Origin of the sequence: Chlamydia sp. 17-3921 (assembly GCF_902705545.1) — a bacterium.
Classification (GTDB): Bacteria; Chlamydiota; Chlamydiia; order Chlamydiales; family Chlamydiaceae; genus Chlamydia.
The window spans coordinates 173,015-213,623 of record NZ_CACSHH010000003.1 but is presented as its reverse complement, the minus strand read 5'-3'; the positions used below and the strand labels follow the sequence as shown (position 1 = coordinate 213,623).

Here is a 40,609-nt window from a genome sequence, read left to right as displayed (position 1 = left end):
ATAGAAACCGTTGCTTTCACAGACTGTCCCAGGATAATGATGTCACAGAATGTTGTCATCTAGGATGTCTTTAGAGGCCATGAAATTGCCAGAAAATTTCACACAGGGATTTTCTTTTTTTAAAAGCTCTTGATTGAGGGGCTTTTTTAATTGGCCAGAGGATTTTTTTTATATGTTGTTAATAAGAAGATGGTTCCGGGCCTATTCTAGATATCGTATTTATTTTTTTCCTTTATTAATTCTTCTTTTCCCTTTTATTTGTTATCCTTTTCTCTCTAGTTTTCAAAAAAAATATAGCGGTATTGTTTTTGCTACAATTTCTTCTTTGGGCTGGTTTTTCGCTGTTCGGTATAGGGAAAATCAATTAAAAACAGCGGCGAAACATCTTTTGCAGGCTAAAATTCGGAAACTGACAGAAAATAATGAAGGTTTGCGTCAAATTCGCATGTCCCTTGAGGAACGCCAACAAGAGATAGAACAATTAAAATCTCAAAATCAAAAACTTTTAAATCAATTGTTTCATATACAAGGGATTTTTTCTAAAACTAAAAATGAAAATCAGCAGTTAGAAATCTATGCTTCTCGATTAAAAGACGAGAATCAACAACAACAAATACAACTACATACTCTTCTTCAGCAGTATAAAGAGAAAGAAGAAGAGAGTGTAAACTTGAGCCGTGAATTGGCAGAAATGACATCGTATCAACAAGCTTTAAATGATGAATATCAAGCAACTTTTGTAGAGCAACATACTATTTTAAATAAGAGGCAAGCCTACATCGCTAAATTAGAAAGCAAAGTTCAAGACTTAATGTATGAAATTCGTAATTTATTGCAGTTGGAATCAGACGCTTCTGATTTACAATCTCAAGGAGGATCTGTTTTAGTAAGAGATTTACCATCTCAATTATCTAATGAATTAAAAAAAATAGCATTTAAAATAGAAAATATAGAGGTGGCATCATCTTTAACGGCCTCTCGTTACATGAGTACAGAGTCCACGATTCACAATTATGCTTTAGAATGTAGAGAATTATTTGATAACTTAAGAGAAGAAAATCTAGGCATGTTATTTGTATATGCTCCTCAATCTCGTCGTGCCGTTTTTGCTAACTCATTATTTAAAACATGGACGGGTTATGGTATTGAAGATTTTTTTGAAAATGATGGTGTTGTTATCTCTGGAACTAGGCAATGGGAAACAGATCTTCAATCTCATGCAATAAAAGAACGGTGTGGTAAGTTAGTTGTAAAAACAAAAGCACAAGGACCTCTCCCTTTCTATTATTGTTTAACGCCTTTAAATAAAGGGCCTCTCTATCATCATATTTTAGGGGTTCTCTATCCAATAAGAAAGGGAGTTCTTTAAAAGAATAAAATTTTATTTTGTTCAAAATACTTAGTAAAAATCCTAGATTTCCTATTTTTCTTTGGCTAAACTCTTGCCCAGGGTGATAACCATTTTTATTTTGTCATAAGCAGTAAACACATGAATATAGATAGCCAGGCAACAGAAGTTTCTTCAGAAGAAGAAACTAAAAAAAAGCTAGAGGAGCTTGTGTCTCTTGCTAAAGAGCAGGGCTTCATAACATATGAAGAAATTAATGACATTTTACCTATGTCTTTTGATACGCCCGAGCAAATAGATCGGGTATTAATTTTCTTAGCAGGAATGGATATCCAAATCCTGAACCAAGTCGATGTTGAAAGACAAAAAGAAAGGAAAAAAGAAGCTAAGGAATTAGAAGGCTTGGCGAAGCGTACAGAAGGAACCCCAGATGACCCTGTACGCATGTATTTAAAAGAAATGGGAACAGTTCCTCTTCTCACAAGAGAAGAAGAGGTTGAGATTTCTAAAAGAATAGAGAAAGCTCAAATACAAATAGAGCGAATTATTTTACGTTTTCGTTACTCAACAAAAGAAGCTATTTCCATAGCACATTATTTAATCAGTGGCAAAGAGCGTTTTGATAAAATTATCTCTGAAAAAGAAGTTGAAGATAAGGCCCATTTTCTTAAATTGCTTCCAAAGTTGATAGGCTTATTGAAGGAAGAGGATTTATATTTAGAGACTCTTCTTTTGTCTTTAAGACAGCCAAATTTGTCAAAGCAAGAAATCGCCAAACTTAATGATGATCTAGAAAAGTGTAGAATTCGTACGCAAGCTTATCTTCGCTGTTTTCATTGTCGTCACAATATAACAGAGGATTTTGGAGAAGTAGTATTTAAAGCTTACGATTCTTTCTTACAATTAGAACAACAAATAAATGATTTAAAAATTCGCGCAGAGAGAAATAAATTTGCAGCAGCCAAACTTGCATCTGCTAAGCGTAAATTATATAAGCGAGAAGTTGCCGCAGGAAGAACTCTTGAAGAATTTAAAAAAGATGTACGGATGCTACAGCGCTGGATGGATAAAAGCCAAGAAGCTAAAAAAGAAATGGTAGAATCCAATCTTCGTTTGGTTATTTCTATTGCTAAAAAGTATACAAATCGAGGCCTTTCTTTTTTGGATCTCATTCAAGAAGGAAATATGGGGTTGATGAAAGCTGTTGAGAAGTTTGAGTATCGTCGAGGCTATAAATTTTCAACATATGCAACCTGGTGGATTCGTCAAGCAGTAACTCGAGCTATTGCAGATCAAGCACGAACCATTCGTATTCCTGTACACATGATAGAAACTATCAACAAGGTTTTACGTGGCGCAAAAAAACTTATGATGGAGACTGGAAAAGAGCCTTCTCCAGAAGAATTAGCAGAAGAGTTAGGGCTAACTCCTGATCGTGTTCGGGAAATTTATAAAATTGCTCAGCACCCAATTTCTTTACAGGCAGAGGTTGGAGAAGGAGGCGAAAGTTCTTTTGGAGATTTTCTTGAAGACACAGCTGTTGAATCGCCAGCAGAAGCTACTGGTTATTCTATGTTAAAAGATAAGATGAAAGAGGTTTTGAAAACTTTAACAGACCGAGAGCGGTTTGTTTTAATTCATAGATTTGGTCTTCTTGATGGTAAGCCAAAAACATTAGAAGAAGTCGGTTCTGCTTTTAATGTGACTCGTGAACGTATACGCCAAATTGAAGCAAAAGCTTTAAGAAAGATGCGTCATCCAATTAGGTCTAAGCAGTTAAGAGCTTTCCTAGACTTATTAGAAGAAGAAAAAAGTGGTCCTGGTAAAATTAAGGGCTTAAAAGCTAAATAAGTTAATAATTCTTTTAATTAAAAATAAAGCCTCCCTTTTTTATGAAGAGAGGCTTTTTTATTTAGACTTCTTGAGAAGATAAGGCTTCAACAGGAGTTTCTGCTAAAGTAGTTTTAGATTTCGAGGTCGGGGTATTGTCCATTAGGCGCTTTTCTATTTCATGGAGTAACTTTTTATTTTTCTTGAGTTCTTCGCGAACAAATTCTCTTCCTTGTCCAAGTTTTCTATCTTGATAATTAAACCAAGAACCTTTCTTTTCTATAATATTTTGTTCAACGGCAAGATCTAAAATACAACCTGCAGAAGAAATTCCTTCATTGAAAAGTATATCGAATTCAGAAATTCTGAATGGAGGTGCAAGTTTGTTTTTTGCTACTTTGACTTTGATTCTATTTCCTATATCTGTGTTATCGCTGCTTTTTATAGAACCTATGCGGCGAATATCCAAACGAATAGAAGAATAAAATTTTAAAGCTCGACCTCCAGTTGTTGTTTCTGGATTTCCGAAGCTCACACCTATTTTTTCTCGAATTTGATTAATAAATATTGCACAAGTTTGGCTACGAGCAAGAGTTGCTGTTAATTTTCTTAGAGCTTGAGACATCATACGTGCTTGTAAACCTACATGAATATCTCCGATATCACCTTCTAATTCACTTTTAGGAACCAGTGCTGCAACAGAGTCTATAACAATAACGTCAACAGCTCCAGATCGAGCGAGTAATTCTGCAATACTTAAAGCATCTTCTCCACAATCTGGTTGAGAAATCATTAAATCATCAACATCAACACCAATAAGAGCTGCATAACTGGGATCAAGAGCATGTTCTGCATCAATGTAAGCTGCAATTCCACCTTTTTTTTGTGCATTTGCAACAATATGAGTTGCTAGAGTTGTTTTCCCAGAAGATTCGGGGCCAAAAATTTCTACGATGCGGCCTTTAGGAACACCTCCTATGCCTAAAGCTAGATCTAAAGACAGAGCTCCAGTTTTAATAACAGAAATTTCATGAGTAGCGGAGTGTTTTCCTAAACTCATTACGGATCCTGAGCCAAATTGCTTTTCTATATAAGCAATGGCTGCTTCTAAAGCTTTTTTCCGATCGGGTAAACTCATACGATGGTTCCTTTTTTCATACTCTTCAAACACTCGTCTGTCATTGAGCTATTTTTAAACAGAGAGCTTAAGAAGACTTTTGTAACGGATTAAGAATCTTGTAGTTTATAAAAGATACTTCTTAAGAGGTGTAGCTGGTTATAACGCCTGAAGATAGCGTAAAATACTGAAGAAAGAAGAGTATCGATAGTACAAATTCGTAGGTGTTGTATTAAAATGAGAGTCATAAGAATCTTCGAAACGTCTCCCCTAGCCTTTGATTGCCATCATACATAGAGTAAGGGTTATTGACAATCGTCTCCTGAACTTTCAACTCATTACAAATAGAGGTTTTTATTAAGAGTATTAACATAAAAAGAGCTGGGATAGAGGAACATCGTGAGATTCTTTAATTAATTCTTCTACCTGTTGTTCTAGATAGCCGATACCAATGGAAGTAATATTTGGTTGTTGAGAAAGCCAACGATCATAAAAACCTTTGCCATAGCCAAGACGGTTTTTCTTACGATCAAAAACAAGTCCTGGAACTAAGACATGGGTAAGTAAATTTGAGGGTATTAAATTTAGTTTGTGATTAGAAATATCTTTAGGGTGAGATAACAATGAAAGTTCTTGAGAAGAAGAAACAAGATTAGGGAATAATAGGTTCCCTTGTATTCTTGGTAAGGCTAGGGTAAATTTTTCTAAAAGAACATGATTTGCTAAAACCATGTTAATTTCAGAGTTAAAGGATAAAAAAGACATAACAAGACTTCCTGGAGGAAATTCTTGAACAAAGGACGCTACGATTTTTGATGCTTGGATTTTGCGCTCTTTCGGTAATCGTTGACGAAGGTCAGAAAAAGTTTTCCGTAATAACTGTTTTTTCGTTTGAAAGGTTGTCATTAGCTAGTTAACAAAAGGTTTCCCATCTTGGTAGGATATTTTTTTTGTAACAGTTCCTGAGTTAGTAAAAAAGGTTGCTGTACCACAACCTTTCTCTACTTTTGTATATGGAAAAAGATCTTCAGGGCGGAAATATTCTCCTTTGATTAGAAAATCATTATCATATTCTTCTGCAGCCATAATCTGACCTCCAGGATAATATACTGTAAGTAAGCCTGATTTTTTATTATTTATAAGCTCTTTGCTGCTTTCTAGAGCGCCGTTGGGATACCAGCTTTTTATTGTGCCTTGTAAAAGACCTTCATGCCAATTAAGAGATAATTTTGCTTTTCCTGTTTCAAGAAAAAAGAAAATTTCTTCTCCTTCTTTTTGATCGTTTACTAAGGAATATGTTTGTAAAATGTTTTTTCCAGAATTGTTATATAGAGTAACTTTGCCATGAGGTTTTCCTTGATAAAAGGCTATTGTTTTGACAATAGCTTGTTTACCATAAATAGCTTGTAAACCTTCACCTCTAGATATTATTGAGAACTCTTCTTTAGTTTGAGGATCTAAGTAAGTCCCTTCCATTAGCAAACCTTGATCGTATTCTTCTAGGGCAAGTTCTTCTCCAGTTTTTTCATCATAATACAAAGCTTGTCCGTGCTTTTCTCCATTACTATAATTAAATATTTTCAATAGAGCTCCTGAAGAAGCATAGGTTAAAAACTCTCCATGAGCACGTCCCTTTTTATAAGAGTGTGTTTTCCAAACTTTCTGATTAGAATGGTAATATTGAGAAGTTCCTTCTAAAAATCCTTTCTCATATTGGATACAGGCCTCTAATAAGCCTTCATCATTATAAGCAAGCGTTTCACCATCAAATAACCAGCTGGATTCTGCAGAAGGATGAAGATCAGCTATTCCTCCGATAACCTCTGCAAGAATCTTAATTTTTCCATTAGGATGCCACTCTCGGTATTTTCCATACGCACGATTATTAAGACATTCAAGATATTGTTTGAGTTGGCCATTAGAATGGTATGTTGTTAAACAGGAAACCTGGTCTCCTCGTTTATTTTTATACATCCTCATGACTTTCTGGTATGGTTGAGAAGCAAGAAAGTCTATTTTGGCATATTTTTTTAGTTTTTCTTTGGAACAGATAGTTTCAGATAAGCCATTTCTATCCACAATATTAATTCCTGTAAGAGTAAGCTTTTTGTAAGCTTCAGTACTGTATGCTGAAGAGTTCACAAGAATTAATAATAAAAAAATATAAAAAGATTTTTTTATAGACATCGATTTATCGCCTCTGCTTGTACTAGCCAAACTTCATTTTTTAAAGGTGTTATTTGTTTTGTCATTTCCCAATGAGTAAAGAATGCTATTGGAGCTTTTGGGTTTTTAATAGGGTTAAAGAGATGAAAAACAGCAGAGATGTCATCGTTATTCATTTCTATAGGTTTCAAAAAACTAATAGATATGAGATCGGAGTCTATTTTCTTAAAAATCCATTGAAGTTGAGACGTTTTTGTTAAAGTTTGTTTCCTAGCCCATACTTCTTTACTTTGAGCTATGAGAGAGTTTTTAGAGAGAGAATTTAGTCTTAGGATTTCTTGTTTCAAGAGAGGGATTTTCTGGCTTTCTTCGGAAAATTTCTCTTCACAAAAGTTTTCGCGGTTGTTTATTAGTAAATTGTTTTGTTTCAGTATGGTCTTATTAAGATCTCGTGCGACTTTTAATGTTAAAATTTTATCGTTTAGAGTTTCCCAGCGTTTAACTGTATGAAGATGTTTGACTACAACTAACCCTATCGGAATACTTCCAAGGAGACAAAATCCACTAAGAATAAAAAAAGACTTCCTCAATTTTTTCATAAAATCTCCTGGGATGAGAGGTTAAATCGTAGTTCGAAGGTATGAGCATCTTTTTGTGTTTCGGAGACATGATGTAATTTAGGGTATTTTGAAACTCTTTTCAAAAATTGTGAGACTTCTTCAGAAGAGCCTTGACCTGCGAGTAAAATTTCTGCTGTGTAAGGACAAGTTGGATTTTTCTCTGTAGGGAAATGTGTAAGTTTGTATGTAAAGTGGGAAAATTTAAGCGTTGAATAGTTTTGACCTAAAGCCGCAAGAAATTTTAAAACTTGCTCACTTGTAGCAATTGTTGGTTGATACGGATAGGTCGAAGGAATCTGAGTTTCTATAGTTTTTAAGAGATTTTCTGCTGCGTTCAGAGATTTAGGAAAAACAGATTCTTCAGGACATACAAGATTATAGAGTTTCTTAGTGTGGTTTGATAAAATTTTTAGTTTAATAGTAGAGCCACAGGTAATAATCAAGGTAGATAGCAGGGCGAGCTTACTAATAAGTATTGTTATTTGCTTTAGCCAATGTTTGTGTGCTTCTGGAGTTGTTTTTGTCTCATAACGAAACTTAAGGGTCTTTCTGGAGGCTCCATGTAGAGCTGTTGCAATAGCGTCATCATATTCTTCCCAATGTGTTAGAAGATGAGAGGGAATAAGTGGACAAGGAGTGAGAGGTAAGTCTTGTTTTTGTATAAGGGCCTTTTTTAGAGCTTCAGACCCTTGAGCAAAATGTATTGTCGTTGGAAATGCTGTTGGAAAAGTTTCTTTTATGTGTTGTAACGTTGCATAGATATCTTCACAATTTTTTTTCGCTGATTTGTTAGAAAGAGATCGAGACAATAAAACTGCTTTATTTTGAACACATAGGCATATGGTTTCTTCTGATTTCGAATATACAAGAAAATAGTTTGGAAGTTTTTTGAGAAAAGATTGTTCTGCTAGGAAAAAAAGATCTGTGGATCGGCACGAGATAATAGAAGGAAAAAGTTGAGATTGTGCTAAAGAAGAGAGTTGCTTTTGGATCACATTTTTTTGAGAGATCCATAAAGTTGTAATTGTTTCTTTCTGTGTTGTGGGAGTTAATTTCGGCAGAATAACTAGAGATTCCCATGGAAGAGCTGAGTTCATGCCAAAGTTTGTTAATGCAACTTTTAAAATATTTTTTTTGTTTTTAAGTGTGGAGGAGGAGCTTTTCGTAAGAACATCTGACCCTTGAAGAGAAAATGTCATGGGAGATGTAAAATATTTTTTTGGAATCAAAGCTTTTTCGTTTTCTAACAAACTTTGACAAAAACAGACAATCCATCCTTTGCAAGTTTTCTGCAAAATTGCTATTTTAGTAGTATTATTCCCGTCTTTTGTTACCCCAATGTGGTATATAGGTAACTTAATCGTATCCATAGTGAGAGTATCTTAAAGATAAAGGAAACTATTTTAATAGATAAATGGGTGTTTTTCAAGAAAAACACATACTAATAAAACTGAAAGTGTAAGATCTAATGCTATCTTATTTTTTAAGAACAGCTGTTAATATTTATAGTTTCTTAATTTTAATATATATTCTCGCTTCTTGGATTCCGAATTGTCAGCCTACTTCGTGGTATAAATTTATTTTTAATTGTGTAGATCCTTATTTAAGCCTTTTTAGAAAATTTATCCCCAGAATAGGTTTTATTGATATTAGTCCCATGATTGCTTTATTTTGTTTAGAGGCCGTCCCATTTGTTGTATTAAGAACTCTACGTTTTATATTTCTTAATATTTTGCAATCTCCATGGCTCCTTCGATATATATAAAAAATATTTTATTAAAATCTCCTGTTGTTTATGCACCATTAGCCGGTTTTTCTGACTATCCATATAGGCGAATGTCTTCATTATACAAGCCTGCTCTTGTATTTTGTGAAATGGTGAAAGTTGAAGGGCTTCTTCATTCTCCCCAAAGAACTTTCAAGCTTTTGGATTACTCAGAAGCTATGCGTCCTATTGGAGGGCAGTTATGTTGTAGTAATCCTACCATTGTTGGAGAAGGAGCTAAAATTTTAGAGGATCATGGATTTGATCTTATAGATTTAAACTGTGGTTGTCCAACGGATAAAATTACCAAAGATGGGAGCGGGTCGGGATTATTGAAAAATCCTTTATTAATAGGCAAAATCTTAGAACAGATCGTGAAAGCTGTTTCTATTCCTGTGACAGTAAAAATTCGGTCTGGGTGGGATTTTGATAATATCAATGTAGAAGAAACTGTTAAAATCATCCGAGAATCAGGGGCAAGCGCTGTTTTTGTTCATGGAAGAACCCGAGCCCAGGGATATCATGGATTAAGTAATCGTGATTATATAGCTCGAGCTAAAATTGCCGCGGGGAAAGATTTTCCTGTCTTTGGAAATGGAGATATTTTTTCTCCGGAAGCAGCGAAAGAGATGTTAGAAACAACTGGGTGCGATGGTTTATTAGTAGCTCGAGGAACTATGGGAGCTCCTTGGATAGCTCAACAGATAGAAGATTATCTTGCAACGGGTTGTTATCAGCAAGTCTCATTTGCTATGCGAAAACAAGCTTTTGTTCAGCATTTACAATGGATAGAAGAGTATTATCAAAGTGAAACAAAACTTTTATCAGAAACCCGTAAATTGTGTGGGCATTATTTAGTGTCCGCTTCTAAAGTACGTTTTCTTCGTGCTTCACTTGCGACAGCATCCTCATGTCGGGAAGTTTATAAACTTATAGAAGATTATGAAGAAGACTCTTTTTCGTCAGATTTAGTTAGATGTTGATTCAATAATTTTGGTAATTGGAACATATCCACAGGCTCTTCTCCAATGATATCTTTGAATTGCTCGTCAGGGAGTAGTAATCTTTTATTTTCTGAAGCTTGTAGGTTATGTTTTTTTATATATTCCCAAACTTTTTTAGTAGCTTCTCCTCGTGATAAAGGAGAAGCCCCGATTATTTTAGCTAAAGCTTGAGATGGAATAAGTTGGGATGTTTTCCTTACTGAAGTTTTCTTTTTTGGGGTAGAAGGTTTCTTTGTTTTTTTGTTTCCTTTTTCTATAGCTTTCTTTTTGTAAGGTGTTTTTGGAGAGTTTGTATATTTTGTTAGTACAGCATCTATTGTATTTCCGATAACGCTACAATTAGGATATTCCGAACAAGAATAGAAATTCTTATTATAACGGGAGCGTTTTTTCAAAATAACTCCAGAGCAACCTATAGCTGGACAAGTAACGGATTCTTGCTCCTCTTCTTCTCCTTGTTTACGTAATGAAATAGTTCCTCGACATTTAGGATAGTCTTCACATCCTAAAAAACTACCAAAACGTCCATGACGTATTTTCATAGGTCCTTTGCAAACTGGGCATGAACTGTCCCAAGGAGTATCCGAAGCATAGTCTTCTTTTTTAAATGTCAGCTCTTCTTCTGAAGTGCGATGGTCACATTCGGGGTATTCTGAACAACCGTAGAAGTATCCATTTTTTGACCAAATCTTTATCAACTTACCCTTATGACATTTAGAACAATCTATGTCTGTAAGAATTCTAGGAATTACAGCTTCTTTTTCTGCTGTTGTTATTACAGGTAGGAATTGGTCCCAAAATTCTTTTAACAGCAGTTTCCATGATTTTTTATTATCAGCGATAAGTTCTAACTCATCTTCCATTAGCGCTGTAAAGCTAATATCCATAATCTTTGGAAAATTTGTTTCTAAGAATTGAGATATAATTTTCCCCAGTTCTGTAGGATGTAGGCGCTGGTTTTCTTTTGTTGTATATTCGCGACTTTGTATTTTATTCATTATAGTCGCGTAAGTCGATGGTCGACCGATACCAGATTTTTCGAGTTCTTTTACTAGAGAAGCTTCAGTAAATCTCGGAAGAGGGCGAGTAAATGCTTGTTCTGCAGAAACTTTTTCTTTTTTTAGAGAATCTTGAGCATGTAGAAGTGGAAGAGGGTGAGAGTCTTCAAAATCATTATCGTCATCATTTTTTTCTTCGTATACAGCGAGAAAACCTTTAAATTTCAATAAGGAACCGGATGCTCGTAAATCTATTTGTACATCTGTTGTGATTTGGATTGCTAAAGTATCATAAATAGCTGAAGTCATTTGTGAAGCCACAAAACGTTTCCAAATGAGGCTATAAAGTTTATTTTGGTCTTCTGAAAGTTTTCCTGCTAGCTTTTCTGGTGATAAATATATGTCTGTCGGGCGAATTGCTTCATGAGCATCTTGAGTCATTTTCTTCGTAGCATAAAGATTCGCTTTCTCTGGAAGATATTCAGGACCAAATGTTGTTTGAATGTAGCTTCTTACTGTATTAAGGGCTTCTGGATCGATACGAACAGAGTCTGTACGCATATATGTAATTAATCCGATAGTGTCTTCTTGATTTAAGTCAATACCTTCATATAACGTTTGTGCAACAGACATAGTCTTTGAAGCCGAAAAGCGAAAATGTCTGCTTGCTTCTTGTTGTAGCGTGGAGGTAATAAATGGTGGTAAGGCATGACGTCGTTTTTCTTTAGATTCTATACGAATGACTGTATAAGATGCTGTTTCTAAAAGAGTTGCATACTTTTGAGCTTTTTCCTCAGAGTTAATTAAAAAAATCTCATTTTCTGTTTTTTCTTTTGGCAGCTCCTTTTCAATTTTTTTTCCTTCTATAGAATATAAGTGAGCCCAAAATGTTTTCTGTGTTTTAGGATCTTGTAAAAGGACTTGAATATTCCAGTATTCTACAGGAATAAAAGCTTCGATAGCTTTTTCTCTGTCTACGACTAATTTAAGAGCAACAGATTGTACTCGTCCTGCAGATATTCCTGAACGTTGTTGTAATTTACGGCTGAGAATTGGAGAAATCTTATAGCCGACTATACGATCTAATAAACGACGAGCTTGTTGAGCATTAACAAGTGCTATGTCAATTTCTCGAGGCTGTTTTAATGCTTCTGTAACGGCATTTTTTGTGATCGCATTAAATGAGATTCTTTGAATAGAAATATTTTCTGGAAGCTGATTAGAGATATGCCAAGCTATGGCTTCTCCTTCCCTATCTGGATCCGGAGCAAGGAAAACTTTATCACATTGCACTGCGAGTTTCCGAATTTGATTTATGACCTCTTGTTTGTCTGGAAGTATTTGATACTGAGGTTCAAAATCGTGATCTACATCTATGCCGAACTCTTTTGCTGGAAGATCAACAACATGCCCTATGGATGAAGCAAAAATAAAACCTTTTCCTAAGAATTTTTGTAAGGTTTTGATTTTAGCAGGAGACTCCACGATGATTAAAGATTTTTTCATTAATTCCATTGCGTGAGAACTCCGAATAATGTCTTTCGGAGAGAAAACGCGACTCCTTTTTATTAATTTAATGCTCTAATGTCTAAAATTTCTCATGCAAACATACATTATTTAATGCAAGCTTTCGGTGTGAATAAAATTTTGAATTAGTTAAGTGTTTTATCGATGAAACGAAACCTTTTATATATGCAAACGTCAGATTTTACTCTTTATCTTATGACAAAGTAGAAAAAATTCTGAGTAAAAGTATATAGAGCTAGATGCATTCCAGCTTTCGCCGAATCTTTAAAAGTAGGGCTATCGAGAGAACACCAATATGCCCCTATGGTTATTGAGTATGACGTAGATTCTTTTCAAGGGAATAATATAATGCTAGAGAGATTCAATAACTATTTTGAGATTTTTTAATTTTTCTTGTTAACGATTCGTGTTTATTTTAACAATAAATCAACAAGGTAAAAGAAACGTTCACTAGAAGCTTTTTTAGTAAGGGAGTAATGTGGAAAAACTAGAATTTGTTTCAAGCCTTGTTTCTACAGATGAAGATTTAATAAATCTCAATAAACAAGGTATTATTGCTGGCCCAGAAGAAGAAAAATATTCTTTTTTTCTTCGTGCGGATAGTTTAATTGAAGAGAGGTCGGGTTCCTCTACATCTTTTCCTTCTCGTATTCAAGAAATTTTCGATATCTGTCCTTCACATTTACAAATTTTATATTCGAATGAAGGCTTAGATGTTTGGGAGGCAGGGTGTACTTGGATATTAGAGAACCAAGTAACTATTCAGCTTCGAAAACCTTTATATAAAGCATCGCGATGGCTTGGAATTTATTCTAAAAAAGAGATTCTTGCACATGAAATTGTACACGCTGTAAGAATGAAATTTCGTGAACCGATATTTGAAGAGGTCCTTGCTTACCAAACTTCCTCCTGGGCATGGAGAAGATTTTGGGGACCATTATTTCGAAATTCTGGAGAAAGTTATGCTCTATTTCTATCTGTTACTATCGGTGTAGGGATTACCCTATGGCAACCATTTTGGGGATTTGCAACAATTTTAATGTTACCGATATTCTTTTCTGTGCGTTTGATGTTAGTACAAAGTTATTTTCGTCGTGCCATGCGAAAAATTCGAAAAATGTTAGGAGTTACTCCTTTGTGGATAATGTTGCGTTTGACAGACAAAGAAATAAAGATGTTTGCAACTCAGCCAATTCCTGTGATCGAGCACTATGCTAAAAAAAGAAAGTTAGACGACATTCGTTGGAGGCAAATTTATTTATCTTATTTTGTTTAACGTAAAACGGCTTTACATATGGAATCGAGCTTTACGTTTATGTGCAGGAAGAATTTTAAGTTGTGAACGATATTTTGTGACAGTCCTTCTTGCACAGGAAATTCCTTTTGCAGAGATTTTTTCACTGATATCTTGGTCTGAGAGAGGAGATTGTTCTGTTGTTGTCCATTGACGAATCCATTTTAGAATAGTTTCTTTTGATAAAGAAGTTTCTTCTGTTGAAATTGTCCGAGGAAACAATTGTTTTAAGGGCAAAATTCCTATTGGAGATGCGATACTTTTATTATTGACAGCACGAAAAACTGTTGATTCATGGCATCTAAGATTCTCTGCTATACTTTTGATTGTTAAAGGGCGAGGAGAAAATGTCCTTCCTAACAGAAAGTTTTCTTGATAAGGGAGTAGCTTTTCTACAATAGCAAATAAGGTTTGTTCTCGTTTTTTTAAGTTTTTTATTAGCCATTTTGCTGCAAGAATTTGTTGTGTTAATGTTTTTTTTTCTTCTTTAGGTAAATGTTCATAAAGTTGAAATGCTTGATGATTAAGTTTTATAGGAGGAAGATTTTTAGAGTTTATTCGAATTTCCCAACCTTCGTTATAATCTATATAAATATCTGGACAAGGGGGAGCCAAAGAGGTTGTTCCTGCTTGATATTCCGCTGCAGGACACCAAGGAATACTTCCTAATGCTTTTCTTAATAATTTTCTAAGATCTTTTAAAGATAGATGAAATCTTTTTGCGATCAGATTGAAATTACAATTTGTTAGAGCTGGATAGCATTGAAGAATAATTTGATAGGCTAGTTGATGAACAGTGTTATCTAGTCTCATTAACCAATAACTTTGCAAAGAAGGAGAGCTAATTCCTATAGGATGAAATGTTTGAATAATCCGCCATACTGTATGAACTTTCTCTAAAGAGATATTTAATTGCTCAGCAATGAATTCAGGGGATTCTACAAAGAAGCCTTCTTTAGAGAGATTGCCTGTTATATGATACGCTACAAGTAGGTCTTCTGTTGTATGAAAAGTATGATGGATCTGAGAAAGCAGGACAGAGCTTAAAGATGCTGGTTGAGCAAACGTAGCTTCAAAATTTGCAGAAGAAGATTTTTGGTGCCACTCTTCTTCTTCTAAAGAAGAGAGGTCAAAAAAAGGGTTGTTTATGAGTTCTTGAATAACATAAGAGGAGAGTTCTGCAATAGGAGTTTGTAACATTTGAAGTCCTTGTTGCATACGCAACGAGGGAAGATATTTTAAAGAAAGCTGTTGCTTTTGCTGAAACATGACCTTAATATACTTGAATCAAATAATCCCTAGGAATTTCCTTTAGAAATCTGCTAGGCTTCATTATCCGAACAGTCCCCCAAAGAAAGCGAGTTTGGGCAGCAGTAAGATATAGGAGATCTTGAGCTCGTGTAATTCCTACGTAGCATAGCCGTCGTTCTTCTTCAAGATTTTCATAATTTCCTTTAGAATTCGCATGAGGAAAAAGGTTTTCTTCTAAACCCACAACAAAAGCTACACGAAACTCTAATCCTTTTCCGTTATGAATTGTCATTAAATTTACTCGATCTGAGACTAAGGTTTCTTCATCGGTAGAGCCTTTTAATGCTAAATCATCCAAAAAGCCTTCGAGAGTCCCTTCTGGATTTTGTTGTTCCCATTCAAAAGTTTTGGAAATAAGTTCATCTAAGTTGTTTTTTCGATCTTCGTAAGAATCTTGATCTTCTTTAAGAATATTTAAGTATTGTGTGATTTTTAGTATAGATAGCATAAATTCATTAAGAGAAAGAGCTTTATAAGCAGTTTCAAATTGTTGAAAGATATTTAAATAATTTCTTAAGCCATTTTGTTGTTTTTTAGATAGCTTAACTGCTTGGGTTTTTAGTGCTTTTTCACATGCTTCAAGTAAAGGAAGTTCTTCTGTCAAAGCATAATTAATGAGAGAAGAAATTGCAGCAGGACCAAGTCCTCGCTTAGGAAGATGAATCGTTCTTTCGAAAGCAACAATGTCATTTTTTGCAGAGAACATTCTTAGAAAGGCAAGAATATCTTGGATTTCCTTACGTTTATAAAAAGATAATCCTCCAAGAATTTCATAAGGAATTCGACGACGTAATAAAGCATCTTCAAAAGTTCGAGATTGAAAGTTAGTTCTGTAAAAAATACAGATATCTCGAAGAGCTATTCGAGATTGGCGATGAATTTGTATAATTTCTTCAGCAACAAAATCTGCTTCTTCTCGATCTGTTTTTCCTAAGAATAATCGAATTTTTTCTCCTGGACCTTTAACGCTACGAAGTACTTTTTTTAGTCGCGTAGCATTATTTTGAATTAAAGCATTAGCTGCTTTTAAGATGTTTCCATGACTTCGATAATTTTCTTCAAGACGTAGTACTTGTGCTTGGGGATAATCTTGTTCAAAATTTAGAATATTGTGAATATTTGCTCCTCGCCAAGAATAAATAGATTGATCAGGATCTCCAACAGCAAAGAGATTTTTGTGCTGTTTTGAGATGATTTGTGCCATAGTATACTGAGCATGGTTCGTGTCTTGATACTCATCTATGAGTAGAGCTTTCCATAATTCACGATATTCTTTTTGAGCTTCAGGAACGTCTTTAAGCAGCTTGACAGTTAGGAAAAGTAAATCATCGAAATCTAAAGCATTGGCCTCTTCTAATTTTTTTTGATATTCTTGATAAATTGTTACAACAGGATCTATATATTCCTGAGGATCTAAGTCTTCAGGAAAGAGTAGGCGATTTTTTGCATGAGATATGTGATACTGCATGCTATTAGTAAGATTTTGTTTAAGATTGTGTTGTTGTAAGCAGTGTTTTAAAAGTTTTTCAGTATCTCCTTGATCGTAAATAATGAAATTATTTTCTCGATTTAACAAATGGATAGAGCGTCTAAGAATAAAAACTCCTAAGCTATGGAAGGTACATACCATAGGAATATCTGAACCTTGAGCTTGTGGACACTGATACATGATTCGTTCTTTAAGCTCTTTTGCAGCTTTATTAGTGAAAGTCACTGCTAGAATTTCTTTAGGAGAGATTCCCTGGCTGATGAGGTAAAGGATGCGATGAATAACAACGCGAGTTTTACCTGCACCAGCACCTGCGAGTATTAATACAGGGCTTAATGAGAAGGTAACAGCAGCGAGTTGGGCTTCGTTTAATTCAGTAGAAATTGTCATAAAGTTCTGGATATTTTGTTTTTGCACTTTAAAAGAACCTCAGAGTCGAAATAATAAGAGGATAGTGTATTTTCACTTTAACTATAAAGAATAGGCCACTTATGCAGAGAACCTCTACTATAAACCAGCTTCCTTCCTGCTGGCAAGAACAGCTTCCTTCCTGCTGGCAAGAACAATTAAAAAATGAGGGGTCTCAGCCTTATATGCTGAAACTAAAAAAATTTTTAAAACAAGAGTATTCTCAATATACTATCTATCCTGATAAAAAATGTATTTTTGCTGCATTAAATAGTACCCCTTTTAATAAAGTACGGGTGGTAATTCTTGGTCAAGATCCTTATCCTGGAGAAGGTCAAGCTCACGGTTTAAGCTTTAGTGTTCCTCAAGGTGTTCGTCTACCTCCCTCTCTTATGAATATTTTTCGAGAATTACGAACAGATCTAGGTATAGATAATCAATCGGGGTGTTTGCAATCTTGGGCAGATCAGGGCGTGTTGCTTTTGAATACAGTTCTTACAGTTCGAGCTGGCCAACCATTTTCTCATGCAGGTCAAGGGTGGGAGCTTTTTACTGATGTGATTATTCAGAAGCTTATACAAGAAAGATCACATATTATTTTTGTTTTATGGGGAGCTGCAGCAAGAAAAAAATGTGACATACTTTTCCGTTCTAAACATCAGCATGCAATTTTAGCATCACCCCATCCTTCTCCTTTAGCTGCTCATCGAGGATTTTTTGGTTGTTCTCACTTTTCAAAAATTAACTACCTGCTTAATAAGTTGAATCAGCCGATGATTAATTGGAAACTCCCATGAGCGAGAATATTCAAACAGTTATTTTTAACAAAACACACCGATTGACAGCTAAACCTCTTGTTAGTTTAGAAATGCCCCTGGCAGTTCAGCAATTTCAGCTTAATGAAGGAATGCCTGCTGTTACTAACTTAGAAGCAGATTTTCTGCGAGCAGAAGCTCTTCTTGCTGATATGCGTGAAATTCGTGGAAATTTAGAGCAATCTCTCAATACTTTAATTCCGGGAAACTAAGAAGTTTTCTAGTAAATCTTGTAAATAAGGAGTTAATTTTTGCAAAGCTTTTGCTCTGTGAGATACTTGATTTTTTATATCTTCAGAAAGTTCTGCAAACGTCTGCTTATAATCAAACTTTAAAAATATAGAATCATAACCAAAGCCGGAAGACCCTTTTTCTTCATGGCTAATATAACCTTCGCATATCCCTTGTGTTTTAAAAATTTTTCCTTGAGGAGAAGCAAGAACTACAGAACATTCGAAGTAAGCAGATCGATCTATAGGAGATTCTAAAGACGACATTAACTTAAGAAGTTTGTTTCGATGATCTTTATCGTGTGCATTTTCTCCAGCGAAATTTGCTGAAAGAGGTCCTGGTAAGCCATTTATAGCAGGAACATGTAACATAGTATCATCAGCTATTGCCCAAATTCCAAGTTGTTTGGACGCATGTAAAGCTTTTGTTAGCGCGTTTTTTTCTGTTGTATTTTCGAATTCTTTAGGAGGACTGTAGTTCGGAAAGTCTGCTAGAGAAAATATATCAAAAGATCCGAGCTGTTTTAAAAATACTTTTGTTTCTCTTATCTTGTAACCATGGGAGCTAACAAGGACTATTTTCATAAATTCTCTTTTAAGCTAATCAAGACTATAATTTCTTTCTTTAATGATACGAAAAGTCTGGTATTAGTTGTAAAATACGTCAAGAAGTGTATCTACGCAACTACTAGTGAAAAAATCTCTGTTTGTAAAACTATCTTATGAAAAGTTCTCGAGTTATTTGCAATTATCGTGTATCAAGCAACCATGAGATTAGTTTTTCTGTTTTTATTTTTAACGTTTAGTTATCCCTATTTGAGTTTTTCTCGTGTCTTAGTTGGTTTAGATCGTCTATTTACAGAAGCTTGTTTTTCACAACAAATTCGTGGTCGTAAAGTTGTTTTAATCTCACATCGTGCTGCTATTAATGCTGAAGGCAAGGATGCTTTTTCTATTTTCCATGCTAATAACCATCATTGTTTTTTGCAGCGACTGTGTACTTTAGAACATGGATATTATGGGGCCCCTGCAGAGTCTTTTAATTCTCATTTAAAACCTAAAGGTGTTCCTACAGTATCTCTGTATGGTTTACATGAAATTCCTTTGGAAGTAGTCCAAGATTGTGATGTTTTAGTTTATGATGTTCAAGATATCGGTGTACGCTCATATAGTTTTATTTCCGTACTTTTACTTCTGGTACAGGCATCAGAAAAATATCATAAGCAGCTGATTGTTTTAGATAGACCTAATCCTATGGGAGGAAAGGTTATTGATGGCCCTATGCCAAAGTCTCAGCCTGATAATATCCCTAAAATTCCTTATTGTTATGGTATGACTCCAGGAGAGCTTGCGTTGTTTTTTAAACGTATGTACGCTCCTCAAGCAGAAGTTTTGGTTGTGCCTATGAAAGGATGGAAACGCTCTATGTCGTTTGATCAGACAGGGCTTGTTTGGATTCCTCCTAGTCCTAATATTCCTGAAGCGCAATCATCTTTTTTTTATGCTGCTACAGGTATAATCGGTTCTTTATCTATAACAAATATAGGGGTTGGTTATACTTTGCCTTTCAAAGTAATAGGAGCTCCTTGGATGGACGGAGAATTTATTGCTAAAGAGTTAAATAAGCAAAATCTCCCAGGAATTTCATTTCTTCCTTTTTGTTATGAACCTTTCTTTGGTAAGTATAAGATGGAAATGTGTTCAGGAGTTCTTCTTATTCTTCAAGATCATTTAAAGTTTCTTCCTGTGGAAACCCTTTGTACTATATTGGGAATGATAAAGACTCATTATCCTAAGCAAATGGCAGAGTCGTTATCTGTTATCAACAAAATACCAGCAAGAAGAGCTTCTCTGTGTCGAATTCTTGGAGACGAACAATTTTTACACATATGTCAAAATGAACCTTTTATTATATGGCCATTACGAAAACTTTGTTTAGAAGCTCGAGAATCTTTTCAAATTTCTCGAGCTGCATTTTTATTGCCAGATTATGCTGATTAATAGAAATGCTCTCTCGTTTGACAGGAATTTTTGTTGTTTTTAAGATGACTTTTGTAGCGAAGACAAGCTGATTGAGGGGAAATTTTTTATGAATAAAATATTTCACAATCAGGTTAAGGGGCTACAAGCTTTACATCGCGGAGCTTGTTTTCTGACTAAAGCTGTGAGTGCTGCTTTAGGGCCTCATAGATGTCGTGTAGTTATCCAACAAGGAAATAATAGCCCTATTGTTACTAGAGATGGTGCAACTCTCGCTAGAAGAGAGATTTCTTTATCAGATCCCCTTGAAAACTTAGGAGCTAAAATTTTTAAAGATGTTTCTACACAAATGATAGATTGTGTTGGAGACGGAATAAAAACAATGTTAATTCTTGCAGAAGCTCTTTTTTCTGCAGGTTTACAAGGTATTCTATCTGGCTTAGAGCCTCAAGAAATAAAACAAGGGATTCTTTTGGCTTCTGCATCTATGCAGAAGGAATTAGAAAAGCTTGTAGTTCCTATAGCTTCTTCAGAGGCTATTGTTGATATTGCTACGATGTTTGCTGATTATGATGATGTTTTAGGAAAACTTATTTATGACGCTGTGAGTAAAGTTGGCTTTGAAGGTGCCTTTATTGTTTCGGAAAATCAAAACATGAGGTCTTCTTTAGAAGTTATTTCAGGAATGAGTTTGAAAACAGGTTATTTATCACCATATTTTGTCACACGTCCTGATACTATGGATATTTTTTGGGAAGAAGCCTTTCTTTTGTTAATAGATCAAAAAATAGGTTCTTTAAATCCCACTTTCATTCGTTTCTTGGACCTCATTTTTAGAAAGAAATCTCTTCCTCTTGTCATTGTTGCTAGGGATTTTAGTAAAGAAGTTTTAAATACTCTAATAGTAAATAAGCTGAAGCAGAACTTTCCTGTATGTGCTGTAAAAATTTCTAAATCAGGAAAAGATAGTAGAGCTCTTCTTGAAGATCTTGCGATTTTTTCTGGAGCCTCTTTAGTTGATGAGATGTCTGAAGAATTTTTAGAAAAGTCAGTTTTGGATATTTTAGGACGAGTACGTGAGGTTCTTATAAGAAAAGATTCCTCGATATTTTTATATGGAGAGGGTCTTCCTGAAACTAGAGAAGCTCGAAAACAATATCTTCGTTCTACCTTAGCTTTTAATAAATCTCTTTCGGAAATTCATTTTTTGGAAAAACGTCTAGCAAGATTTTCTAATGGTATTGCGAATATTAAATTAGGAACTGCGACAGAAATAGAGTTAAAAGAACAGAAAAATAGAGCAGAAAAAGCTTTGCGATCGACAAAGGAGGCTTTGAGGCAGGGGGTTGTTGTCGGCGGTGGGGTTGCATTTTTTCATTCTGCTAGGTCTGTATCTATCCCTGAAGGCTTATCATCAGGAGTCTCTTACGGATTTAACTGTTTGTTGCAAGCTGTTTTATCTCCATTAAAAACTATAGCTATAAATTGTGGGAAAGTTCCTGAAGAGGTCATGGAGTTCTTAGTATCTCAGCCTGATATGAATTATGGATACAACGGTATTACAGATTCTTTTGAAAATTTTTTTTCATCTGGGATTTGCGATCCCTTTGCGGTAACAACTGCTTCATTAAAATATGCTGTTTCTGTATCATGCCTTTTGTTAACAAGTTCTTTTTTTGTCACAAACTCTCCTGAAATAAAAAGTAAGCCATCTAAATAGACAATTAAGGTTTTAAACTAGAATTTGTTTTGTTAAAGATTTTTTTAAGCCTTTTCAATAGAATTTCTATTTTTATATGAAGAAAGGGTTTAGTAAAAATGAGCACCAGTAGCTCAGTCGGATAGAGTACCTGGCTACGAACCAGGTGGTCAGAGGTTCGAGTCCTCTCTGGTGCGATGTAGCATACATATGTTGTAGAGGAATTTTTATGTCTTCATCCTTGATCGGGAAACAAGCCCCTAATTTTACTGCACAAGCTGTTCTTAACGGCGAAGAAACTATGGTATCTTTGAAAGATTTCTTAGGAAAATACGTGGTTCTTTTCTTTTATCCTAAAGATTTTACTTATGTTTGTCCTACAGAGCTGCATGCTTTTCAAGATGCTTTAGCAGAGTTTCATGAACGAGGAGCAGAAGTTCTTGGGTGTTCTGTAGATGATATAGAGACTCATAAACGCTGGTTGAATACTGAAAGAAAATGTGGTGGGATTTCTGGAATTTCTTACCCTCTTTTATCCGATACAGTAAAAACGATTTCTGAAGATTATGGTGTATTAAATATTGAAGAAGGTTTGTCATTCCGAGGCGTTTTTTTAATAGATCGGAGTGGAATAATTCGTCATGCAGTGATTAATGATCTTCCTATTGGTCGTTCTATTGAAGAAGAACTGCGTACCCTAGATGCACTAATTTTCTTTGAGACTCACGGTCTTGTATGCCCTGCAGAATGGCGTACGGGAGAGCGAGGTATGGTTCCTAGTGAAGCTGGCCTTCAAAGTTATTTTGAAACTTTAGATTAAAAAATCTGGTTAAAAGTTAAAAGATCATAAAAATCTTGATTGGAGATTAGCAACAAACTTTTGTATTTCTGACATAAAGAAAGAGATGCTTCGATAATGTTTTGATCTCCGACTCCAGGTAAAGCTATTGCAATAATGTTTTTAAGTGTTGTTTGAGTATTCAGAAAGTGAAAACCAAAAAAATAACTGTCGATACAATAGCCTTCTTCTTTTACCCTAAAATACATAACATTAAAGTCGTGCATTAATGTTTTAATTGCTAGAGTAATTCCTTCACAATTTGTCTCACCTAAGTGGTCATGCAGATCCGTCAAGTTACGACAAAGGTAAGCTATATCGTAGCTTCCTTTTTCTGCTTCACCAAATAAGGCAATTGTTGATTTCATTGACTGTAGAAGAATTGTCTTTTAGCCTGAATCCTACAGAAGAAATTTTTTATTATCTAGAAAGAGTATTAATAAATTAAAAGTATAAGTATTTGTTATTGCTTATTCGTTGGTAAACAAAGCTTTTGACCTGCATAAATAAGATCAGAGTTTAGTTTATTAGTTTTTTTTAGCTCTTGCACTGTAGTTTTATATTTATTGGCAATAGAACTTAAGCTATCTCCTGGTGTTACGATATGAATGTTTTTGGGAGTGGGATCTGAGAAATCAGGATAGGCTCCAGGAGAGGAGCTATCAACTAAAGCTTGCAGAGAGCGTCGTAGAAATTTTAAGTCTTGGTGTAGAAGCTTATAGTCTTTCTGTACTTCTTGTAGTCTTTCTTGTATGGAAGTCTGTATATCCTTAATAGAGGTAGTTAAAACAGAAAGAGTTTTCGTTAGAGTTTTTTGATCTTTCTCTAATTGTTGAATTCTTTGAACCAATGTTTCTGGTTTGGAAGAAAATAATTTTTGTAAGCGAGAATCTTGTTCATCTAACCGTTCTGCTAACATAAAAAGTTCTGTTTCGTAAGATAATAATTTTGCAGAAGCATCTTCAACTTCGGCAAGGATGGCATGTAAAGATGGAGATTTTACCGAAGCGTATAAAATACCATACCAAGAGAAGCATAAAACCCAAAAAAACAAAGAAAGCTTATGTTTAACGAGCATGAACTTTAAACTCTGTTCTACGGTTTTGTTGCCAAGCTAATTCATTATGCCCGAAATCACGGGGCTGCTCTTTTCCATAAGAGATAGTAAATAGGCGTTCTCCTGAAATACCTTGCTTAATTAAGTAATTCTTAACAGCATTTGCTCGACGAGATCCTAAGGCAAGATTATATGATGCTGCTCCACGTTCATCTGTGTGGCCTTCTATATAAAGTGTTGTTTTCGGAGATTTTTTCATGTGATGAACAAGTGTAGAAAGAATAGAAAAATTTTCTTCTCCTTTGATTGTATAACTGTCTGTTGCAAAAGTAACATTACGAAAAGCAGTAGCTTGTGAGCTTGTTTTATAATGTTTTTCTTCTTGAGAATCGAGATCTTGGAGAGAGAAGGGTTGATTAAGTTCTTCTTCAGTATATAAAGGAACAAAACCAAATGGGTGATGTTTTTTCTTTTTTGTATGACACTCCCTACAAGCATCTTCCCAGTAATCATAAGGTCGACTACATGAAGGAAGTACTAGTAAGAAAAAACAAGCACAGAATTTAAGTAGAGAATAGATCTTCATAAAATTTTCTTTATTTGTTGTGGAGAAAAATTTCCCCATGAGGGAAATCGTTTTTCTCCTGGTCCTATAACAATTTTTTTAGTTTTTTTGGTAATCAGACTTAATAGATAAAGCTCTGACTCTCCAGAGTTTCCCGCACTAAATACTAAATGTTGGCTATCAATTGCCCAAGAAGGGCTTTCTTTATCTTGGGGAGTCGTTGTTAATTGGCGATCCTCTCCTGTCAAGATGTCATGAATGCATATTTGTCGAACACCTTTAATAACAGAACAGAAAGCTATTTTTTTACCATCAAGAGACCATGTTGGGCAACTGCTATTTCGATATTTTTTTGTAAGTAGACGAGGCGCCTGTGGTTCAGGATCTAAATTCATAATATAAAGACGAGGTCGTCCATCACGATTGGATACAAAGACGAGTTTTGTTCCTTGAGGATTAAAGGATGGAGATCCTTGAGTTCCGAAGGTTTCATTTAGAAGTCTTTGAGGTTTTCCAAGGGGACCAGAATGTAAAGAGAATGGTTGAATAAATAAGTCTGGATTTCCATAAGTATCGGCTATAAAGGCTAACAATTTTTTTTGAGCAGAAAATACTGGCATAAATTGATTGCCTTTGAGAGAAAGGATTTTCTTTCCTTCTGTGTTCTTTAGAGAACCAAGAAAGATCTTAGGCACTCCTAATTTATAAGATACGTAGAGATAAGGAGCTTCTGGTGATGTTCCTGTCCATTTTGGTGTTACTGAAAGCGAAGAATCTTTAGTTAGGGGGAATAAATTTCCACCATCGTAATCTATAGACCAAAGTTCTCCTTGTTTCAATTCTTGACTTTGTTGTGTTTTGCTTAAGGAAAAAATAATTTTTCCAGAACTAATCCCAGGGATTCCTGTTAAAGAATAGTGAACTTTATCAGCTGCCAAATGAATTTGTTGCCGATCACTAGATAAATTTTGAGAAAGCTGGACAGAGCATAGCGTGACAGGTTCTTGATCTGGTCGAAGAAGTAATACTGAAAGACTTGGATAATCAAAATATAGGGATAACTGCAACTCAGAAGTAGGTGATCCATATTTAACAAGTTGTGGCAGAAGACGATCTCCAAGAGCTAGATCATTATTAAAAATTTGTACTAAGGCTTGAAAATATTTTTGTTGTTTAGTGTCGTTACTTTCTAAATGATAGGAAACTTGTATGGGAGTGATTGCAGAATTTGTAGAGACAAAAACTTCTATATCTCGAGCATTAAGATGAAAAACAAAGAAAAGAAAAGCTCCAAAATATAGCCGCTTCAGCATACCAGACTCTCCTTTTTACTAAAAAAAGTACTAAATGTCCTTACTAAGGAGTTTAATATGAAAAGAGATATTTTTCGAGACTTTGTGTTCGGAGAAAAACTGTTGAAAGGGAATAGAATAAATTCGATTAATAAGTAGTTGTTTATCTGCAGGAGTAATTGAAGAAAGAAATAAACATTCTTCTATAACTCCTGAAGGTGAAAGGGTAAGTTTTATTCGAACTTCTCCAGGAGAAGGAAGAGCCACATAATTGCGGAATAATTCACACAGTTCTTTTTCTTGAATTTCAGCAAGAGATGAACTCATCATTAGTTGAGGAGTTGTTAGTAAAGATATATCCGCAAAATTGGCAGCACTTTTCTCTAAATGCTGGGAAAGAGTGTCTGCAAGTTTTGTAAGAGCTTCTAACTGCTTAGCTGTAGTTTGTGATTTGTTGTTTTTGAGATTCGTTGATTTAGCAGATGGTTTGATCTCTGGCTTCGATGTAGAGGGTTTTACTTGTTCTATAACTGATTTTTTTTGGAGAGAACTTTCAATTACAGGTTTATCAAAAGTCTTTTGAGCAAGTTCTTGGATTGGTTGGGTTTGTTGAGAAACTGAAGTGTTTACAGGTAGAGGAGGTTTGATAGCGATAGGAGCAACGAATTTTTCTTTAAATAAAAGAGGTCGCTTTGACTTTTTTGATTGAGGAGAAACACAGATCAAAAGAAGCAAGCCGGAGTGAAAAACTAATGAAAGACTAATATAACGAATTTTTCTTTTCATAGTTAATTTTGTAGAGCTACGTGAAGTTCATGAAAACCTGCAGCTTCTATTGCCATTTTTATTTGTTGGTATAACTTAAATGGGGTTTCCCCATCTTGAAGTAACAAAGGAATTTTTTCTGGATATTGTTTTTGTAATATAGAGAGTTGAGAAGTTAATTCTTTGAGAGAGACTGGGTGATCATTTAGTGTTAGAGAGTGGTTTGCGAAGACTTTGATAACAGTTGTCATATGTTCTTCTTTTTCAAGTCGCTCTTGTTGACTTCCTGGAGCTAGAGCTATAGAGTCAAGACGCACCATAGGCACTGCTATGATAAATGTCATTAGAATGACAAAAACAATATCAATTAGAGGAGTTAAATTTACCGTAGGATCTTCTTCCGGTTCGTCAACAAAAGAACGCTTCATAAACTAATTTGTCGATATTTAACTTCTATAGAATTTAATAGTAGGTAAGCTGTTTGTTCTATTTCTGAAATAAGTTGAGAAGAGCGAGCTTTAAGATAATTAAAAGCGATCAAAGAAGGTATAGCGACAAATAAGCCTGCTATTGTTGTTCCTAAAGCTGTTGCAAGACCTTCCATCAATATAGAATTTCCAGCATTTCCTGAGCTAATTTGGGTGAAGGCTACTAAAATTCCCCATACTGTTCCTAGAAGACCTAGAAAAGGAGCTAAGCTAATTGTTGTGGCAGGAATAAAACTATTTTTATGTAAGAGGGCTCGATATTTTGGCATGATTGCATTTAGAAGTGTCTCCAAGGATAGAATATCTTCAGAAGTTAGCACAGGCCTTTGATCGGGAGTTAATTGGCGATTTTTATCCAAGAGTTCTAAGGCCCCTCTCTTGATTGTAAAGTATAAATCTGCAAAAGGATTTGGTTCTGGATGAACGTCTAGAGATAGGGGAACATGTCGGTTTTTTATTAAGAATTCTTTAAGATTTTTTCCTGATTTTAAAAAATTTTTTTGAATAGAGAGTTTCTGGTGTAATACAGTCCAAGTACATAAAGAAAGTAAGATCAGGCTTAAAAAAATTCCTTTCCCAAAGAAGTCTGCTTCCTTGTAAGCCTGAATAATGGGGTTATGAGCAAGTTGTAGCATGAGGGATATAAAGTTCTTTAAGGAGGATCTGAAAAAATGATCCTATCAAATTTCTAGTATAGAGCCAAGTAGCTTTTGTTAAAGAGATTTACTAAATAGGTTATAAAATTATATTTACAAACAGTATATAATTATATTCTTGATACAGAAAGACATGGTGTTATTTTGAATAAAAACAAAACACATTTTCAAATAGTACTTATTACAGTGCTATTTTCTTTCTTTGCAATTTCTGGACGTCTTCAGAATATAGAAGCTACAGAATCCATACAGGTTGATGGTCCAGCAACTGCTGAGCTACTTTCAGAAGGCTCTCATATCCCTGGTCAAAATGTGTTTCGTGTGGGAGTAAAGATCTCTGCTGGCAAAGGAAATCATATCTATTGGAAGAATCCAGGGGGAGTCGGAAGTCCATTAAGTCTTTCTTGGAATTTACCTAAGGGTTTTAGTGTTCAAGAGGAACACTGGCCTGCTCCCAAAGTATTCGAAGAAGATGGCATTACTTTCTTTGGATATGAGGACTCTGTGTTAATCGTTGCCGATATTTTTCCTTCTCCCAATTTACTGCCAAATCAAGTTATTGAAATCCAAGCTCAGGTCGAATGGCTCGCTTGTGGGGAGAACTGTCTTCCAGGATATGCAGACTTAAGTTTATCCATCCCTTATAAAGAAGAGGCTGTTCAGGTTTCCTCTGAGAAAGGCTTAGAATTTGCCAGAACTTTATTATTACAACCTCGCATTCTTGAGAATAACTCTGGAGTACGTGTTGCCAGAGGTGAAGAGAATGAAATTATCCTAAATATTCCTGAAAAACTCGAAAAGCAAACAGAAAGAGTATGGTTTATCTCAGAGAAAGCAGATAAGATTTTTACTTTAGCAGAAGTCACAAACTCTAATGGAGAAGGGCTGGCATGGAAGCTTAAAGCCCCATCTTTTCCCAAAAGTAAGGAAATCCAGGGCGTTTTGCTTTTTGCTGATAAGGCAGGGGATCCTGTAGAGTCTTTAACAATCCGTAGTTTAATAGTAGGAAAAAAAGGTTCGTTAGCCCTATTGAATCTTTGGCATTTTGCTATAATTTTGGTTATGGCATTTCTAGGAGGGCTTTTTCTTAATATAATGCCTTGTGTTCTGCCTCTAGTCACTCTCAAGGTATACGGCTTAATCAAATCAGCAGGAGAACACAGATCTTGTGTCATTGCTAATGGATTGTGGTTCACTTTTGGTGTCGTGGGGTGCTTTTGGGGCTTAGCGGGAGTTGCTTCTTTATTAAAAGTTTTGGGACACAATATTGGTTGGGGGTTTCAACTTCAGGAACCAATGTTTGTCGCAGCATTGATACTGATTTTTTTCTTGTTTGCTCTGAGTTCTCTTGGTCTTTTTGAAGTGGGTGCTATGTTCGCTAACCTTGGAGGAAAATTACAAGCTTCTGGGGTAAAATCTAAGGAAAGTAAATCTGCGAGTGCTTTTTTTAATGGAATTTTAGCAACTTTAGTAACTACTCCTTGTACGGGTCCTTTTTTAGGCTCAATTTTGGGATTAGTAATGTCTATTTCGTTTGTTGAGCAACTATTAATTTTTTCTGCAATTGGTTTAGGGATGGCTTCCCCTTACCTAGTTTTCTCTATTTTCCCTAAGATGCTTGCTATACTGCCTAAGCCTGGGGAGTGGATGAGTACCTTTAAGCAAATTATGGGATTCATGTTACTGGGGACTGTTACTTGGTTAGTATGGATTTTTGGAGCCGAGACAAGTACAAACGCCGTTGTTATTTTACTTATAGGCTTGTGGCTCGCAGGAATAGGGGCCTGGATGTTTGGTCGCTGGGGCAGTCCTATTTGTCCTAAAAAACAAAGATATTGCGTTTCTACTTTGTTTCTAGCTTCTATCATTGGATCTTTATTTTTGAGTTTTGTTGCTACACACTATTTTGTTTCTTCAGAAACTATCACTCAGAATCATGAGGGATGGCAGTCTTTTTCATCTGAAAAACTTGCGGAGTTACGTAAACAAGGGCGATCTGTTTTTGTGAACTTTACAGCAAAATGGTGTTTAACTTGTCAAATGAACAAACCATTACTGCATAGCCTTATAGTTCAAAAAATGTTTGAAGATCGGGGTATTGTAATGTTGGAAGCTGACTGGACTCGTAAAGACCCAGAGATAACAGAGGAGCTTAGTCATTTAGGTCGAGCTAGTGTTCCCTCATATGTTTTTTATCCTAATCATTCTGACCCGATTCTTCTTCCTGAGAAGCTTTCTATGCAAATTTTGGAAGAAGCTATTTCTATTATACCTCCTCTTTAAAAAGGATCTCTTGTGAAATTTTAGTTAAAGGCATTTTGTTGTGCTTTTAATATCTTCCTTAGTGAAGATATTCTGCAAAGGTAGTACTTTTAAAAACCGAAGAATGTTCTTTAGAGGAAAAGTGATATTATGTCTTTAACTGATGCTCACGCGCATTTGTCAGATGACGCTTTTTGTGAGGATATAGATGCTATATTGCATCGAGCTAAAAATGCTGGGATCTCTTTAATAGTAAATGTTGCTTCAACGGTTGAAGAGTTAAAAAGATCTTTTTCTTATGCTGAGAGATTTCCTGATATACATTTTTCCCATGTTGGAGGTACTCCGCCTCAAGATGCTCAAAAAGATATAGAAGAGGATTTTAGGTATATTCGCGAGCTTGCTTCCCACGGAAAACTTGCAGCTATTGGCGAAGTTGGATTAGATTACGGATTTGCCAATACGAGTGAGACCTCCCGTCGTCAGCATCAAGTTCTTCGGCGTTACTTGGCTCTAGCTTTGGAATGCAAGCTTCCGTTAGTAGTTCATTGTCGAGGAGCTTTTCAAGATTTCTTTCATGCTTTAGATTCTTGTTACTCTAAATATCCACAAGCTTGCCCAGGAATGCTTCATTGTTTCACGGGATCTATAGAAGAAGCTCAAGAGTTAATTGCTCGTGGATGGTTTCTTTCTATAAGTGGGATAGTTACTTTTAAGAACGCTCAGTATCTTCGAGATCTTGTTTTAGAAATTCCTTTGGATCATTTGTTAATAGAAACGGATGCCCCCTTTTTAGCTCCCACTCCATTCCGAGGGAAAAAAAATGAGCCAGCTTATATTGTTCATACTGTTGAAACCATTGCTGCTATCAAAGGTTGTTCTGTTGAAGAACTTTCCTCTATTGTCCGGAACAATACTTTGCGTTTTTGCAATACTAAAAATTTTTGATAGCAGCGTATTGTAAAAAGAGCTTCACATAATTTTATTCTTATCTTTATGTTGATTACAAAAGAGTTTTAACAGAAAGACTTGTAATGTCTCAAAGAGGAACGTGTCCTAATACGACTCAAAAAAAGCGATTTTATTATTTTGCTTTTCTTTTGCGGTGTATTCACTCTTTAGCAGGATTAGCGTTTACGTTGTTTTTGTGTGAGCATTTATTGACAAATCAACTTGCCGCCTCATATTTAGGATGGGGAAAAGGCTTTATTGCTATGGTGGATCAGTTTCACTCGATCCCGGGATTAAAGGTCATAGAAATAATATGCTTAGCTTTACCATTTATTAGTCACGCTGTTATTGGAATAGTATATTTATTCCAGGGTAAAAGCAACTTCGCTGCTGGAGATGGTCGTCAACCCTCTTTGCGTTTCTCTAGAAATTATGCTTACTCTTGGCAGAGATGGACAGCATGGATCTTATTATTTGGCTTGATCTTTCATGTCGTGCATCTCCGTTTTATTCGTTATCCTTTGCATTTGAATATCTATGGTCAGTCCTATTATGTCGTGAATATAGATTCCTCACGTTACACAAAGATTGTTCGAGGAACTCAAGATTTTTTAGTCATGAATGTTTCTAAAGCCGATCAGACTACTCCTCGGGTAAATAAGAGTGAACTTACAAAAGTAGATCTTTCTTTATTATCAGATAAGCAGTCTTATCTTTTCACAACAAGTGCAGGAAAAGCTTTTCTTTACATAGTTCGAGATTCTTTAAGTTCTTTGTGGATGGCAATACTTTACACTGTTTTAGTATTAGCTGCTGCGTTTCATGGTTTTAATGGCTTGTGGACTTTTTGTTCTCGATGGGGGATCATAATTTCTTCTCGATCTCAAACTCGTTTACGTAATTTGTGTTATTGTATCATGGTTTTAGTTGCAGCTATGGGTATTAGTGTTATTTGGAACTTATATAGTGTGGCTTAGAAGCTATGGCGGGAAAGCGTAAAGTTATAGTTGTTGGTGGCGGATTAGCAGGACTATCTGCTGCTATGCAATTAGCTGATAGAGGTGTTATTGTAGAGCTCATTTCTCTTACAAAGGTTAAGCGTTCTCATTCTGTTTGTGCTCAAGGTGGTATTAATGCCGCTTTGAATTTGAAACCAGAAGAAGAAGACTCTCCCTATGTTCATGCTTACGATACGATAAAAGGAGGAGATTTTCTTGCAGATCAGCCCCCTGTTTTAGAGATGTGTCTCGCAGCCCCTAGAATTATTCGTATGCTGGATAATTTTGGCTGCCCTTTTAACCGTTCTATATCTGGAAATTTAGATGTTCGTAGGTTTGGTGGAACTTTGTATCACCGAACTGTTTTTTGTGGAGCGTCCACAGGACAGCAGCTAATGTATACCTTAGATGAGCAAGTTCGTAGACGTGAATGTTCTGGAATGATCATAAAAAGAGAAAACCATGAATTCGTCCGTCTCGTTACAGATAGCTTCGGACGAACTTGTGGTATCATTTTGATGAATTTATTCAATAATTGTTTAGAAGCTTTAGAGGGAGATGCTGTAATTATTGCTACAGGAGGTCCTGGAGTTATCTTCAAAATGTCGACAAATTCAACTTTTTGTACAGGAGCTGCAAATGGCAGGCTTTTTTTACAAGGTATGACTTATGCAAATCCTGAATTTATTCAGATCCACCCGACAGCAATCCCTGGTCGAGATAAATTACGCTTAATTTCTGAATCTGTTCGGGGAGAAGGTGGAAGAGTTTGGGTTCCTGGAGATTCTTCGAAAAAAATTACTTTCCCAGATGGCTCTGAAAGATCTTGTGGAATAACAGGAGAACCTTGGTACTTTTTAGAAGAAATGTACCCAGCTTATGGTAATCTTGTAAGTCGTGATGTCGGTGCTCGTGCTATTTTGCAAGTATGTGAAGCGGGTCTTGGTTTAGATGGAAATATGGAAGTCTTTTTAGATGTCACTCATTTGCCTATAGCAACAAGACATAAATTAGAAGTCGTTTTAGATATTTATAAAAAATTTACTGGAGAAGATCCTAATAAAACTCCAATGAGGATTTTCCCCGCTGTACACTATTCTATGGGTGGAGCTTGGGTAGATTGGCCTGCCGCAGATGATATTGATCGTGATCGTCGTTTTCGTCAGATGACAAACCTTCCCGGATGTTTTAATTGTGGAGAGTCTGATTTTCAGTATCATGGAGCAAATCGTTTAGGAGCAAACTCTTTACTGTCTTGTATTTTTGCAGGACTTGTCGCAGGAGATGAAGCTGCTCGTTATATAGATACTTTTGGTATTGCTTCTGGAACAAGTAAAGACTTTGAATTTGCCCTACAGATAGAAAAAGAAGAAAATGCCAAAATATTGGCAAGGACTGGGAAAGAAAATGTTTTTGTTTTACATGAAGAAATCGCAGCAACTATGGTGCGTAACGTTACAGTAAAACGAAATAATAAAGATCTCAAAGAAACTTTAGAAAAACTCAAAGAGTACCGAGAAAGACTTGCTAAGGTTTCTGTTCATGATTCATCACAATTTGCAAATAAATCTTTTCATTTCATTCGTCAGATGCAACCTATGTTAGAACTCGCATTAGCAATAACAAAAGGGGCTTTGTTGCGAAATGAATTTCGAGGATCTCATTATAAACCAGAGTTTCCTCAACGAGATGATCTACATTGGTTAAAAACAACAATGGCTTCTTATAAGCCTGAAGAACCTGAAATCTCTTATCGAGAGGTAGATATTCGCCATGTAGCTCCTTCCTTGAGAGATTATACAAAGTCTTCAACAGGGAAAATCGTTCTAGAGAATGTCCCAGAGAATATTCGTTTGCCCATATAGTTAAGGAAGTAATTATGGAGTTCCAAAGCACTTTTATTTTAAAGGTTTATCGAGGAATGCCTGGAAACCAATATTGGGAAAGCTTCGAATTACCTTTACACTCTGGAGAAAACGTTATTAGTGCTCTTATGGAAATAGAAAAGAATCCTGTGAATACCGAGGGAGAAAAAGTAGATCCTATAGTCTGGGAGCAAGGGTGTTTAGAGGAAGTTTGCGGTTCGTGTGCTATGCTTGTAAATGGTGTCCCTCGTCAAGCTTGTACAGCCTTGATTCAAGAGTATATAGATGTCACAAATTCTCGGGAAATTACTTTAGCACCATTAACAAAGTTTCCTTTAGTTCGAGACCTTATAGTGGACCGTTCTATAATGTTTGATAATTTACAGCATATTCAAGGTTGGGTTGCTGCAGAAGTCGATGGAGATAAAGTTGGTCCTAAAGTAACTCCTGAAGAGCAAGAGCTTCTTTATACCTTATCAATGTGTATGACTTGTGGTTGTTGTACAGAAGCTTGTCCTCAGATTAATGAACACAATGATTTTATTGGTCCTGCAGCTATTGCTCAAACTCGATATTTCAATTCCTATCCTGGAGATAAGAATTCTTCACGTCGTTTACGAACTTTGATGGGAAAATCAGGCATAGAAGGATGTGGGCAAGCTCATAACTGTGTACGAGTTTGTCCAAAAAAACTTCCTTTAACAGAAAGCATTTCAGCAATAGGAAGAGAGGTTTCGAAATTTTCTTTAAAAAATATCTTTACTTCGCTTTTTAAAAGAAAAAAGAAGAAGTAATTTAGAAAAATCCTTTTGGCATTTGACTTCGGTATCCTGGAGGAGGAGGCATTCCGTAATCTATAGGATTAGAATAGAGAGACCAAGGTTTCTCTACGGATAGAACCTCTTGAAGATTTTCTAAAGGAGCTCCTTGTAATCCAGCATAATTAAATTGCCATAGATCTATTTGTGATGTCCCCGGATGAAGTATAAAGCCAAAATAACTATAAGGCCAATTGCTATCACCAAATAGTAATGGGGCAGGATAGGCTAAACTGTGGTGTCTCATAGCATTTGCTAAACGTAAATAAAGATCTTCTTCTGTATAAGTTTTTTGATAACTTTGCATAAGTAATCCTTTATACAGATGACGAATGTCGGAAGAAGAAAGCAAAGAAAGCTTAGGGATATGCTGTTCTATAAGATCGCTAAATTTGTTAAATGTTATGCGAGAAGATATTCCTAAATAAGCAGAAATAAGTTCCAAAGTCTCTGGAAGCTGTTGTTCTGAAACATAAGGAACATCATTTACTATCTGATGAGCGAGACGTCGTTGATATATTAGAGTATGGTGGGCATCTGGGAGTATCTCTTGTAAGAATTGGGAACTTTTATCATAAAATTCTGGTAGAGAGAAAGAGTAATCTGAGCAAAAATTATGAAAATCTTGAATAAGATGATCAAGAGAGTATTTTTTGCAAAAACGTTCTATAAAAGTGTAAATATCTGGTTGAGAAAGAACAGTATTGTATAAAAAGCTGTTATGCTGCTTCATCCATACATCACGAAGCCATGTGTAGCTATACCAGTCATTATCCCAAGCTTCTCTAAATAGAGGAGATCCTGCAATTACAGAAAAAACATGACTTGGGGATGCTGTAATGAGAGTATGTGTGCCATCTTCTAAATAGCTTTTTATGCCTTCAGGGAGATCTTTAAGAGCATCTGAGAAAAAAGCTGCTAATTCATGAGCATTTTCTGGATGTTTCTGCATTACTGTTAAAGGTGTTGTTTTTTCAAAGTAATCGGTAAGTAGAGAATTTACAGATCCTCCTGAGATATAAACCCAAGGGGTAAGAGTAACTTGATTTAAATTATTTAAAATAGATTCTGGGACAGGAAGATTGTAGGCTTGGAGAATTCGAGTAAGAGCTGCTTGTTGAAAACTTTCTTTGTGTAGAAGGGCAATAATATTATGAATAAGAACGGAAGTTTCTTTTTCTAAGTCTTCGATAGCATGTTTCTCGAGTAAATCAACTTCTGTAGAAGAGAAAAATTCCGAGAGGAAGCGAATGAATTCGCTTATGGAATAAATTGGTGACCAGGAATGAGGATGAGCTCTTCCATGTGTGAAAAGAACTCGAAAACCTGCAGGGGTATCTGTGTGTAAATGAGAAAATTCTTGAATAAAGGCATCATAGAAACTTCGGAAATATTGGGGAATTTGCTTGGTATAAAAAGACATAAGATATTTTGGTAAATTCAGGAATTTCTTAGCTTTTTCTTGAGCAGCATCCCAGTCATAAAGAGCTTTATTTAGCTCTTGACGAAACCGTATATGATCCATAGTCAAAATCTGACTATCTTGATTATTCAAAGGATTTTTCATGCGATTTTCAATATAATCAAGTTGAGCTCGAGCTTCTTGATAGGTTTGTTCACATTGAGAAACTATGGAATGGATATTTGTAATTTCATGTTCAACGAAAGTCTGTATGAGATTTGCTAAGCTATCTGGCTCATCATGATTCCAGCCCAAGGCTATATGAATATGATGTGCTGTTACAGAGTTATTTGCATCGGCAAGTGTTGCTAAAGAGTATTCCCAAGATTTTAGAAGAGGATTTTGTGTATCTCGAATAAAAGCTCTTTTTGCTTGTTCATAAGCAAAAAGATAGCTGTACACTTTCTGAGCTTGTGAAAGCTCATGAGGATGTTGTGAAGTGAAAAGAACTTTTTCTTTGCTGTGTAAGCCTTCTTTAAAGAGAACAGTCTTTACGATACTTTCTGAAACTTGATAATAATGTAGTAATGTTGTTTGGATAATTTCATGTGCCGAGATCGTTGTTTGAATCTGTTGTAGTTTTTGTAACATGTATTCATGAGCGAGTAATTGCTGAACTTGGATTTGAGAAGTTTCTTGAGAATCTAATATTCCTGCTGCTTCAAAAGCTTTTTGTAATCCCGGAGATGCAGAGAGCTTCATTATGGGATCTGGATATAAATCTAGGATCCTTATGTGTTTGAAAAGCTCTCCGATACACCCAGATAAATTAATAGGAATAGAAACTTCTCGAGTACCTATAATTCTTGTGAGTTTCCCAGTGCTTAATAAATCATCAAGGTCTTTGAAAAAGAGTTCTGGGTATTCTTGATGAATAAGAATCGCTAGAGCTGTAGCAAAACATGAGCCCACATCTTGACGTAGATAGGTAAATAAAGCTGTTAAAGCAGCTTGTCTAACATGAATAGTTGTTATTGGAATAGAATCTTCCAATGCCAGAGAATCACGAATAAGATTTTGAATGGTTGTGTAAGAAGGAACAAAAAGTTTTTTAATGCGGTCTTTAAGTTCCTTAGATTCTTTTAAAGCTTTCAGCATATTTAAAAGATGCTCTCGAGCTTTAACTTCGTTGTGGCGATGAGGCCCTAAAGGATATAAATGATTTGTAAGATGATGAATAGCATCAATAAGTTTAATAGGGTCTATTTCTCCGTTATCAGCAAGAATGTAAATAGCTGTTTTCTGTGCAATATTTATTGTTTTTGCTGCTAATGGAGATTGCAGAGCTGTTGTCTGATAAGCTTCAAATAGAGCTGTATCATCCACACAGAAAATTTCTTCTAAGGGGGTCGGTTGTTGTGATTCCGTTAAGGATTGAAAAACAAAGTTATCTAATCTTGACATAGAAAAAAGGAGAAAGACACACTGCTATCTCGTTTCTTTATCATGAATCTGATGTTTATGTCAGTAGACGACTCTTTAAGAAAAATAGGAGGTTAGTATAAGATTTTTGCCTTGAAGCTTTTAAGGAAAGATTATTATGGTAAATAGTATTGCAACTCAGCTTCAAGAAAATTCTCAGGGATGCTTGGATAGGTTTTATGCGAAAGCTTCTCTTCTAACACAAGTCTCCAGGGTAAGCCTCTTGCTTTCAATTGGTTTTGCGGTAACTACTGCAATGCTATATGCTTTGTCTTCTGTTCCTACTCCCGTATCTTTAATTGTGTGTGCGGTGCTTACGATCTCTTTAGCTCTTATTTCCATAACTCTAGCTTTGTTTGTGAAATGCTTTCATAAAAATCTAAAAGTAGAAAAAGATTAGAAATTTTTTATTTCTAAGTAAATGGACTGTTTCTCCTTTGAAATCAAAGAAAGGGAGCAAGGCAAGATCTGAAATGTTGATAGATTTACTGCAGGGTAAGCATTAAGTTTTATTTTTTAGTACAAGAATTCTAATATTGTTAAAGTTCCATCTGCTTCTGTTTGATCTCTGTTATTTAGTATTGTGGTTAAGGAATCTATAAAATTTTCTCCATTTACTGTAGAAAGCGAGTCTTTAAGTAGGGCTTCTATAGGAAGCTTACTAAGATGATCTGAGAGCTCCCTATTTCCCGTAACACACACGATTAAGTCATTCGATAGCATAGAACATTTCGAAGGCATTGCTAGGCGAGTAAATGTATCTCCTCTTTTCAGAAATACTGTGGGGGCGGAATCTCCTATAGAAAGTAGAGAAAGTTCTCGTTTTTCTTTGAAATAGAGCAAAAAGGTCATAGAAACCGTTGCTTCGTTCCCCTCTGTTGTTTTTAAGAAGTTTTTCATAGTTTCTTTGCTAATATCTTCAATGGAGGAATAAAGATTAGCGTAAGCTAAAAATAAGCTTCGAGCAGACAGGGCATAAAGATAAGACGGTAATCCGATATCTCCGGCAAGACCGATAACACCGAGAAGACTATGGTCTTCTTCTCTAATGTTCCAACCATAAAAGTGTCCCGAACGTTGTCTTCCTTGAAGATGCTGAGAACTAAAAGAAATTTCTGGGAAAGAAGGGAATTTAGGGCTTAAAAGAATTTCTTGAAGTGATTCAAGAATAGCCAATTCTTTTTGTAATTTGTTTCCAGAAGCATAGCCTATATCAGCTTTTTCTATAGAGTTTAATAAAAGCAATAATGTGCAGTTAAAAATATTTCCCAATTCGTTGATTTCATAACCATAAGGCTGAGGTTCAAATCGTACGTTATGGTTCCCTTGCCAAGCAGATTCCATACATAGAGTAAGCTCTTGCAGAGGCTGATTCAATCGTTTATTGATTTTAGAAAAAATCCAGCCCATCAAGCAAAAGGCAAGAATATAAAATATAAGAATATTGATAGGTAAAGTCAGGCTTGATCGAATAAGATCAGAAACAGGAACTAGGGAAAGCGTGTATATCCCTTGAATGGGAATTTTATTCAGCAATAACCCTAAGTAGTTTTTCCCTTCAATATTGACACTGACAATATCTTTTTCTTTCAATATTGAAGGTGGTGGTTTGATAATTATGGAAGGAGATGTTCTTGGAGTTAGTTGCGGAAGATTTGGAAGATTTAAAGAAAAAATAGAGAATTTCTCATCAGGTTGAGAGCAAAATAGAGTTTCTCCGTACTTGTTTAATAAACAGATGTTTCCCTTAGTAATATGAAGAGATTGAAATAGATCCTTTTGTAAAAAAGACATGGGATAAAAGCCTATAAGAAGGCCTGAGATTTGTGGCGAATTCCATTCTGCAATGTCTTCTGTTAAAACTAGGTAATGCTGAGGTTGGGGTTCTGGCACTGTAAGTAAAATCGCACGGCCGATGTTGTTGCTAAGTTTTTTTTTTAACTCAGGATGTTCTTTAAGATAACGAATGAAAGGGTCCCCAGGATGCTTGGCTTTTATTGATCCGTCTAAAAGATTAATGAGACATAGGGAAAATTCTGCATCAGGAAGAGAAAAAATTTCATTAGAAGCTAAGGAGAATCCTTCCGGAGAAGCGTAAGCTTTTAATGATAGAGTATTTGCAAGTCTGTCGATAAATAACTTATGAATATTAAGTCTTTTATCAAATTCTATACTTAGGTTCGTTGCATGAGTATGAAGTGTTTGAACAAGATTTGCTTTTGCTGCAGAAAAAGAAAAGTAACTAACGAAAACAAGATTAAGAATAAGCGGTATCGGAATTACTAAAAAAAGAAAAAGAAGAATTCGTTTAGTGAATGTTTGTTTCATGACTCTGATATTTTTAGAACTAATAAGGTAATGTCATCATGTTGAGGACTATTTCCTACAAAAGCTTTTACAGCAAGCATAAGAGCATGAACGGCTTCTTCTGCACTTTTATTTTTTAGGGTCCGTGTTACAGAAAGTAAGCGTTCTTCTCCAAACATTTCTTGTTGAGCATTATGTGCCTCTGTAATCCCATCTGAATATAAAAATATCAACGATCCTGGTTGAGGATGAAAGACAACATCTGGGGTTTTTGGAATATTAGGAAGAAAACCTAAGGCCATTCCCTGGTGAAACAGTAAACAAGACTCACCTTGAGGTGTAACGTAACAAGCAGGGTTATGTCCGCAAGAGTAATATTCTATAGTTTGAGTTGCGTAACTGTAGCAATATACACATAACGTTACGAACATCCCAGAATCCATGGTATTTTCATAAAAGAGAGAAGAAGTTTTTTGAATAGCTTCTTTTAAAGATGAAGAATTAGACAAGAAGGTACGTAGCATGTTTTTTAAGAATAAAGAGTAACCACAAGCAGAAACTCCTTTTCCAGAAGCATCTGCAACAATAAGAAAAAGTTTTGCTTCAGCTCCTTCTCCTACAATGAAAACATCGTAAAAATCACCTCCGACAGTAACTGCTGGGATATAAGCTTTGGCAATTTCTGTATGAGGATAGTTAGGGAGAGCATTTGGAAGAAGTCTCTGTTGGGCTTGTTCACCAAGCTGTAAAGCATTTTGAGCACTTTCTTTAAGAAGGAAACCTTGTTTAGCAAGCTCTTGCTGTTTGTTTAGATTGCTAATCATAGCGTTGAAAATATGTCCCAAACGATTAATTTCAAATCCTAGTGAATCATCCGTATAAGAAGGATGATGCAGATTTTTTCGTGTTTCTATCATTGTTGTTGCGAGTTTACGAATGGGTAAAGATAATCTTTTCGCAACAAGATAAGCTGCAATGCTTCCGAAAAGTATGCAAATGAAATAAGCAAGATACATGCCTATTCGTCTCCATAAAAGAGAAAAGCTGTCGTCTTTTTTACTATAAGACAGTATGGCAATGTCCATATTTGAAAGGTTTTCGATATAACCCCAAGCTTCTCTATTTTTTATTTTAAATGAAAAGAAGTTAGATCCTAAAGATCGTAGGGGAATTAATGAAAGAGGTTCTAAGTAGAGATCCTCAGGACAAGTATCTTCATTGAGGAATATCTTACAGAATTCTTGTTTTGAGATATTAGAATG

At 35.4% G+C, this 40,609-nt stretch carries 35 protein-coding genes and 1 tRNA gene (1 of these 36 only partly in view); 17 read left to right on the top strand and 19 right to left on the bottom strand.

Annotated elements, in window-relative coordinates; genetic code table 11:
- Positions 1-172: 172 nt before the first annotated feature.
- Together JMS40_RS01300 and JMS40_RS01295 are read left to right on the top strand one after the other, a co-directional pair.
- Complete coding sequence (locus JMS40_RS01300; RefSeq protein ID WP_201456475.1) at positions 173-1,369, top strand: hypothetical protein; 1,197 nt, start codon at positions 173-175, stop codon at positions 1,367-1,369.
- A gap of 120 nt (positions 1,370-1,489) precedes the next feature.
- Positions 1,490-3,199, top strand: coding sequence for an RNA polymerase sigma factor (locus JMS40_RS01295; protein WP_201456474.1), 1,710 nt, complete (start codon positions 1,490-1,492; stop codon positions 3,197-3,199).
- Positions 3,200-3,260: 61 nt separating this feature from the next.
- Here the strand turns inward: JMS40_RS01295 and recA are convergent, their stop codons facing one another.
- The 5 genes from recA to JMS40_RS01270 all read right to left on the bottom strand — a co-directional run bounded on the left by recA (position 3,261) and on the right by JMS40_RS01270 (position 8,451).
- Positions 3,261-4,316 (bottom strand): recombinase RecA, encoded by a 1,056-nt coding sequence (gene recA, locus JMS40_RS01290; protein ID WP_201456473.1) that lies wholly within the window; start codon positions 4,314-4,316, stop codon positions 3,261-3,263.
- Positions 4,317-4,661: 345 nt separating this feature from the next.
- Positions 4,662-5,201: a 5-formyltetrahydrofolate cyclo-ligase gene (locus tag JMS40_RS01285; protein WP_201456472.1), complete on the bottom strand. Its 540-nt coding sequence runs from the start codon at positions 5,199-5,201 to the stop codon at positions 4,662-4,664.
- A 3-nt stretch (positions 5,202-5,204) separates the two neighbouring features.
- Positions 5,205-6,482 (bottom strand): toxin-antitoxin system YwqK family antitoxin, encoded by a 1,278-nt coding sequence (locus tag JMS40_RS01280; protein ID WP_201456471.1) that lies wholly within the window; start codon positions 6,480-6,482, stop codon positions 5,205-5,207.
- The gene (locus JMS40_RS01275) at positions 6,473-7,060 is read right to left on the bottom strand and encodes a hypothetical protein (protein ID WP_201456470.1); all 588 of its coding nucleotides are present in this window, start codon (positions 7,058-7,060) and stop codon (positions 6,473-6,475) included. The genes JMS40_RS01280 and JMS40_RS01275 overlap by 10 nt, the downstream gene beginning before the upstream one ends.
- On the bottom strand, positions 7,057-8,451 hold the full coding sequence (locus tag JMS40_RS01270; protein ID WP_201456469.1) for a hypothetical protein: 1,395 nt from the start codon (positions 8,449-8,451) through the stop codon (positions 7,057-7,059). Before JMS40_RS01270 ends, JMS40_RS01275 begins: the two co-directional genes overlap by 4 nt.
- A gap of 98 nt (positions 8,452-8,549) precedes the next feature.
- Here JMS40_RS01270 and JMS40_RS01265 point away from each other — a divergent pair, with 98 nt between their 5' ends.
- The gene (locus JMS40_RS01265; protein ID WP_201456468.1) at positions 8,550-8,846 is read left to right on the top strand and encodes a YggT family protein; all 297 of its coding nucleotides are present in this window, start codon (positions 8,550-8,552) and stop codon (positions 8,844-8,846) included.
- On the top strand, positions 8,825-9,829 hold the full coding sequence (gene dusB, locus JMS40_RS01260) for a tRNA dihydrouridine synthase DusB (RefSeq protein ID WP_201456467.1): 1,005 nt from the start codon (positions 8,825-8,827) through the stop codon (positions 9,827-9,829). The genes JMS40_RS01265 and dusB overlap by 22 nt, the downstream gene beginning before the upstream one ends.
- On the opposite strand, the gene topA is transcribed toward dusB, so the two are convergent.
- The gene (gene topA, locus JMS40_RS01255) at positions 9,787-12,354 is read right to left on the bottom strand and encodes a type I DNA topoisomerase (protein WP_201456466.1); all 2,568 of its coding nucleotides are present in this window, start codon (positions 12,352-12,354) and stop codon (positions 9,787-9,789) included. The two genes, dusB and topA, sit on opposite strands and share 43 nt — an antisense overlap.
- 499 nt (positions 12,355-12,853) lie before the next feature.
- Between topA and JMS40_RS01250 the strand changes: the two genes are divergently transcribed.
- Positions 12,854-13,651 carry a hypothetical protein gene (locus JMS40_RS01250; protein WP_201456465.1) on the top strand — a complete coding sequence of 266 codons (798 nt, stop codon included), beginning with the start codon at positions 12,854-12,856 and terminating at the stop codon, positions 13,649-13,651.
- Between the two features lie 12 nt (positions 13,652-13,663).
- Here JMS40_RS01250 and rpoN read toward each other — a convergent pair whose 3' ends face one another.
- Positions 13,664-14,938: an RNA polymerase factor sigma-54 gene (rpoN, locus tag JMS40_RS01245; protein ID WP_201456464.1), complete on the bottom strand. Its 1,275-nt coding sequence runs from the start codon at positions 14,936-14,938 to the stop codon at positions 13,664-13,666.
- Positions 14,939-14,942: 4 nt separating this feature from the next.
- On the bottom strand, positions 14,943-16,859 hold the full coding sequence (locus JMS40_RS01240; RefSeq protein WP_201456463.1) for an ATP-dependent helicase: 1,917 nt from the start codon (positions 16,857-16,859) through the stop codon (positions 14,943-14,945).
- 101 nt (positions 16,860-16,960) lie between these two features.
- On the opposite strand from JMS40_RS01240, the gene ung reads away from it, so the two are divergent.
- Positions 16,961-17,674 carry a uracil-DNA glycosylase gene (gene ung, locus JMS40_RS01235; protein WP_201456462.1) on the top strand — a complete coding sequence of 238 codons (714 nt, stop codon included), beginning with the start codon at positions 16,961-16,963 and terminating at the stop codon, positions 17,672-17,674.
- Positions 17,671-17,904 carry a hypothetical protein gene (locus tag JMS40_RS01230; protein ID WP_201456461.1) on the top strand — a complete coding sequence of 78 codons (234 nt, stop codon included), beginning with the start codon at positions 17,671-17,673 and terminating at the stop codon, positions 17,902-17,904. The genes ung and JMS40_RS01230 overlap by 4 nt, the downstream gene beginning before the upstream one ends.
- Here JMS40_RS01230 and rdgB read toward each other — a convergent pair.
- A complete protein-coding gene (gene rdgB / locus JMS40_RS01225; protein ID WP_201456460.1) occupies positions 17,887-18,507 on the bottom strand; it encodes an RdgB/HAM1 family non-canonical purine NTP pyrophosphatase in 621 nt (206 codons plus the stop codon). The genes JMS40_RS01230 and rdgB overlap by 18 nt on opposite strands.
- Before the next feature lie 183 nt (positions 18,508-18,690).
- On the opposite strand from rdgB, the gene JMS40_RS01220 reads away from it, so the two are divergent.
- The 4 genes from JMS40_RS01220 (at position 18,691) to JMS40_RS01205 (ending at position 22,421) form a co-directional block, all read left to right on the top strand.
- Complete coding sequence (locus JMS40_RS01220; RefSeq protein WP_201456459.1) at positions 18,691-19,923, top strand: DUF1343 domain-containing protein; 1,233 nt, start codon at positions 18,691-18,693, stop codon at positions 19,921-19,923.
- A gap of 88 nt (positions 19,924-20,011) precedes the next feature.
- On the top strand, positions 20,012-21,622 hold the full coding sequence (gene groEL / locus JMS40_RS01215; protein ID WP_201456458.1) for a chaperonin GroEL: 1,611 nt from the start codon (positions 20,012-20,014) through the stop codon (positions 21,620-21,622).
- A 102-nt stretch (positions 21,623-21,724) separates the two neighbouring features.
- Positions 21,725-21,798, top strand: a tRNA-Arg gene (locus JMS40_RS01210).
- A gap of 32 nt (positions 21,799-21,830) precedes the next feature.
- Complete coding sequence (locus JMS40_RS01205; RefSeq protein ID WP_201456457.1) at positions 21,831-22,421, top strand: peroxiredoxin; 591 nt, start codon at positions 21,831-21,833, stop codon at positions 22,419-22,421.
- Here the strand turns inward: JMS40_RS01205 and JMS40_RS01200 are convergent.
- From JMS40_RS01200 to JMS40_RS01170, 7 genes are all read right to left on the bottom strand, one after another.
- Complete coding sequence (locus JMS40_RS01200; RefSeq protein ID WP_201456456.1) at positions 22,418-22,807, bottom strand: hypothetical protein; 390 nt, start codon at positions 22,805-22,807, stop codon at positions 22,418-22,420. The genes JMS40_RS01205 and JMS40_RS01200 overlap by 4 nt on opposite strands.
- A 95-nt stretch (positions 22,808-22,902) precedes the next feature.
- Positions 22,903-23,517 (bottom strand): LysM peptidoglycan-binding domain-containing protein, encoded by a 615-nt coding sequence (locus JMS40_RS01195; protein WP_201456455.1) that lies wholly within the window; start codon positions 23,515-23,517, stop codon positions 22,903-22,905.
- Positions 23,507-24,082 carry an OmpA family protein gene (locus JMS40_RS01190; RefSeq protein ID WP_201456454.1) on the bottom strand — a complete coding sequence of 192 codons (576 nt, stop codon included), beginning with the start codon at positions 24,080-24,082 and terminating at the stop codon, positions 23,507-23,509. The genes JMS40_RS01195 and JMS40_RS01190 overlap by 11 nt, the downstream gene beginning before the upstream one ends.
- Complete coding sequence (tolB, locus tag JMS40_RS01185) at positions 24,079-25,374, bottom strand: Tol-Pal system protein TolB (RefSeq protein ID WP_201456453.1); 1,296 nt, start codon at positions 25,372-25,374, stop codon at positions 24,079-24,081. Before tolB ends, JMS40_RS01190 begins: the two co-directional genes overlap by 4 nt.
- A gap of 30 nt (positions 25,375-25,404) precedes the next feature.
- Positions 25,405-26,139 carry an inclusion-associated protein gene (locus JMS40_RS01180; RefSeq protein ID WP_201456452.1) on the bottom strand — a complete coding sequence of 245 codons (735 nt, stop codon included), beginning with the start codon at positions 26,137-26,139 and terminating at the stop codon, positions 25,405-25,407.
- Positions 26,140-26,141: 2 nt separating this feature from the next.
- Entirely contained in the window at positions 26,142-26,546 is a 405-nt protein-coding gene (locus JMS40_RS01175) for a biopolymer transporter ExbD (protein ID WP_201456451.1), read from the bottom strand.
- The gene (locus JMS40_RS01170; RefSeq protein WP_201456450.1) at positions 26,543-27,241 is read right to left on the bottom strand and encodes a MotA/TolQ/ExbB proton channel family protein; all 699 of its coding nucleotides are present in this window, start codon (positions 27,239-27,241) and stop codon (positions 26,543-26,545) included. Before JMS40_RS01170 ends, JMS40_RS01175 begins: the two co-directional genes overlap by 4 nt.
- A gap of 165 nt (positions 27,242-27,406) precedes the next feature.
- Between JMS40_RS01170 and JMS40_RS01165 the strand changes: the two genes are divergently transcribed.
- From JMS40_RS01165 to sdhB, 5 genes are all read left to right on the top strand, one after another.
- Complete coding sequence (locus tag JMS40_RS01165) at positions 27,407-29,545, top strand: protein-disulfide reductase DsbD (protein WP_201456449.1); 2,139 nt, start codon at positions 27,407-27,409, stop codon at positions 29,543-29,545.
- 129 nt (positions 29,546-29,674) lie between these two features.
- Positions 29,675-30,472: a TatD family hydrolase gene (locus JMS40_RS01160; RefSeq protein ID WP_201456448.1), complete on the top strand. Its 798-nt coding sequence runs from the start codon at positions 29,675-29,677 to the stop codon at positions 30,470-30,472.
- 86 nt (positions 30,473-30,558) lie between these two features.
- Positions 30,559-31,452, top strand: a complete 894-nt coding sequence (locus JMS40_RS01155; RefSeq protein WP_201456447.1) for a succinate dehydrogenase cytochrome b558 subunit — start codon at positions 30,559-30,561, stop codon at positions 31,450-31,452.
- A 5-nt stretch (positions 31,453-31,457) separates the two neighbouring features.
- Positions 31,458-33,338 (top strand): succinate dehydrogenase flavoprotein subunit, encoded by a 1,881-nt coding sequence (gene sdhA / locus JMS40_RS01150; protein WP_201456446.1) that lies wholly within the window; start codon positions 31,458-31,460, stop codon positions 33,336-33,338.
- Positions 33,339-33,352: 14 nt separating this feature from the next.
- Entirely contained in the window at positions 33,353-34,132 is a 780-nt protein-coding gene (gene sdhB / locus JMS40_RS01145) for a succinate dehydrogenase iron-sulfur subunit (RefSeq protein WP_201456445.1), read from the top strand.
- A gap of 1 nt (position 34,133) precedes the next feature.
- Here the strand turns inward: sdhB and JMS40_RS01140 are convergent, their stop codons facing one another.
- On the bottom strand, positions 34,134-37,022 hold the full coding sequence (locus tag JMS40_RS01140) for a hypothetical protein (RefSeq protein ID WP_201456444.1): 2,889 nt from the start codon (positions 37,020-37,022) through the stop codon (positions 34,134-34,136).
- A 136-nt stretch (positions 37,023-37,158) separates the two neighbouring features.
- On the opposite strand from JMS40_RS01140, the gene JMS40_RS01135 reads away from it, so the two are divergent.
- Positions 37,159-37,440: a hypothetical protein gene (locus JMS40_RS01135; protein WP_201456443.1), complete on the top strand. Its 282-nt coding sequence runs from the start codon at positions 37,159-37,161 to the stop codon at positions 37,438-37,440.
- A gap of 116 nt (positions 37,441-37,556) precedes the next feature.
- Here the strand turns inward: JMS40_RS01135 and JMS40_RS01130 are convergent, their stop codons facing one another.
- Positions 37,557-39,368, bottom strand: a complete 1,812-nt coding sequence (locus JMS40_RS01130; protein WP_201456442.1) for a regulator of sigma subunit — start codon at positions 39,366-39,368, stop codon at positions 37,557-37,559.
- Positions 39,365-40,609 carry the 3' portion of a PP2C family protein-serine/threonine phosphatase gene (locus JMS40_RS01125; protein WP_201456441.1) on the bottom strand. It continues 669 nt past the right edge of the window, so the window shows 1,245 of its 1,914 coding nt (coding positions 670-1,914); its start codon lies off the right edge, out of view — the gene reads right to left on this strand; it ends in the stop codon at positions 39,365-39,367. The genes JMS40_RS01130 and JMS40_RS01125 overlap by 4 nt, the downstream gene beginning before the upstream one ends.

Coding starts and splice junctions, on each gene's coding strand:
- JMS40_RS01280 (WP_201456471.1), bottom strand. CDS start 6,482: ATGTCTATAAAAAAATCTTTTTATATTTTTTTATTATTAATTCTTGTG.
- JMS40_RS01180 (WP_201456452.1), bottom strand. CDS start 26,139: ATGAAAAGAAAAATTCGTTATATTAGTCTTTCATTAGTTTTTCACTCC.
- JMS40_RS01295 (WP_201456474.1), top strand. CDS start 1,490: ATGAATATAGATAGCCAGGCAACAGAAGTTTCTTCAGAAGAAGAAACT.
- rpoN (WP_201456464.1), bottom strand. CDS start 14,938: ATGTTTCAGCAAAAGCAACAGCTTTCTTTAAAATATCTTCCCTCGTTG.
- JMS40_RS01190 (WP_201456454.1), bottom strand. CDS start 24,082: ATGAAGATCTATTCTCTACTTAAATTCTGTGCTTGTTTTTTCTTACTA.
- sdhA (WP_201456446.1), top strand. CDS start 31,458: ATGGCGGGAAAGCGTAAAGTTATAGTTGTTGGTGGCGGATTAGCAGGA.
- JMS40_RS01140 (WP_201456444.1), bottom strand. CDS start 37,022: ATGTCAAGATTAGATAACTTTGTTTTTCAATCCTTAACGGAATCACAA.
- topA (WP_201456466.1), bottom strand. CDS start 12,354: ATGAAAAAATCTTTAATCATCGTGGAGTCTCCTGCTAAAATCAAAACC.
- tolB (WP_201456453.1), bottom strand. CDS start 25,374: ATGCTGAAGCGGCTATATTTTGGAGCTTTTCTTTTCTTTGTTTTTCAT.
- JMS40_RS01265 (WP_201456468.1), top strand. CDS start 8,550: ATGCTATCTTATTTTTTAAGAACAGCTGTTAATATTTATAGTTTCTTA.
- JMS40_RS01285 (WP_201456472.1), bottom strand. CDS start 5,201: ATGACAACCTTTCAAACGAAAAAACAGTTATTACGGAAAACTTTTTCT.
- JMS40_RS01240 (WP_201456463.1), bottom strand. CDS start 16,859: ATGACAATTTCTACTGAATTAAACGAAGCCCAACTCGCTGCTGTTACC.
- JMS40_RS01300 (WP_201456475.1), top strand. CDS start 173: ATGTTGTTAATAAGAAGATGGTTCCGGGCCTATTCTAGATATCGTATT.
- JMS40_RS01175 (WP_201456451.1), bottom strand. CDS start 26,546: ATGAAGCGTTCTTTTGTTGACGAACCGGAAGAAGATCCTACGGTAAAT.
- JMS40_RS01270 (WP_201456469.1), bottom strand. CDS start 8,451: ATGGATACGATTAAGTTACCTATATACCACATTGGGGTAACAAAAGAC.
- JMS40_RS01275 (WP_201456470.1), bottom strand. CDS start 7,060: ATGAAAAAATTGAGGAAGTCTTTTTTTATTCTTAGTGGATTTTGTCTC.
- ung (WP_201456462.1), top strand. CDS start 16,961: ATGCAGAGAACCTCTACTATAAACCAGCTTCCTTCCTGCTGGCAAGAA.
- JMS40_RS01160 (WP_201456448.1), top strand. CDS start 29,675: ATGTCTTTAACTGATGCTCACGCGCATTTGTCAGATGACGCTTTTTGT.
- JMS40_RS01135 (WP_201456443.1), top strand. CDS start 37,159: ATGGTAAATAGTATTGCAACTCAGCTTCAAGAAAATTCTCAGGGATGC.
- JMS40_RS01195 (WP_201456455.1), bottom strand. CDS start 23,517: ATGCTCGTTAAACATAAGCTTTCTTTGTTTTTTTGGGTTTTATGCTTC.
- JMS40_RS01130 (WP_201456442.1), bottom strand. CDS start 39,368: ATGAAACAAACATTCACTAAACGAATTCTTCTTTTTCTTTTTTTAGTA.
- JMS40_RS01155 (WP_201456447.1), top strand. CDS start 30,559: ATGTCTCAAAGAGGAACGTGTCCTAATACGACTCAAAAAAAGCGATTT.
- JMS40_RS01170 (WP_201456450.1), bottom strand. CDS start 27,241: ATGCTACAACTTGCTCATAACCCCATTATTCAGGCTTACAAGGAAGCA.
- JMS40_RS01220 (WP_201456459.1), top strand. CDS start 18,691: ATGAGATTAGTTTTTCTGTTTTTATTTTTAACGTTTAGTTATCCCTAT.
- JMS40_RS01230 (WP_201456461.1), top strand. CDS start 17,671: ATGAGCGAGAATATTCAAACAGTTATTTTTAACAAAACACACCGATTG.
- JMS40_RS01200 (WP_201456456.1), bottom strand. CDS start 22,807: ATGAAATCAACAATTGCCTTATTTGGTGAAGCAGAAAAAGGAAGCTAC.
- recA (WP_201456473.1), bottom strand. CDS start 4,316: ATGAGTTTACCCGATCGGAAAAAAGCTTTAGAAGCAGCCATTGCTTAT.
- groEL (WP_201456458.1), top strand. CDS start 20,012: ATGAATAAAATATTTCACAATCAGGTTAAGGGGCTACAAGCTTTACAT.
- dusB (WP_201456467.1), top strand. CDS start 8,825: ATGGCTCCTTCGATATATATAAAAAATATTTTATTAAAATCTCCTGTT.
- sdhB (WP_201456445.1), top strand. CDS start 33,353: ATGGAGTTCCAAAGCACTTTTATTTTAAAGGTTTATCGAGGAATGCCT.
- rdgB (WP_201456460.1), bottom strand. CDS start 18,507: ATGAAAATAGTCCTTGTTAGCTCCCATGGTTACAAGATAAGAGAAACA.
- JMS40_RS01205 (WP_201456457.1), top strand. CDS start 21,831: ATGTCTTCATCCTTGATCGGGAAACAAGCCCCTAATTTTACTGCACAA.